This window comes from Capnocytophaga cynodegmi DSM 19736, assembly GCF_000379185.1.
In the GTDB taxonomy this organism is placed as follows: Bacteria; Bacteroidota; Bacteroidia; order Flavobacteriales; family Flavobacteriaceae; genus Capnocytophaga; species Capnocytophaga cynodegmi.
Map to the genome: position 1 here is coordinate 1 of NZ_KB900734.1, position 41,163 is coordinate 41,163.

Below are 41,163 nucleotides of genomic sequence, written 5' to 3' on the forward strand. Positions count from 1 at the left end.
TTTCATAAAATCCTCATAACGAGTCATTCTACCCGTATCGAAGGTTCTACCCTTACCTACGAAGAATGCATTGAACTCATACAAAAAGGCAACACTCCCGGAGGGAAAAATATTCTGTTTTCAAACCAAACCTTAGACCATCATCAAGCTCTGAATTTCATTATAAAAGAAGCCGACATCGGTCGAAATATATCCAAAGCATTCATACAAGAAATTGTTGCAAAAGTGATGAGATGCACAGGAGAACTCTTTACAAACATCAACGGAACCGTAGATGCCTCCAAAGGCGAATTCCGAAAAGCCAATGTTGCCGCAGGCTCAGCCTCTTTTATGCATTATAGTAAGGTTGTACCCGCAGTGGACAATTTAGTCAAAGAACTAAACGATAATTTTGACAGTCAAAAAGATAGCCTTTCTCAATTGGAGTTTTCTTTCTATGCACATTATCAATTGGTGAACATTCATCCCTTTTTAGATGGAAATGGACGCACTTCAAGGCTTTTGATGAATTTTATACAACGAAAATACCAATTACCGTTGGGTTTTGTATTTGCAGAAGACAGATTCCAATATTACGATGCTTTAAATTCCGTAAGAAAGACAGAAAGCTTTCGTGAATATTACGATTTTATGTTCAGTCAATACCAAAAATATCTGCAAACAGAAATTGATAAACAAAAGAAAATCAGACAAGAGAAAGAGCTACCTTTTAAGTTTGGGCGCAACAAATAATTTGGTGATTTTTTATCACTTGTTACTTTTTTAACTTGCTTTTTTGTTATTTGTTACTTGTCACTTGTCACCTTTTATTTGTTCCTTGTTATTCCTTCCTCGCATCAAATCCCGATTTGAAATGCACCAGTTTGCTACCTTCGCTCGGGTTCTTTCGCACAAATTCCTGCATCATTTTTGTGTTGTTTTCCAAATCATTTATGTAGGTTTTCTCATAAATCCCTTTGCCTTCATTATCTATCTCTCTTAGCAATTCTTCGCGGACTTCCATCCTCGTTCTGACGCTCTCCGCAAACCAATATTTTGCAGAAAAAGAAGTAATTACCAAAATCACAATGGAAAGAATCAAAATCCCAATGCTTCCATTGACGTTATTTTTTAGACTCTTTAGTTTGTTCTCAAACTGGTCTAATCTATCAATAGCCTGTTTCGACAAATCCAATTTGGTAGCCTTAAGCTTTTCCAAAAACCGAATACGTTCCTCTTTTTCCTCTTTCACAAGACTTTCCATATCTCTCAACAAAGGTTTTATACCTCTAAGAGTCGATTCATTTTCCCCCAGAAGATTCAAAAAATCCTCATATAAAGAAGTCAGCTTTGCAGATTCTTCAATGTGCTTTTCATTGCTTTTAATCACTCTTTTTAGCAATTCCAAACCATCATCCTGAGGTTGATTTTCTGTGTTTTTCATTGTGTTTTCCATTAAATTTTTCATATCCATTTATTTTTTAAAATTACGTTTCTTCTTTCTAACAAGTTCATCATCAGCAGATACATACGTGGGGCACAAAAGATTTTTAAGCAAGCCATTTTCTCTTTCTTCAGAGTTTTCTTCAAAATATGTTGCTGTAGTTTCTCCTTTTTCTTTTAAATTTTTTAAGGTGTTAAACATTTCCGAGTTTTTATTTATCATCTCTTTGATGTCTTTAATTTTCAATTGATTAGTGATTTCAGAAAGTTTATATCCCGGCAGATATTCTCTTTGCGTTTGGTCGTTAATGTCCGTGTGTTTCACAATTCGCATTCCGGAGATTCCTACTTTTACGTTTTCCGAAAATGTGACCCGATAGCCTTGTTGGTGCATTTTGGCAATTAGTTCTTCAAAACTTTTGGCGGTTCTTAAACACATTTTCAGAGCGCCAAGCATTTCTGCCTTCTTTTCCTTGCCAATTTCCACATCCGTTTTTAAGTGCATTTCTTTGCAAACCTCCCGCACGGCTGCTCCAAAACGTTCGCCGATATTGTGTGCTTTAACGGTATTCTTTCCGCAGGTATTCATCCGATTAACAATAAAGTGAATATGTTTCTGTTTGGTTGCATTGTGGATGTCCAATCGAATTTGGTTGTCTTCCATCACACCCACTTTCCGAAGTGCTTTCAAGGTCAAATCAACCAATTGTTGGTCTGTAAGTGCATCACCGATGGATTTTTCGGGGGAAATATATCCCGTAAGTGCCCAATTCTTTACCTTAGGATTTCTATTCGCCACAGCTTTCATTTCTTTAAACTGATGTTCAGCATTTTCAGAAAGTAAATTGTTGCTATACACCATCCGAGCGGTTCCCTTATCGTTGCCGTTATATTCCACAGCGATTTTGGAAATTTTTCGAGTCGTTGCCGAGTTATTCATTTTATTCTTTTTTATTTTTGCCCCCTTTCATATAAATATCTATAAATAAGCTTGGTAACCTTTTCGATTTCTTTCAAAATTTCCTGTTTGTTTTCCAACTTTGAAAATTCACGGTTTCGCAGCAGATTTTTAATCCTTACAAAATGAGTTCCGTAGGACAAAAGCACTTCGTCCGTTTTAAATTCATTGATTTTCAGTTCTTTTTCCGTAATCAGCAATCGAACGTATTTTGATAATTTCAGATTCAGCCTTTGAGCGTTTTCGTTTACCTTTTGATATTCTTTTGGGGTGAGCCGTACAGAAATCAATTTTGAAAAAAGAGGCGTATTTTTCCTTGCCAGTCCTCCTTTTCTGCCGATATCCCGAAAATGATTTTTCTTTTTTTCTTCTGCATTTTTTTGCTCTTGATGCTCGAAAATTTGGGTGACAAATTCTTTTAAAAAATCCTGTTTCATATCGCTAATTATTAGATTCTAGTTACTTACAATGTGTTTTCGACGATAGGAGAAAACCAAAAAGACCCATACTCTACATTAAAGACCCATGCTTTTTGTAAACAATGGGTACTTTTTGCACTCAAAAACAAGCAAAACTTTTCTGCATAGGTTGCAGAAAGAAGAAGGGTTGGTTAAAAATTTTCTCTCTGCTTTTGTTTTCTCTTGGCATCTTACCTTCTTACCAACAGATTGATTTCTCTAAGTTTTCCCTATTTTTAACTTCCTATCTTTTCCTACCTTCTTACCTATTTTTACCTAAAATTAAAATGAAACTACCTTTATAAACAATTGATAATAAGTATATTAATCTAATCAAGGCAAGCAGGTAACTTAGGTAAGAGGATTTACATAATTTCTATCTTCTTAGAAATGAGATATCCGTAAGTTTGTTTTTGCGGGTGTTTGATGCGCTTATATTTTTGACGCGTAAGAACTTTTCCGATTTTAATAATATTGAGTTTCACCCTTAAATTTGTATTTACTATCAACATCACATCAGAAGCGGTGAGAAAATCTTCAATATTCTCGGATTTTTCGAAATACTTGTTGATAAACTCTTCTTCAAGGCTAATTGCGGAATATTTTTCATTCCGCCTTTCATTAATTTCAATGTCCTCGACTGTAAGTTCCGGATCGTAATTTTTTCTCTTAAAAGCATTGAAATAAGCTTGTGACCAAACTTTATTTATATCAATTTCAGATGTATACGCAAAGTTTATTTTTGTCACTTCAAAAACGAGCCAGCGAACACTTCCCGTTTCATCCGTTAGAAAGTCTGTACGGTTGGTAGAGCCAACAAACGAACAGATGCGTTCCAAAAGCTCTGCTTTTCGTCCGTACGGAAGACGAACGTTCACCGAACTCTTAGAAATAAATGATTTCAAGATGTTTATGTCTGCCTTAGAAAGTACTGCCAGTTCGTCCAAATTACATATAAGATTCTTACAAATAGCGATGATGCCATCCTTATCCACTGAGATATTTTCAGTGTAGTACGGCAACAGCTCGGGTGGTGTAAGAAAACGTAAAAAAAAGGATTTACCTGTGTTCTGCTCCGATGTAAGCACTATGCATTGTTTGTTGATATATCCTTTTTTGAATACACAAAGTACAGCCCGTGTAAGCCACTTTTCCAGATGATAACGGAAAAGCGGGTCATTATCGGTGGAGATGTAGCTTGCTAGAACTCCGATAGCATCAAAATTGTCCCATTCGGGGAGGTTCTCAAAGTATTCCTCAAGTGGATTGTACTGCGGAATAAAGTGACTTCGCAAAAGAATTTCCAACTTTGCTAACGTAATTTCTATCCCTGACTGGGAAAGTTCTATCAATAACGAATTGATATTGAGAATTTCCCAGTTTTTGGGATTTTCCCTAAGCTGAATTTCATATTCCAGAGCAATGCTATTGTACCTGATGTTGTATTTTTTGTTTAGGTAAGCTATCGCTCGGTCATATATGGTCTGACCAGCACTGGAAGAATGATAAAGTTTAGTTTCTTTCATCTTTATTTGTTCCAGTGATTTACGATTTCGTTCTCAAAATCTTCGTCCTCCTGATTTTGGCTTGATGAAAGAATGTAAGCAACCAAGTCTTCCCTCCTAAAATAAAGTTTTCGCTGTCCTTCTTTCCTGTATGCCTTTATCTTTCCCTGATGTTTCAGTTGGTAAAGATATTCTGGCTCAAGGTTAAGGAATAGGGCAGCCTCTTCCTTACTATAGAAAGGTTTGATTTCCAGTGAAAGTAACTGAATTATGGTTTCATTAAATTTTTTTTGGTTTTCAGTAAGCAATAGGATTGCTTTTTCCAACGCCTCTTTGTTCATTATTTCTGATATTTTAATGGTTTCGGAGCAAAAGTATCGTGAAATAAATAAGGCAGAAAAACCTGAAGAAGATATTTTTAAATAATTTACTAACCTCTTAAAATCAATATTTTACAACAGGAATATTAATTTAAAACTGATGTGATTCGGGTTAAAAATTATGCTTTTTTCCAAATGTTATTATGGTAAGCATTAAAATTCTGAGGAGTTATAGGATTTTCTTTGGGATTACCTTTCTTGTCGACTGAGAGTACAATTTCATTTAAAAGTTCGGCTACTTTTTGAGACGTTTCAAATCCCTTTGTTTTCGATTCGTAATCCTCAAAAACAGATGTATATTTTGCAAAAAAGTTAAAAATAGACTCTACTCCCAAACCATTTTTGGCTTTATTGATAAATTCTATCTTACATAAAACTTTTTGTTTTGCGAAAAATGAAGATAAATTTTCTTTTGAATCCTTGGTTTGTTTTATACCATACAAATTGATTATATCCTCAACAGATTCTTTTTTCTCAAAAATTTGAAAAGGATAATGACCTTCTCTTTCCGCTTCTATGTGAGTAATATTAGTTGTGTTATACGTCTTTTGAAATGAAAAATTATTGTTTGTAGTGTTGGTGATTAGAAAATTATTTATGGGTGGTGTATCAACTTTTTCAACCTTTGTTTCTTGAAATTTAAAATGTTCTTGATACGGTTTTTTATAAAAATTAAAAAAAACTTTTAAAGGCTTGAAAGGAGTGTCCATTTTGTATTCAATTACAATGAATATGTAACATTTTAACATAATGGACAAAAAAGTGCTTAAGTATATATTATTGGTCAAAAAATTTTTAAAAACCCAAAAACTTATTGTAATTCCTACAAATAGTAATAAAAGCAATGATACTATTAACAACCTATTCCGATTCCACGTTCCATACCAAGCAAATCGCTCTTTCGTACAAAAGTTTACTATTAATGGCTCAATAGCAAAGAGAACTCTCCCTATCAGATACACAATGCAAAAAAGGTCTACAACAAGAAAGATAGAGAAAAAAGTTTTCATAATATATAAGTTTGGGGTAAAATTAAAAATAAACTATTATAAGACAAAATGAAGAATATTTGTTCGTCAAATGTTCGTCACAGAAGCAAAAAGCACCTACAAATAAATTGTAAGTGCTTGATTTTCTTTGTGGTCCCAGCTGGGCTCGAACCAGCGACCACCTGATTATGAGTCAGGTGCTCTAACCAACTGAGCTATGAGACCCTGCCATTTTCTGACGAGTGCAAAATTACAACTATTTTTCTTTCATACAAAATTTTTCAAGAAAATAAATTCAAAAATCAACAAGAACGAAACATTATAAAGCACTAACAAATTAGTTATTAATATATTATAATTTATTTTTATTTATCATTTCCACACAAAATTGTAATGCTCTTGTTTCATTGTAGTACAGATTTTTCCTGTCATAAAATGCTACGTGACCACCATACTTTGGAGTTTCCAGATAAAAATGAGGCATTTTTTCAGCTATTTCATTAGGAAAACATTTTTCGGAAAGAAACGAATCATTCTGGGCATTTAGCAACAATGTTGGCGTTTTAATCTGATGCAAAACAAAAAGTGAGTTACATTTTTGATAATAATCGTCTGCATTAACAAAACCATTTGACTTTGAAGTATATAAATCATCGAAATCCTTTAAAGTCTTAACCAAATCTACTTCAGAAATAGCTAATTCGTTTGGAAATTTTATGGCCTTTGTTTTAGCTTTTTGCTTCAATGTTACCAAGAATCGTTGAGCATAAATCCAATTTCTTTTCTTATGTAATTTTTCAGAAGCTCCCTTTAAATCACAAGGTGTAGAAATAGCAATAATTGCTTTTACTTCCTTTGGAACCAAGTGTTTCCCCGCATAAAATAGACTAATATTTCCGCCCATACTAAACCCTTTTATAACGATTTCAGTATAACCCAACTGAATTACTTTTTGCACAACTTCCTCCAAATCTGTCGATTTTCCAGAATGATAAGACGAAAACAAACGATTATCCTCACCGCTACATCCTCTAAAATTCATAGCACAAACATCAAATCCGTTCTGGTTGAATAATTTTGCAGTACCCAGAACATAAGGCCGCTGAGCAGACCCCTCCAATCCGTGTAAAATAATAATACAACGATTCGTTTTTTGCTCAGAATAACTCCAGTCCACATCCAAAAAATCTCCATCTGGCAATTCCAATCGTTGCCTTACTTGAACTACTCCCAATACTTTTCTAACCTTTCCAGAAAAAATCGTAGAAAAATCAGTCTGACGAAATAAAAAAGGTGGTTTATACGCAGATTGAATAACTGGCATTTTCATTTGATTTTACACCTCGCAAAAATAATAAAAGTATTTAGGTTTTATCTTAAAAAAGCCGTACTTTCGCCAGAGCAATAAATATTATAAATAATGAAAAAAATAATACTTCCTTTTCTTTTGTTAGCCATTGGCTATCAAACACCTAAAGAAATAACTTTTGAAGAAAGTGATATTAATATCATTCCAAAACCCAAAAACATCTCTTTATCAAATGGTTATTTTGAATTCACTTCAAAAACAACCTTTGTCGCCGCCGATACATTGCAAAATGTAGCAAGGTTGATAACCGAAAAATTTAAAAACGCTTCAGGTTGGGATTTAAAAATAACAAACGAACCCCAAAAAAGTAATTTTGTTGTTCTGGAAGCTGACACATCCCTCCCAAATGAAAGTTACACATTTAATTCTGATAATGAGAAAATAACCATAAAAGCCTCTGACCGCAACGGATTTATTTACGCTTTACAAACCTTACGGCAACTACTTCCAAAAGATATAGAAAGTTCAAACATTGTTAAAACAGATTGGATTATACCCTCTGTTAATATCCAAGACCAACCCCAATATCCTTGGCGTGGTTTGATGCTTGACGTAGCACGTCATTTCTTTCCTAAAGAATATATTCTGAAAACTATCGACCGAATGGCAATGTTGAAACTCAATACATTTCATTTTCATTTGATTGATAATGAGGGTTGGCGTATTGAAATAAAAAAATATCCTAAACTTACTGAGGTTGGATCGTGGCGAGTAGACCAAGAAGAAAAACATTGGAATGCACGAAGTACAAATTCCCCCGAAACAAAGGGAACTTATGGTGGTTTCTACACGCAAGAAGACATCAAAGAAATTGTATCTTACGCCTCAGAAAGAGGTATTACCATAATCCCAGAGATTGAAATGCCAGCTCACGTGATGAGTGCCATTGCAGCTTATCCTGAGCTATCGTGTCATAAACGTCCAATCGGTGTTCCATCAGGAGGCGTTTGGCCAATTACAGATATTTATTGTGCAGGACAAGATGAAACTTTTACCTTTTTAGAAGATGTCCTTACAGAGGTAATGGATTTGTTTCCAAGTAAATATATTCACATCGGAGGTGATGAGGCAACTCATACAGAATGGGAAAAATGTCCAAAATGCCTACAACGAATGAAGGAACATAAACTAAAAAATGCTCACGAATTGCAAAGTTACTTCATAAAACGAATAGATAATTTCTTAGTTGCAAACGGCAGAAGATTAGTTGGTTGGGACGAAATTATCGAAGGAGGTTTACCGCCACAAGCCATTGTGATGAATTGGAGAGGAATTGATATTGGCAAAAAAGCCATCGAACAAGGTCATCAAGTTGTTCTGACAAGTGATTGTTACATAGACCAATATCAGGGTTCTCCTGATAATGAACCACTTGCTATTGGCGGATATTTACCTTTGAGCAAAATCTACAACTATTCACTAAATAAAGATGAATTGACACAAGAGCAACAAAGGCAAATTCTTGGAAGTCAGGCGAATTTGTGGGCGGAATACGTTCCAAACGAAAAACATTCTGAATATATGATTTTTCCACGACTTTTAGCTCTTGCAGAAGTAGTTTGGACGCCTCAAGAAATAAAAAACTGGAATAATTTTATGAATAGAGTTCAGAAATTACTTCCCCGATTGGAATTGATGAATATCAACTATTCAAAATCAATGTATCAAGTATCTTCTAAAATTGAAAATCAAGATAATAAAGTTATCATTACGCTACATAGTGAACTACCTGAAGCCGACATCCGTTACTCTTTAAATGGAGATTTATCCAAAGCCCAGAAATACACACAACCCATTGAAATAAAAGAAACTACAACTATAAAATCAGCTGTTTTCTTTAACGAAAAACCCAATGAGGTGGTTTATTCGGACACCATTGTTTTTCATAAAGCAATTGGAAAAAAGGCTGTATACAATCCTGTGTATCATAAAAGCTACCAAGGACAAGGAAACGAAACGCTTACTAATATCGTTCGAGGAACAAAAAACTTCCACGACAAACAATGGTTGGCATGGTTAGTTGATGATGCTTCTGTTATAATTGATTTAGAAGAAGACACGGAAATTGAAAAAGTCATAGTAGGAGCGATGGAAAACCAAGGTTCGGGAATTTACTTTCCAACAAAAATAGACCTTTTAGTATCTGTTGATGGTAAAAATTACACAAAAATTGGAGAAGTTAGCCACCCACATACATCAAATGGGTACGCTGTTTTGAAAGATTTTAAGTTTGATTTTGAAAAACAGAAAGCTCGATTTGTGAAATTAGAAATACAAAACTTAGGACACCCACCCAAAGGAGGTGACTCTTGGATGTTTATTGATGAAATCCAAATTTTCTGATAAAAAAATAGGCTATCTGATAATAAATTAGATAGCCTATTTTTCTTTTACAAGAATGTTTTAAACCTTCTTAACATATTGTGTTACAATCACAATTTGTTGCCCATCAACTTTTCCTTCAATATATTGTGGATTTTCACGATCCAAAGAAATTTTACGAACCACTGTTCCTTGTTTGGCAACCATACTTGAACCTTTCACCTTCAAATCTTTTATCAAAACTACATTATCACCTGCTTGTAAAATTGCTCCGTTGCTGTCTCTGTGGATAATTTTCTCGCTTTCATCTAAATGATCATCTGAAGCTTTTGCAAAAGCAAGTTCTTCATCGTCCAAGTACATCATATTTAGCAAATCCAATGACCATCCTTCGCTTTTCAACCGATTGAGCATTCGCCAAGCCATTACCTTTACAGCCCGATGTTCACTCCACATACTATCATTTAAGCAACGCCAATGATTGCTATCCAAATCTGTAGAGCCTTCAATTTGTGAAACACAGGTTTTACAAGCCAACAAACTGCCATCTAATCCGCCCGTACTGGTAGGAGGCACTTCATAAATTTCTAAATTATTTGTTGCACCACATAATTCACAACAATTTCCGCTTCGTTTTTGTAATTCTTGAAGTAAATTCATTTGAAAATTTTATTAACTTTGCAAAGTTACGTTTTTCTAATTTTTTTCACAAAAATCTATATGAAAAATAATCCTGCAGTTATTTCAATATTTTCATTGATTATTTTCGCGTTCTCTACATATTACTTTTCAAACGTATGTTCGATATTTGAACATTTGTTAAATGACATTGCAATTAACGACTCTATTAAAATGAGTATCGTTATGACATTAAGCTGTATTACAATTAGTTTATTACCTTTCTTAGTCATTTATTTTTCTGACAATAGAGATATTTTAACAAAACCAAATTTTAAAGAAAGTTTCCAAAACGGACTCCCATTTGCTTTTTTAACCTTGTTGATTCTTTTCGCCATTTTTTTATTTTTACAGCAAAAGAACGCCTATCACGGTATAAATCTTATTTTCATTTTTAATATTTTTTTCTACTATTTTTTAGGATATCAACAACTTTTTAAACACACAAACTTAGGATTTCTACCTATTACAATTATTGTTTCTATTATTTCTATGTTACCTAATTGGTTTATGCTGAAACAACTTCAATATTTTCCAATCTTTGGAATGACATTTTTAGAAAATTTCATAGCTTTTTTGATTGTTGGGTGGATTTATATTGAATGGAAATACAATTTCTGGTTACTGTGCTTTCTTTCTGTGATGACAGATTTCTTCTTCGCTATCAGTCATTTTGAATCAGTAGCAAATGCCGAGCAACCATTTTTTAAAAATCCCTTTTTTTATAAGATTTTGACGTACATTTTGGTAATTATTTTTACCTTTGCGTACAAGAAAATGAAAAAAGTATCTTTTACAATCTATAATTCCAATATTTGGAAAAAAACACACATAAAATAATGAGAAAAAAATACATACTCTTTGTTCTGTTCATTACCCTATTTTCAGTAGGTTGCTCTGATTCAAAATTAGTTACCATTGGGAAAGCTCCCAAATTCTCTTTCACTAATCAGAATAACCAAACCATTTCTAACAAAGATTACGAAGGAAAAGTCTACGTCGTAGATTTCTTCTTTACAACTTGCCCAACTATTTGCCCGATAATGACTTCAAGTATGGTAAAAGTTCAAAATGCCTTTGAGGGGAAAAACATTGGTTTTGCCTCATTTTCAATTAATCCAGAAAATGACACGCCTGAAGTACTGAGAGAATACGCCCAACAACACGGAATAACAAGCCCTAACTGGCATTTACTCACAGGCGACGAAGAAGCAATTTATGATTTAGCGAACAATGGATTCAACCTCCACGCACAAAATAATGCCAAAGGAATTGACGGATTTGAACATTCTGGACTTTTTGCATTGATTGACCAAAAGGGGAATATTGTTTCACGTAAAGATGCTAACGGAAATCCAATAATCTACTACGACGGATTAGAGGATTCACAAATTGAAATGTTAATAGAAGACATCAAGCTACTTATTGGCACGCCTTAGTTTTAGGAATCACTTTGTTTATTCTTCCGTTAATAAGATAGACAAATCTTACGCTTTCTTTTTGCTTAGGTAACCTTTTAGCATTTTTCTAATTCCTGCTTCTTTTTGAAAGACTACAAAAATGTATAATAGCAACAGAAAAGTTCCCACATACATATTTCTGTCAAAAATGTAGAATGTAAAAAATGAGGCCAATACGCTAAAAATTAAATAAAATAGGATTTTATTTATATTGTAAGGAATTGGATACTTTCTCTGCCCTACAAAATATGATACTAACATCATAACCAGATAGGTAGCCAATGTAGCCAAAGCTGCTCCCTTATAGCTTATTACAGGAATGAGCAAAAAGTTTAACAAAATTGTGATAACCATTCCTAATATAGAAATATACGCACCAAACTGAGTTCTGTCAGTTACCTTGTACCAAACCGAAAGACTGTGATATATACCCAAACAAAGATTTGCCAACAAAACAACTGGAACAACCCATAACGCTTCCCAATATGCTGGATTATTTATCAAAATAAGCTTAAAAATATCTGTGAAAACCGTAATAAAAAGCAAGATAAATGCTCCAAAAATAGTAAAATATTCAGTCACTAAAGCATACGTTTGTGGTGCGTTTTTATCTTGTGCATTACTAAAAAAGAAAGGCTCAACTCCTAATTTATAAGCTGTTACAAATAGCGTCATAAAAACTCCCATTTTATAACAAGCCGAATAAATCCCGATAGTATTATCAGCAGTTTCAACAGGAAGCAACATTCGTAAAAATACTCGGTCAAAGCCTTCATTCACAGCAAAAGCAATCCCTGCAATTAGCACAGGAAAGGCATATCGGAACATTTTTTTCCACAAATCGAATGAAAAATCCAATCGAATTTTAAAATAAATCGGTAACAACACAATAAGTGTTAGCAAACTTGCCATTATATTGGAAATAAATATATAATACACCTGATTTTCAAAATAAAAGAAATCCCAAAAAGCATTGTCTTTCAATTTTGGAAGTAAAAGGAAGAAAAACAAGTTCAGTAAAAGATTCACTGTTACATTTCCAATTTTTATAATAACATATGTAAGCGATTTACCTTCGTTTCGGAGTTGTGCAAAAGGAATAACAACCAATGCATCAAGCGTCAAAATAATAATACAAAAGGCAATCAAATTCACATCATATTGTAACCATTCCGATATGAAATTTCGAGCAAATAACGCTACAACAAAAAAAGACAACGAACTAACAAACAAAGAAGTAAGAGCTGTAGATTGTACTTTGCGTTTATCCTCTTCTTTATTCATAAAACGAAAAAAAGCAGTTTCCATTCCATAGGAAAGCAGCACGTTACCCAAAATGAGATATACAAACAAACCCGAATAAATTCCAAAATCTGCGGTAGAATTTAATTCTTGAACGTATAAACGAGTAAGAATCAAGGATATTACACGTGGAAGTACAGTTGCTAATCCGTATATAAAAGTATGTTTGAATAATTTTTGTAGTTTGCTCATTTCTTTGTGATATAACGCACCGCAAAACTACACAAAATAGGATAAAAACATCTTGCTTCTTGACAAAAAAAATGTACCTTTGTGCTTTATTTATTTTCTATGGAAATCATAAAAATACACGACAAATCATTTGAACCTTACATTGAAGCTGAACAAATTCAGCAAATTATTCAGCGAATGGCTTCGGAAGTAGCTAAGGATATGGAAGATACCTGTCCGCTATTTGTTTCGGTACTTAACGGAGCTTTTATGTTTGCTTCCGATTTTGTTCGGCATTATAAAGCGGATTGCGAGATTACTTTCGTAAAATTAGCTTCTTACCAAGGAATGCAATCTACCGAAAAAGTAGTGGAGCTTATCGGATTGGATATTCCTGTGGAGGGGCGTGATGTGGTGGTTTTGGAAGATATTATCGACACGGGCAACACTCTGGAGGAAATTTATCGCATTTTCCACGACAAAAAAGTAAAATCATTGCGCATTGCTACACTTTTCTTTAAACCAGATGCCTACAAGAAAGATTTAAAAATAGATTACGTAGGGCAACCTATTCCGAATCGATTTATCGTTGGTTATGGGCTTGATTATGACGAATTAGGAAGAAATTTACCTCAAATATATCAATTAAATAATTCAATAACGATGACAAACTTAGTTTTATTCGGGAAACCAGGAGCTGGAAAAGGTACACAAGCTGCTTTTTTGAAAGATAAATACAATTTGGTACACATTTCAACAGGGGATTTATTCCGATTTAACATTAAAAACGAGACCAAATTAGGAAAATTGGCTCAATCATATATGGACAAAGGTGATTTGGTTCCTGATGAAGTTACTATCCAGATGCTACAACAAGAAATAGAGAACAATCCTAAGGCTGAAGGTTTTATATTTGATGGATTTCCAAGAACTATCGCTCAAGCTGAGGCTTTAGATGATTTCTTAGCTTCAAAAGGAATGAAAATTCACGGAACATTGGCCTTAGAAGCCGACGATGAAATTCTGATACAACGCCTTTTAGAAAGAGGAAAAGTAAGCGGACGCACCGATGACCAAGATGAAAGCAAAATCAGAAATCGATTCGTGGAATACAACGAAAAAACTGCTCCACTTATCGAATTTTATAAAAAACAAGGAAAATATCACGGCATTGATGGTATTGGCACAATTGAAGAAATTACAACACGTTTGTCTAACGCTATCGATAATCTAAAATAAGTATTACAAAACATTAAGAAAAACCCAAACTTTTGATAGGAGATTTCTTCTTCAAAGGTTTGGGGTTGTCTATTTTCTATAAATATTATGACTGAAGGGAATTTCACGGATTATGTAAAAGTATTTGTCGCCTCAGGAAATGGCGGAAAAGGTTCTATGCACTTGCATCGGGAGAAGTTTGTTGCTAAAGGCGGACCTGATGGCGGAGATGGCGGAAGAGGTGGACACATTATTGTTCGTGGAAATAAAAACCTATGGACACTCATTCACTTCAAGTTTCAAAAACATTTCAGAGCGGGACACGGTGAAAGTGGCGGAGCAAGTCGTAGTACAGGAGCTGATGGGAAAGATGTTTATCTTGAAGTCCCTTTAGGCACAATCGTAAAGAATGCTTTAACTGATGAGGTTTTGTTTGAAATTACAGAAGACAAACAGGAGGTCATTGCGTTACGTGGAGGAAAAGGAGGCTTAGGGAATTGGCACTTCAGAAGTGCTACCAATCAAACTCCAAGATATGCACAGCCTGGCATTCCTGGTGAGGAAATGGAACTTTTGTTAGAATTGAAAATTCTTGCCGATGTAGGATTTGTAGGTTTTCCTAATGCGGGAAAATCAACATTGTTATCGGTTATAACTTCTGCCAAACCGAAAATTGGTGATTATCCTTTCACAACATTAAAACCTAATTTGGGAATTGTAGAATATCGTGATTTTCAATCTTTTGTTGTAGCAGATATTCCTGGTATTATTGAAGGAGCTGCAGAAGGAAAAGGATTAGGACATTATTTCCTACGACATATTGAGCGAAATTCAACGCTTCTTTTCCTCATTCCTGCTGACAGCAAAGATATTGTAGAAGAATACCATATATTGCTAAAAGAACTGAAAGAGTATAATCCAGAACTACTTGATAAAGATAGACTTATAGCTATTTCAAAATCAGATATGCTTGACGAAGAACTTACTTCTGACATTGAAAAAGAAATCAAGCCTGCTCTAAAAGGAATTTCTTTTTTATTTATCTCATCTGTTTCAGGAAAAGGTATTTCCCAACTAAAAGATACTCTTTGGAAAATGATTAACAAGTAGGAAATATTCACAAATATTTATTTTTTCTAATTCATCAACTTCAATAGGAATTTGATGATTTTTTTGTTTTTTTCAGTTTCCCATTCCAAATTACCTAAACAAATAAATAAGTTTAAACTTCAATGATTTATCAAGAAAAATCAGAAATGATTAAGGTATGATATGAATCATTTAAAGAAGAAAATCCTTGAATTTTTCTGCTAATTCTTCCTTATAATATTGAGGATTATCATCTACAGGAATTATCAAAAAGAAAAAAGCACCTACATTTCTGTAAGTGCTTGATTTTCTTTGCTCCCCCTACTGGACTTGAACCAGTGACCCTCTGATTAACAGTCAGATGCTCTAACCAACTGAGCTAAGGAGGAATATTACCTTCTGTTTTGCGTTTGCAAATGTACAACTATTTTTTGTTTTCACAATACTTTTATCAAAAAAATCAATCTTAATTTTTGTTAAAGTTCATAATCAGCTATAAATCAACACACATAACCATCTACTTTTCTTTATTTTTTCTATTTTCATAGAATGTGATAAAGGCTTGTGTAGCACCTTGACTCTCCCTGATGAAGTCCTTATTAACTTTCCCCATTTCTTCTTGCTTCTCAGGAACTGAAATTAACAAGTCCATAATCTGTTTAAATTCTTCTTCGCTCGTGATAGACACAACTCCTCCTCTACCGACTAAAGCCTTAGCCTCATTGAATTTCTCATAGTTTTTCCCTATCACCACAGGAATACCAAAAACAGCCGGTTCCAACACATTGTGTAGCCCACTTTTACCCATTCCGCCTCCCACATACGCAATATCCGCATAGCTGTACACTTTTGTTAAAATACCAATCGTATCAATAATGAACACATCAAAATCAGATAAATTCTTACCTTGCCTTTCCGAAAAAAACACTATCTTTTTAGATATTTTCTGTTTAAAAAAATGTATTTTTTCTGGGTTGATATTATGTGGTGCAATGATAAATTTAATATTTCCAGTTGAGTTATTTACATAACTGAGATAAATTTCCTCGTCTTCTTCCCACGAACTTCCAAAAACTACACAAGTAGAATTATTCTTAAATGTTTCAATAAAATCCAAGGAATTGTCTCTATCTAAAATTTCCAAAACTCTATCAAAACGTGTATCACCACTTACCATTACATTTTCAAAACCAATAGATTGCAACAATAATTTTGATTTTTCATTTTGAACAAAGAAATGACTAAAACATCGTAAACAATCTCTCATCATTCCTCCGTATGATTTAAAAAATATTTGATTTTCACGAAAATTACCTGATATTAAATACGTTGGAATTTGATTTTTTTTCAACTCAGAAAGATAATGATACCAAAAATCGTACTTAACAAAAATGGCTGTCTTAGGACGAACAACTTCAATAAAACGTCTCGCATTTTCGGGAGTATCCAAAGGAAGATAAACAACTACATCAACATCTTTACTATTTTTACGAATTTCATATCCCGAAGGAGAAAAAAATGTAACAATAATCTTATTTTTCTTCCTCAATTCTTTCATAACTGGCAATCCTTGTTCAAACTCCCCCAAAGAAGCCGTGTGAAACCAAATGTATTGCTCATTTGCATCTATTTTTTCCTTAAGATAGAAGAAGACATCTTTGCGTCCCTCAACAAAAAGTTTGAGTTTTTTATTGAATAATGCCAAAAATTTAAGTACAAAACCTACAACACGAATTGAGGCAGTATATACGATTTTCATCTAAAAATTATTTTTTGCGAAAATACATATTTATTCAAATTACTTCCTTATTTTTGTGGGATATTTTTTGTAAAAGCAAAAATGATGCGTTTTTGCAAAAATTCTTCTAAATAAGTAGATTAAGTATGAAAAAAATACAAATGGTTGACTTGAATGGTCAATATCAAGAAATTAAAGAACAGGTTCAGGATGCTTTCAATGAAATTTTAGAAAGTACTGCTTTCATCAACGGGCCACAGGTTCACGCTTTTCAGAAAGAGTTAGAAACATATTTAGGCGTGAAACACGTAATTCCGTGTGCCAACGGAACCGATGCTCTACAAATTGCTATGATGGGGCTTGGATTAAAGCCTGGAGATGAGGTAATTACTGCTGATTTTACTTTTGCAGCAACCGTTGAGGTAATTGCTTTACTGAATCTTACACCTGTTCTGGTTGATGTTTATGATGATACTTTCAATATCAATATCGAAGCCATAAAGAAAGCCATTACTCCAAAGACAAAAGCCATCGTTCCTGTGCATTTATTTGGACAACCCGCTAATATGGAAGCTATTATGCAAATAGCAAAAGAGCATAACTTATTTGTAATTGAAGATAATGCACAAGCCATTGGAGCTGATTTCACGTGGTCGGACGGAAAAAAACAGAAAGTAGGAACTATCGGACACGTAGGGGCTACTTCATTCTTTCCTTCAAAAAATTTAGGCTGTTATGGAGATGGAGGAGCAATTTTTACCAATGATGATGACCTTGCTCACACCATTCGAGGAATTGTAAATCACGGAATGTACGTACGTTACCATCACGATGTAGTGGGAGTTAACTCCCGATTGGATTCGCTACAAGCAGCAGTACTTCGTGCAAAACTTCCACACCTAAGCACATACAACAAAAAACGCCAAGAAGCAGCGCAAAAATACACAAATGCCTTAAAAAATACTCCAAATGTAATAACTCCTTTTAATGAAGAAGGTTACGACCACGTTTATCATCAATACACCCTACGAATCACCAATGGAAAACGTGATGAACTGGCAAAAATTTTATCTGAAAACAATATCCCTTTCGGAATTTATTATCCAATTCCGCTACACTTACAGAAAGCTTATGCCGACAAACGGTACAAAGAAGCAGATTTTTCCATTACAAATCAATTGGTAAATGAAGTTATCTCTTTGCCTATGCACACCGAGCTTGATGATGAACAAATCAATTTCATTACCAAAATAATCAATTCCTTTTTTAATTAAACTGATAAAAATATAAAATTTCTAGATATTTAATTTTTTAGATTAACTTATGAGTAAAACACAAATGCCTTGGCAAGAGCGTCCTGAAGGATGCAAGGATGTTATGTGGCGATACAGCCAAAATCCAATCATTGGGCGATATCATATCCCAACTTCCAATAGTATTTTTAATAGTGCCGTAGTTCCTTTTGGAGACGGATTTGCAGGAGTTTTCCGTTGTGATAACAAAGCGGTACAAATGAATATTTTTGCAGGTTTTAGTAAAGACGGAATCAATTGGGAAATCAATCACGAGCCCATTATAATGAAAGCAGGAAATACACAAATGATTGATTCTGATTACAAATACGACCCTCGCGTTACGTGGATTGAAGACCGCTATTGGGTTACTTGGTGTAATGGCTATCACGGACCTACCATCGGGATTGCCTACACATACGATTTTAAGGAGTTTTTCCAATGCGAAAATGCGTTTTTGCCCTTCAACCGAAATGGAGTACTGTTCCCAGAAAAAATCGATGGTAAATACGCAATGCTTTCACGACCAAGTGATAATGGACATACACCATTCGGAGATATTTATATCAGCTACAGCCCTGATATGAAATATTGGGGTGAACATCGTTGTGTTATGAAAGTAACTCCGTTTGAAGATAGTGCTTGGCAGTGTTTAAAAATCGGTGCTGGTGCAGTGCCTATACTTACCGATGAAGGTTGGTTGATGTTTTATCACGGAGTAATCAGAACAGCTAATGGATATCGCTACTCAATGGGAGCTGCTATTTTGGATAAAAACAACCCAAGTAAGGTTAAATATCGTACACAGCCTTATCTATTGGCTCCTGCTGAAATTTACGAATTAACAGGCGATGTACCGAATGTTGTATTCCCTTGTGCAGCGTTGCATTCTATTGAAGAAGACAAAGTTGCTGTTTACTATGGAGCTGCCGACACGGTAGTTGGTGTAGCTTTCGGTCGTATTTCAGAAGTTATTGAATTTACTAAAAACAATAGTTTGTAAAAATCAAATAGAAAATAAAAAAGCCAACCTTAATAAAGGTTGGCTTTTTTATTATGAGTTTAACTTGAAATTAATTGGATAAGAGAATGTTACTGATGTTGGTTTTCCACGTTGTTTACCTGGAATAAGTTTTGGCAACTTCTCTATAATTCTACGAGCTTCTGCTTCTAGCATTTTATCTGGTCCACGAACTCCTATGATAGTGATACTTCCATCTTTATTAATACGGAAGTGAACATTCACCCTTCCTTGAATTCCCATCTCTGCTGCAGCTTGTGGGTAAGTGAAGTTCTTTTGTACGTGTTTGTCCAAATTCTGTTTAAAGCAATCAAACTGTTTGTCTTTTGCCACGTCTTTACAATTTTCGAACATCGGTTTGTCCTCAATAATTGTAAAAGGAACGTCAACCTCTTCTGGTTCTTCAACAACTTCTTGAATTTGAGAAACTTCGATAACTTCATCTTTCTTAACCTCAGTATCTTGAATGATAGTTTCTTCTATTTCTTTCTCATTTTCAACGATTTCTACCTCTTGTACTACTGCAGGTGGTGGAGGTGGTGGAGGTGGTGGAGTAATATTTTCCAACACAATTTCTTCTTGTTCTTCATCAAGTAACTTGTCAACATCTGTTTTTCGATCGTCAACAACTTGCTTGTCGTAAGATTTCAACTCAAATCCTGCATAGGATAAGGCTGAAACCAATGCAAAACCGATAGCAAAAAATAGTCCACTATTTTTGGTTAAATCTGCTTTTGGGTTCTTTTTAGGTTGCATAACTTAAATCTTTTTAAAAGGTTACTAAACATTTTTTTAACATTAATTAAAAGCTTTTTTATTAATGATTGTCACAAAAATCAAAGCAACAATTGTGCCAAAGGAGTTGAAAAAAACGTCGTATATATCTCCGCTTCTTGTAGTTGTTATTGTTTTTTGCAACAATTCTATACTAATTCCTAATAAAAAAGCAAATAATGCCGAAATAAGATAAACATAAGGTATTTTTTTAACACACTTACATTCATTTTTTAATGTTAAAAAAAACAAAACCGTAAATACAAAATAAAAAGTAAAATGTGCTATTTTATCTATGTATGGGATACGGGGTAAATCAGGGGTGCTATCTCCAGGCATTAGGCTCAAGGTTACCACAACAATGAACCATATTCCTAATAAGATTGTGAACTTTCGTTTTTTAAGCACCTATCAAATCTGTATATTCTTCGGCAGAAAGCAATGTATCTATCTCAGATGCATCACTAAACTTTATTTTAATCATCCAACCTTCGCCATAAGGGTCTGAATTTACTTTCTCAGGCTCTTGCTCCAAAACATCGTTAAAAGCAATGATTTCCCCACTTAATGGCAAAAACAAATCAGAAACCGTTTTTACAGCCTCAACAGTTCCAAAAACTTCTTCTTTATCAAGAGTTTCTCCTTCTGTTTCGACCTCAACATAAACAATATCACCCAATTCTTTTTGAGCGAAATCGGTAATCCCAACTACTGCTAGGTCTCCTTCGATACGAACCCACTCGTGGTCTTTCGTGTACTTTAATTCTGATGGTATATTCATAACTTTTTTAATTTTTTAAATTGACTTCAAAAGTATAATTTTTTTTTGAAAGAACAAAATTATTATTCTTTTAAATTTCTGATAATTACATTTTATACGGAAAATAAAAAAACTCAAGGCTGGTTTAGCTCCCAGCCTTGAGTTTTTATTTTGGTAAACATCATCTTAACTATCTGAATAGAGTGAAGTTTCCTATGAATTCACGTCCATCACTATCTCCATTGAGTTTAACCAAGTACCAATAATCTCCCGTAGGCAAATCATGTGTATTGTATTTTCCGTCCCAAGATTCTTCCTGACGTAATGTTGCTATCAGCCTACCATATCTGTCGTAAATTAGGACTTCAATATCTGGATAACTTCTCGTGTTTTCAGGTTTCCAACGGTCGTTATTTCCATCGTTATTTGGTGTGAAATAATTTGGTATGTAGATATCAAAGAATTCTTTTTCGATGGTTATAGTTTGTGAACAACCTAAATCATCAATTACCATTACTGTAACTTGTTTGATGATACGTCCGTTTGCATCTACACGTCCTGGGTCACTTGATGAAATGTAATACTCATCACTGCTACTCATTTTCCCGTTAAAGTAATACGTGTATGGAGCTTTTCCTCCGTTTGCTTGTACTTTGACCTGATTCATTTTTCTTGGATCAGATTTGTCTTGCAACGTTAATGGTGAAAAATCTTCTACATCGAAGTACTCACTTAACGGAATTGTATAACTACAAGTGTTATAGAAAATAGTTATAAACTGGTCACTTCCTGATGGTAAGTTTCGAATAATTGCTACGCTTCCGTTAAACTCTGTAAATCGTCTTGCATCTGCAATATTTGTGCTATTCAAAGCATAGAATGTATTACTTTGATTCAAAATTGCATTATCAAAGATAACTTGAAGATAGTTTGAAGGTATACTCGTTGTACACTCGTATTTAACCTCAAGTTGATTTACAGGTTTTAGATTTGGAGCAGCTCCTACTGTGATGGTTTCAGTTTTTGTACAAACACCACCCAAATCAACGTAAGTAAGCACGTAATTACCAGGAGCCAATCCTGTTTTGGTAATAACTTGACCTGCAGTTATTCCGTTTGCAATGTCAACCTGTTGTCCTTGTGGATTTGTTAGTACATAACTGTACGTTGGCTTACCACCTTTTATCTCAAAACGTATTTGACCATCATTATCTCCATAACAAGTTTCAGAAACGGTACTTGCATCTATGTACAGAGGAGCTGGATTAACAAATCTAAATCTTTCTGTAACAACACAACCAAGAACATTATCTCTCACCATCACTGTATAATTTCCTGCTGGTAAAGAAGTAAATTTCTGAGTGGCCACATCAAAGTTTCCTGCCTGAGGTGTAATTGTATAAGTGTAACTTGATGAACCGCCTGTTACTTGCATAGTTATAGTCGCATCATCTGCTCCACTACAAGTTATTTCTGTGGTGCTTGTTACAACCGATAGTGGCACGTAATTAGGCATCGTTACTGAAACCTCTCCGTTACATCCATTAGGGTGAGAAACCGTAATTGTATGTACTCCTGCCGGAACATTATCAAAGATATTACTTCTTTGTGGTGTTCCACCATCTAATGTGTAAGTTACTTGAGTTGCATACGTAGGATTTACCGAAACAACGATACGATTATTAATCACATTATCATTTGAACATTGTGGCGTTGCTTCCGCTTTTAGTTGCAAGTCAATTCCTGGTTCAATTTTCGGGATTATTACGTAAGCCTTACATCCATTAGCATCTTTTACAAAGATTGTATGATTTTCTCCTGCTGGTAAGTTATCGTAGAACAACTTGCCTTGCACCCAATTTGCTGTATCAGAATTTTCATTGAATGCAGTATAGTATGGAGGTGTTCCACCTGTGATAGTTATTGTTGCAGTTCCATCACGACTACCTAAGCAAGTTTCGTGCGTTACTGACACCAACTTCACATCTATCTTACTTGCTGGTGCTATTATAAACTCTTGTTCAAGTGTACAACCATTTTCATCTTGTGCTATTACTACATATGTTCCTGGTTTAAACTTCTGGCTTCTGATATACTCAGCTGTTACCACTCGGTCTAATCGTGGGGAAATCGCATATGTTATTGCTCCCGTTCCGCCTGCGGCTTGAACATCAATAGTACCATCTTCTTCTCCAAAGCAAGTTTCATTCGTACTTGTTGCAGTTGTGAATACCAATGCAGGTGCTTCATTAATAACTATAGGAACCGCTGTTTTTTCCTCACAATCTAAACTTGTTACTTTAACATTGTATGTTCCTTTCGATAAGCCTCCAAAGATACCATCTGTGTTTTTAATCTGTGGTGTAAATGACGCACCAGTAGCATCTAATAACTCATAGTTATAATCACCTAAACCTCCGTAAGCCTCTGCTTTAATTGTAGCGGAACTATCACCATTACATTTTACATAGGCTAAAGATGTATCAATATTCAATCCTAATTCTTGAACAGGATGTATCTCAATTGTATTTGAAAGTCCTGACTTACAACCATTGCCATCTACCGCTGTGAAAATATATGTTCCTGGTTTAGCCAAGTAAACTCCTGCTGTACCAGATGGCGTGATATTTCCTGACGATGATGGGTCGACAGTAAACACATAACCTGTTCCTGAGCCTCCTGTTCCTATCAAGGTAATTTCCGCATCTTGCTTACAAGTTATATTTCTGGAAATAATTGCTTCTACCTTAACTGGAGCTGGTTCAGTTATCGTAATGAAATCTGAATCCTTATCACAATTCCAACCATCAACTACCCTTACAGCATATTCTCCTGCTCTTAATCCTGTGAATGTAGGGCTTTCTTGAGCTCCTGATTCAACAATTCCAGACGCAGTTCTTGTCAATAAGATGTATTTATAGTTACCACTTCCTGCATTTGCTGGTGTAACTGTTGCCGTAATACTTGCCGATTTATCTCCAAAGCAGGTCAATCGTGTTACGTTTGGAACCGCAGTTACATTTATCGGTGTAGGTGCTACAATATTAATATCTGCTGATATTTCACAACCTCCTTTATCTTTTGCCCAAACTTTGTAATTACCTGCGTCTAAATTAGCAAATGTTGATGTAGTAGCATACGCTCCATAAGTTGGGTGAGCTGCTCCATTTTTCTCCAAACGATATTGGTAATCACCCCAACCTCCTTTGGCTTCAACTACTAACACTGCATCATTACCTTTACAAGTGAGCGGATTTGCAAGGGACGGTGTTGCTACCAAAGTTGTTGGATTTGCTATTTGCACAATTGGCGATGTAATTTCGCAGAAAGGTGTCGCATTCTGTTTGATTTTCACCACATAATCTCCCGCTGGTAATCCTGTGATAGTAGTTACCACTGGTACTCCAAACACTGGTGAATTAACAGTTCCGTTTTTAGCTGGGGTTAAAGGTGTTAATGTTGTAGCATTAAGTACCTCCCAAGTGAAGCTTCCTATGTAATCCACCGTTTCAAGCTTAATTTCTGCATCTGCATTTCCTGAACAAGAAATTTGTTTTCCAAGTGTTGCAGATACTTTCATCTGGTCGTACGCATTCACAATATGTGTTACAATGGTATAACATCCTGTTTGTAAATCAACTACCTTGAATTCATATTGTCCTGGGGCTGATAAATTGAAGGTCGCTTCAGATGTTCCTGCTGGTAAATTTTGAACTGGATTTGGTGAAATTGTTGCACCTGCCACAGATGTTGTTCCTTCAATTCGATAACCTGTAGCACCTGCTCCTGTTATCTTAATTTTTACCTCTTCAGGATTTGCACAAGTAAGTGCCTTCTTATCAATTGCCACATTGGTTATTTTTGGCAACGGATTTAAAACAACTGGTGCGGTTGTATCACATCCATTAGCATCTTTTACTGTGATTGTGATGTTTTGGATAGCACCTGTATCAGCAATACTGAATTCTCCTGTGGTGTTATCGAAATTAACTCCATCAATGCTATAACGATATGGAGCTGTTCCTCCATTAACTGTGGCTTTTATAACAGCTTGTTGAGGCACGTTCGATGTAGCATCACAAGCAAACTCAGTGGTTACAGCTGCTGTAAGAGTCAATAAATCTGGTTCTGTAATGTTTATAGGCTCTTGATGTTCACAACCTCTGGCAGAAATCACTTTCACTGTGTAAACCCCTGCTTTCAAATCTTTGAAAGTATGCGATGATGGCGTAACTTTCACAGTTTCTTGTTTTGGAGTGAAACCTGCCACAGCACTTGTTACCTCAATTCTGTAATCCAATTGTGTTTGTGTGTTATCCAAACTTATCACAAACGAACCATCTGTTCCTCCGTTGCAACTTACATTGGTTTGCGTATGTGTAAATGCAACTGGGATAGTAGCTGTAAGTTCGAATGTAGTATTCACTGGCGGACAACCTGTTGCATTATCAGTAATTCTCACGTTGTAAGTTCCTACTTCATTCAAGTTAGTAAATACAGGGTTATTATTTTGTGATACAGACGTACCTGATGGAGCCGTTACCACATAGGTAATATTTCCTGAATTTCCTCCTTGATGTTTTATTGTAACATTTGCTCCCGTGTGAGGATTAACATCACACGTAATTTCTTTATCTATAGTTACGCTCGGGTTTGTAATAGGCTCATAAAGTGTTACTGGCGTATTTGTAACAGCATTACAATTCCAAGTATCTGTAACTCTAACGGTATAATCTCCTGCCGACAGGTTAGCAAACGTTGCAGAATTTGTAGCATCTCCTGGAACAGGACCTCCAAAGCTCAATCCATTTCTTATCAATTGGAAGCTGTAATTTTTGCCTTCACCTCCCGAAGCAGTTGCTTTAATAACTCCTGAACCTGCCACACAATTCTGTGCTTCGACACTAAGTACAGGTACTATAGGTGTAGGATTTGATAACACAATATTTGGTATCTTATACTTACAACCTTGTTTATCTATAATTGTTACCTCGTATGTATTTGCAGGTAAGTTAGCAAACACAGGATTTGTAGTTTCCCCTACTGAATTTGGATCAGGAGTGATGGTATATTTGTAATCACCCCAGCCCCCTGTTACATTTATTACTTCAATAACACCATCATTTCCTGTACAAGTAATTTGCTTCAATGTATGACTTGCTGTTAAGGCAACATCTGGTTCGGTAATAGTGAACACATATTCCTTAGAACACTCTGGATGTGCAGCTTGTGTCACGCTTAATGTATGTGTTCCTGCTCCGATATTCACTGTTATAGTTCCTGACCCCATTCTATTACCTGTTACAGAAGTTGTTCCTAACACCACCCAATCATACTGACCTGTGTATGTAGCATCGTGAATATTAAATACAGCACTTCCTGATTCACCTTTACATCTTGCAGGTGTAATTGTTGGCTCGTCAATTACAAACGTTTTTGGATCTCTTATAGTGTGAACCACTGAAAGCATACAGCCTGTTTCTTTATGACGCACCCAGAAGGTATATGTTCCCGCTGCAAGATTTGTAAATGTCCTTGATGGTTGCCAAATGGTTGTAGCATCAGGAGTTGTAGCACTTTGTGCATATTCAAATTTTAATGGATTATTATCAACCGATGTCACTACAACATCAACCACCTCATTTACTTCACAAGAAATATTCTGAGTTATGTTGATTGAAATACCTGTCAATGCATCAAACTTATTGATGGTAGCTGTTGGCGTAACTGTTGTACAGCCATTTGCATCTCTAACCTCAACAGTAACTATTCCTCCACTGAAATCATTTGTTATCAACTCTGTTCCGTTGACAACTTGCGTATTATACGTAATAGTGAAGCTGAACGGAGGCGTTCCTCCTGTTACTTTAGACGGATCAATAGTAACTTTTGCATTATTAGGATTGTTTCCTGATGTACAAGCAAACTGGTCTACTTTTATGAAATCTGCCGCTACATTTACTGGCGTTGGTTGACCAACTGTTACTGTAGTTTCTGTATGACAGCCATTTGTAGAAGTAGCTCTAACAACATACGTAACACCTCCTGCAAGATTTTCAAATCCTTTGATTGTTGGATTATAAACTGAAGCTGTTGCCCCTCCTGAAAGTGTGTATGTAACTGTAGGTGCTCCTGTGGCAATTTCATTAATTAAGATTTTTCCGTCAGAAACTCCGTTACAAGTTGCAGAAACTGTAGTTGCTGTAAAGGCTGGATACACTGGGGCAGCAACTGTTACAGTGAATGTCAGTGGCGGACAAGTAGCTGCACTTGCATCTTTATCCCATAGCTTAATGATATAAGTTCCAGCAACCGAAACTGCGTAATTATATGTCGCTGTAGGCAAATCTTGTCGTGAAACATTACCCGCACCAGTGACTTCATACTGGTATGTTCCTGAACCCTCACTAGCATTGATTTCAATCTCAGCATTTTGTCCACAACCTAATAATTTAGTTTGTTTTACCTCTCCCTTAATTTTGGTAAGCAAGGTAACTGCTGAACTTACATTTTCACAACCTGTAACTCTGTCAATAAGTTTTACTTTATACTGCTGACCACCTACAAGGTTTGTAAATTTAGGGTCTTTTTGCCAAGCACTCCAAGCACCTGTACCTTGTTGTATAGCAAACTCGTAATTTCTACCTGTAACAGGTGTATATTCTGCTGTTATAGACAACGGTTCTTCACAACTATCAGGTTTTGCTGTAACTGCAGGAGCAGATTGTTCAACAGGCATCGTTACCTCTCCTAAATCTTTTCTACAACCGTGCTGATCAATCATTGTTACCCTTACAGTAATTGATGGTGCTGTTGTACTAACATTTGCTACAGGTACTTCAACAACAGTATTATTTGAAAGAATTAGATTAGAAGCTGTATTAAATGCTGTACTATAAAGTTCAAAGGTATAAGTGCCTCCTCCTCCGTGTGGATTTTTGATTTCGATAAGCCCTGGAAGAGCACAAGTAGCACCACGTTTTACCTCTGGAGTTCCTTGCAAGTCTGTTTGTTTGTACATTTGTACATCAAGACTTGCCCATACACAACCCGTATTAGGGTTTTTCTCGGTAATCTCCATATAGTATGTGCCTATTGGCAAGTTTGTAACATTGACTGATACTGAACCTCCTTGTAGTGGCATTGGACTAGTTCCCGTAAATCCTGCTCCTAGGACAACATTTCCAGTTGCCTTATCAAATACTTTCCACTCAAACTGACTTGCAGTTGTGGTTGATGTAGCTGTTCTGCTAATTACAAAGTCAATAGAACCTGTACTGGCATCAAAACAAATTGGTTTTACATTACCAACTACTTTTAATGGTGGAATATATTCATAATAAATATCCTTTTTATTTCCTTCAATACACTTATTAGCATCTCTTACATAGAAAGTATAGCTTCTTCCTGGTGTAAGTCCAGTAAAAGTATATACACTTCCCGTTATAGGTGTAGGCTTAAACCATTGTGTAGCTGTGTCATTTGGGTCACCCATTGTAAATTCATAAGATCCCCCATCAACTCCTGTATTTGCTCCACCAGAAGCTGTAACTTCCACCGTGAATCCCCCTGTTAAACAAGTGTTTGAAAAATCACTAATCAAATTCGTTGCTACAGCCAACTCACTTAGTGGGAATGGCACCGTATATTGTGGCAGTGCCTGTAAACAAACAACATTGTTGGTTGTATTAACAACAACACGTAATGAAGGTGTAAAGCTCTCTCCTACTGTTTTACCTGTAATTAATGTAGTTGTATTGGTTATTTCCGTCCAATTCGTTCCATCTGTACTATACTCAATTTTGTAACCTGATGCAGTGTAAGCATCAATAAGAGCTTGAGCTATTGTTAAATCTAACTCAACTGACTGACCTACTTTGATACAACCAGTAGTTTTCAACGTTATTGTTGCTGTCAATGCTGGTTTATCAGTTAGTGTAACTGTTTTAGTATGCACACAACTGTATCTGTCTGTAACCTCTACAATGTATGTACCCACAGCCACATCTGAAAACTCATATGATGTGTTGATATAATTTTGTACTGCAGGTACTACTGGCACTGCAGGTGCTGTTTGATTGTACAAGTTCAGCGTATATGGAGCATCACCCACAATATTGGTAAGCTCGATACTTCCTTTATAGCCGTGGCAATTAGGTTGTTTTGCCGTTGCTGTAAAGCCTACTGCTGGAGCCTGTCCAATAGTTATTGTTTTAGAATACACACACGCCGCTGATTTTACGTACACGTCATAAATTCCTGCAACAACTATGCTTTGGCTATATGGACTTGCACTTGAAGTATAAGTAGGAGCTGTTCCAGCTTGAACCACTGCAAATTCATATGTTCCACTACCTCCTGTGGCTGTAACTTCTATTCTTCCGTTGTTACAATTTTTAGGAGTTTCTTTAGTGGTAACTATCAATGCTGGGTATATCTGTACGTGTCGTGTAGCTTGACATCCAAAAGCATCTTCTACACGGATAATATGACCCGCACCTGCTGAGGAAGGCAATCCTGTAAACGTGTATGTCAAAGGAGTTGCTGCAGAAGGCGTTTGCCAAGCTCCGTTATTGATACTGAAGCGATAATCTCCGTTTCCATCAGTAACAGTCACTACAATCTCAGCATCATTATTCCCTGAGTAACAAGCCGTAGCTGTCGCTGTGAAAGCTACTGTTTTTGGTGCATCGACGTCTATTGTCACATCTTTCTCACAACCATTTCCATCTATTACTTTGAATGTTTGTGAACCAACTGATACCTGTGTAAATACATTTGTACTCTGAGGAGACAATGAACCATAAACATATGTGTAAGGCGCTGTACCACCGCTCACTTCCAAAGTAACCGTTGCTTTCTCTCCATTACTACATTTTGCAGGTATGGTAATTGTTGGTGTAACTACCAAAGCATCAGGTTGAGTTATTGTTGCTGTAACGGTTAGCGAACAAGTATCAAGATTTAAGGTAATGGTATGAACCCCTACAGCTAAATTTGCTGGAGTTTGCAATGTAGCTGAATTTCCGTTTTGTGTGGCTCCACCATCAATAGCGTATGTGTAACCAGTTCCAAAATTTTCCACATTTAAGGTGATTTGACCATCACTCACTCCGTTACAAGTTGCTGGTTTAACATTAATTACATTAGCTCTAAATTCTTTACCAGGTTCAACAACCACTGTAGTTGTCATTGTGTAACCACAATCCTCAGCTCCTGGAATAGGATTTTTCTCCTTATATTGAATTGTTATTTGATGTGTTCCTACAGCAATGTTATTAAACACTCCTGTTTGATTGCTTTCTGTACCAAGTGTGTATGTATAATCATACGTGTTTGGTGTAGCAGTTATGGTGAAGTTTCCTGTACCATCACAATTGTATTCAATAGTTGGCGTAGCATTTACCGTTGGTGGAGTAGGTCTCTGTGGAACTACAATCGTTTGTTGTACTTGACATCCATTGGCATCTGTTACAATAATGTTATGAGTACCAACCCCCAACTTAATAGTTCTTACACCAGTACGATAATTAGTTCCTCCTTGATTATCATTATAGAAAGAAGTTCCTCCTGTTACGGTATATTCAACCTCTGCCTTATCTTCAACTGGATCGCAACTTATCAACTTTTTGATAGTATGGCTAATTGTTAATGGAGCATCTGGCTGAGCAATATTTACTTTATCAGTAACCTCACAATTTTTAGCATCACGAACAACAATGGTGTACTCACCAGCAGCCAAATTATTGAACTCATTTTGTGTTCCTCTATCTACCGAATTAACAAAATATCTGTAAGGAGGAGTTCCACCTGTAGTGGTTACAACTATAGAACCTGTGTTCTCTCCGTGACATTTTACATCTGTTTTAGCGAGTGTTATCTTAGGATTTTCTGGTGCTATCAGCTCTTTTTGAACAAAAGCATAACAGTTTTTGCTGTCTTTAACCTCAATAGTATAAATTCCTGCCTCTTCTGTTTCAAATATGATTTCTGCACCTGTTACAGCTGTCTCTGCTACTACTATATCAGTACCTTTTTTAACTGTGTACTTGTAAGGCGGGTAACCTCCTGCCACAAAAACTTTTATTCTTCCTTTGTTTGCTGGAGCCACATCACAAGTAATCTCTTTTTCAACTGTAGCATTATTTATCTTAAGTTCTGGCTTAATGGTTTCATTTAATGTACCCTCACAACCATATTTATCAACAACCTTGATAGCGTACGTACCAGGTTGCAAGTTTGCAAAAGAGTATGTAGCATCATTTGTGGTTGCTCTTACTGTTCCATCGATTGAATATGTAAATGGAGGTGTACCTGAAGTTACTACTACATCTATTTTTGCTGGAGTAGGCCCCTTCACGCAGTATTCTGATGTATTAGCAGCTGTCACCGTAGGTGTTGGTGCCTGAACTACATTAAATGTTACAACTACAGAACAATTATTCGCATCTGTTACTGTAAGTTCGTGAGCTCCTACCTGATTTAGTACAAATTCAGGAGAATTTTGTGTAAGAATAACTCCATCTGGTTGTTTTACTTGATACTTCAAAGCTCCAATTCCGCCTGTGGCTGAAATGTTCACACTTACTGAAGCAGGGCTACAGCCTAATGTTAAATCTGGTATAGGTTGTACTTGTATTTGTGAAGGATTATTAACTGTGAAAGTACGAGACACCTCACAATGAGTAGTATTCTCTCCATAACGGAAAATAACTTTGTGATTTCCTCCAGAAATATTATTCCAAACAAATGGATTAACTGTTTCTTTTACGAAGGCTCCTCCATCTTTAGATACCCAATACCCAGAAGCATCTATATTCTTAAGAGCAATTTGATATGTTCCATTGTTTGCATCATTACAAAGAATATCCGTTACTCTCTCAGTATTTTCTATGACACCAAATTCCTTACCTGACTCAATGATTACAGTTAATTCTTCATCAAAAGAGCAAATTTTTGGTAATTGGTAAAGGTAAATGTCATCTATAACCACATCGTTACCATTGGTTTCCAAATTTCCTGAACGAATTACGGCGTACAATTTCGTACTAGTTCCTTGATAATTAAGAGAAAGAGAATACTCTCTCCAATCGTTCGGACTGGTACTTTTTGGAGGTGAACCTATATGCTGACTAATAACTGGATTTCTCAACAAGATATCCGCCTCACTAGTATAAAGTTCTATCGTTAAATCAGGATCATACGCATTAGGATTTGATCCTCTTGCATTGATAAGGTTGAAAGCAGCTATTGAGAATTGAATTGGTTGATTAGGCATTACATCATTCATTTCTCGCTGGTAAAGAATGCCCCCTTCTGTTCCCAAAACATTACCAACATTAACGAACAACATTCTACCATTTGGATGTCCTGTATGATCATTAGGACGATACCAAGCACCTATATTAGGGTCTAGTCTGTCCGTAACAATATACTCACCATCATTCATATTCAAATCTTGGTGGTATCCAAAAGTTTCTGGCTGCCCTAACCCATTGAGAATGCGCAAAGCCCCTCCAACTTCTTGAAAATCTGAGGCATATTTTCCTCCATCAAAGTTTCTGTCTCTAGTCTGAGGCTCAAAAAAGTATTTTCCGTTGATATAAGGAGTTTTGAATTTACCTGCTCCTATCCCAAAATCTTCAGTAAATAACTCGTGACGAATTGGAGTTGTTGGGTCTGCGTATTTAATTTTGATTTTATGCGTTCCAGGAGGCAAATTAGGAAAAGTTGAAGTAGTCGTAGTAACCCCTCCTATCTCGTACGTATAGGAGTAAGTACCCTGATTACTACTGATACTTATGTTTCCTGTACCATCACAATTGTAGGTTACATTGTGTGTGAATACGGGATTCACAGGTCTTGGGTCTACCACAACTTGTGTTCTGAATTCACAATCCACCTCATCACGTACAACAATGGTATATGTACCTGGTAACAACCATTTCTCTCGCTCTGAGCCCCAAGTAGCACCTCCGTCAAAGCTATACCGGTAATTGCCAGTACCTCCCCTAACGTTGGTTATACGAACTCGAGCTTTACCTACATTATCATCCTCACCACAACCTATTAATTCTGAAACACCTGCAGAGGCGATTACCCTTCCGGTAGCAGCAGGAGGCAATGTTATTGTACGTGAAACAGTACAATCAACCGAACCATTACCATAAATTAATGTCGGTGTATACGTTTCTTCAGGTGTTAAACCAACAAATTTTGTTCCTAACTGGCTTGTAAGTCCTCCATCAATGCTATATTTTATTTGATAGTTTTCAGGATTTGTTACGTTTGTAAATTCGATAGTTCCTTTAGCTCCACAATCAGTCAATTTATCTATAATAGTAAACGTAGGTGGTGTAGCAGCTCTTACAGCCTCTGATGTAACTTCTACTTCACAGTTATTAGCATCTAGTACTTTTATTGTATAAGTTCCTGGATTGGATACAACAAACTCGTAAAATGCTCCTGTGTAGTTATAAACGTAGGTATTGCCACCATCAATGCTATAAGCGTAACTTCTACCAGGAGTACCATCCCAAGCATCAACACGAACAATTCCCTCACCATTACACATCAAATGACTTTTAACTGTCACTCTGGCTTGTAATGGAGGTATTTTCCCAATTCGCTTAGTTTCTTCAAGTTTACAATCAGGAGTTTTTACTTCAATATGGTATTCTCCATCATCTAAACCATCAAATGTAACATCTGAAATGTCTGTTGCAGGGAGTGTTTTCACAACAGCCCCAGAAGCATTGCCTTTTCTGATTGTATATGTATATTGAGGGTATGCATCTATCACCTGAACTCGTAACGTACCTTTGGTATTTTCACAAGCCAAAGGAGTTGTATCAATAGAAAGTTTTGGTGTCTTTTGTACAATAGAGGCTGGAACCTCGAATATACAAGGTTGATATGTAGCACCAGAAACTAATTTTTGTCGTATCAATACAGTGTAGGAATCAGGAGATGTAATATTATCAAACGTATTACTATTTTGATAGTCACGAACGATACGTCCATTACTGCCTCGCAATGCATACTCATATCCATTGGCTGGATGTGTTACAATAATTTTCGCTTGAGTATCACAAATGATATCTCTTACTTGTAAAGTAGGAGTAAGCAACGTTTTTGTTACTTTGAAATAGAAAACTGCAACACAACCTCCATCGTAAGTAATTTCTACACGATAATCCCCTGGTTCTGAAACATTATAATTCCTACCTGTATGTACTTGTGACCACGAACATCCATAGTTATCACGAACAGGACATTCCACAGGATGTGTTATTGGCACTGTACAATTTTCATTTCTTTTTTCCCATTTGTAGCTCAAAGCCTCAGTAACGTTCAAAGTTAGAAGTTTTGAAGCAGACGTTCCACAAAGGTATATTTGAGGATAATCCGTATTGTCATTCCCACATTTGAAAACCTCTGAAGCAAACGGATTAATAGGATTCGTTTTAAGTGCATTGTCGTGAAGCTCCACAGTAATTTCTTCAACCATATCAGCACAACCTGCTTTTTTCTTAAGTACGCGATATTTACCTGACGCAGTTACTGTTAGTTTTTGATTATTTCCTCCGATAGGAACCCCATCTTTTGTCCAAGCGTATGTATCAAAATTAGCTCCTGCTACCAGATCAAGAGTTTTCTCACAAAGCGTTCTTTTTGTTTTACTTACACAAGTCCCTAAATTAGCAATGAAATTAGAAGGACCTTGCAGATTTCCTTCACAATCTTTATGCGAAGCTACACTTATTGCCGTAAATCCATCTTTGGAAGTATTTTGAACTCCAAAATATTTAGCGTGAACAATATTTAATATTTCATTAGAACAAGCATCACGTAAATCATCACAATGTGGTGGCACTTGTACTTCGAAACTTATTTTATGCCAAGCTGTTTGTCCTTTTTTAATTATGCTTGAAGGAACTTTAAATTTTATTTCGTGTGTTGCTGCATTATATTCATAATCTGTTGGTTGTGTAGCTGATGATTTCCAAGATAGTTTTACTGATGACGCTACATTACTATAAAGCAGGTTGTTAGGAAGTTTATCTGTGATTACTAAATCTTTAGCATCATCATTTCCAGAATTTCGGAATTGTATTTCATAACGTAGTTTGTCACCTAATTCTACTATTCCTCCTGTAACATCAGAATTGGAAGTGACTTTGAACACTCTCTTTTCTAAATCAATTACTGGAGCGATTACCTCAACATTGAACGCCATCATAAAAGGATAGTAGGCATCATTTGCTGTTGAAGGCGATATTGTTGCAGAAGAAGAGTTATTTCTAATAAGAGAATTTCTTGGATTAGGTACTTGTAAAATTCCAGCATCAAACCCTAACAAATTCGTACTCGCTGGACGGCGATCCAAATTTGCACCATTCACATCGGTTATTTGACTGTTAAAGAAGTTAGCTGCTCCTGAGCTTCTTCTACCTGGTGCATCTATCAAAACTCCAGCTGGGTTTGAAGGGCTTTTAATTCTTAAAGCATCTCCCGATATTCCAAATTCCCCTTCCAAAGCTGCAAAAGCAAATTTCGCGTTTACATTTCCTGAAGGTATGGTTTGAAAACCTGTTATAGGAATGTCTATATTAGGGTTGTTACTATTCAAAACGGAAAAACCATCAAATAGAGTGATATGCCTACTTGATAAGGTTTGGTCTTCATAAATAACGATAAGTGTCCAACCTGCTGCATAACCAACACCCGTAGCTTCTCTACCTTTTGGAGCCATTATATTAGCAACCATATACTCTCCGTCAAAGGCACCATTTCTGCTATTAGCTTCTGTCTCCAAATATCGAGTTACATCTGCTACATAAACATAACCTCGTTGATGAGTATTGTTATTAGTCGCATTATTGGAACTCAATACATCTCCTCCGTTATATACTTCAACACCTGTCAAATCAACATAAGGTCTGTTGGGTGTTTTAAACTTCACTTGACCAAATTTACTTCTCTCCAACCTTGGGTCCCTCTGAGTATTTATCAAACCAATCGTATAAGTAGACGCCCAGTATAGGTAAGCCTTTTTAACCTTCAAACAAGATGTACGTGGATTAGGGCTTTTAATACTTGCCGCACTTGAATTAAAGGTTTGTCTATCATTATCAATATCAATGTAATCCAAATTTACAAACGCGTTATGCCCGTGACTCCCTGTATAGGGTAAATTTGGATTTATATGCCTATAATTAGCATCTCGTACATTTAAAATAGAGTTCCCTATTAGTAGCATATCCCCTTTTACCGTCTCTTGGTAACGATGAGGTACAAAAGGAACGTGATTCTGAGCTGATAGTTTCTCTATGTTACACACTGTTAATAGTGCAACGTATAAGATAAAAACTGCTTTTTTCATAAACGTTGATTTATTTTTAGTTTTTGTATCTACTTCCATTTTATTGAAATATGAGTATCTGTGATTATCTTGTTATAGTAAATTCTTCTAAAATAAGTCCTTTGAATGATTGTCAAATTACTTAACAACTCTTAATATCCAAATACTTATATCTGAAAACTCACGTCGTTTTAGCATTTGACTCATTATCAAACCTGCATCTTCTTTTGAATCATACGGCTGATTGAAGTACACGTAGGTCATACCATTTTGAGGGTGCAGAAAAGCACTTGCTGTAAGCCCCATTGCTCTCACTTCTTTCAAACGTTGATACGCTCCTTTTGGATTTCTGAACACTCCCACAATAACATAGTAACCATCAGCAATTTTTCCTCCAGCAATTTTATGTTCTTGCACGTTAATTCGTTCTTGTAATGACTTCACAGGGTCTTTAGGTTGTTCTACTATTGGTTTAGCCTCCTCTTTTGGTTTTTCGGCTACGGCTTCTTTTGAAACCTCTGGCTTAACTTCTTCTATTGCTTTCTTTCTATCCAAATCAGCTTCCTTAGCTTTTCTGGCTTCTTCTAATTTTCTGGCTTTCTCGTGTCTTTTTCCTCCATACTGATACACCAAACTAACTTCATATGTTCCACCAAGATTGCTTACATAAGAACCTATTCCTTGCTCATATCCAAAACCAGCACTAAAATGAGAGGTGACATTAAATCCTAACCCTCCAAATACTCCATATTTTTGGTCATAACCTCCATAAACCCAACCTATCAAAGGCATATCCAGCGTTATGTTACCTCCAAACTGAAAATTTTCAGAACTTCTTCTGGCTCTGGTCATTACCGAAAAGGTAGCCTCTTCCAATATACCAGAACCACTCATCATTGTATTTCGATACATTAAATGCCCAACAAAAGATTTTGCATTAAACGGAACTGCCATCTCACCAGCTGAAATGGCATAATCTATTAAATTTTCGGCTACAACTCCAAAATGCATCCTTCCGAAGTTTATATCAAAACCTGGTTGAATATTAAAAATTCCTGTATTTGACACATTTTCAAAAATTGGGTCACCAGGGTTATTTATTATAACATCTCCTTTCGAAATACCTGTCATTCCGAACATTGCATTGATACCCAATCGAAGATAATTTTCATCAGAAATTTCAATTTGATGTATGTAATTTCCTAAAACACCATAATTTGTGAACACACCTGCTTTCTTCTGAAAAATCATTCCGTGAAACATCTCTTGGTCAGACCATTTCTTTCCGTAAGTTGCCATATAGGTTTTAAAATTATTTTTAAAATTCATCCACTGATTCCTATGGTATAACGAAACGTGCGATTCCTTCTCTCCAAAAATCGGAAACGTAGGATTCATTAAAAAAGAATTAAATTTCACAGCTGAGTGACCCGGCATTTCATAAGGTAAATAGTGGTATCCCCCTTTCTGAGCCACTGCAAATTGCAGAAAAAAAGTAAAAATGATTAATATGATAGTACTTCTTTTTGTCATAATTCCATCTTTATTATCTAAATAAAGTAATAAGTTATTTGTATTCATTATTTAATTACGGTAATAACTCCTTGTTTTTCAACTTTCCCGTTTACTTCAATTACGTACATATACAGAATTGCCCTTTTCCCCATATCCTTAGAGGTATTGGTATTCGGCCACCTATTGTCGTAATTTGTTCCATCGAAAGCCACTTTCCCTTCTTGAGAATATATCCTTACCCTCACATAACTTTTATTTAGATACTCATTTGGAATCTCCCAAAAATCATTAAATCCATCTCCATTCGGTGTTACAACATTCGGTATTTCATTAATTTCATACAAATCTTTTATTTCAAATGAAACTACCACTGGCTCACAAGTACCTCCAATTGTAGTTGTTAGAGTATACACTCCAACTTCTGTGATTACAACTTTATCTCCAAAAGTTTGCTTATCAGGGGTACTCCAATAATATTGATAATCGCTACTACTATTCAAAACGCCTACCTCAAGTCCTTTTGTTGCAGAAAAGGAAGACTTATCAGGAATTTCCATATTATTGTCAAGTCGAACAATTTTTATATTTTCAGCCTTAAAGTAATTTACTGAAACTGTCGCCGACTTTTTGGTACAAACTCCATTTGATATTTCTATGTAGTAATTTCCTGCCTCTGTGGCATCATAATTGGCTTCTACCGCTCCTTCAATTTTGCTTCCCTCTTTATACCATTGATAAGAATACGCAGCTGAAGAAACTGAAGAAGATAAAGTTGTTTTTCCTCCAGGACATATTATAGGTGTATTGTTAGGACTTTCAGACTGAATAACTACATCAGGAACGGAAGCAAAAGAAACTCTTAACTTATTAGATTCCGTAATTGAAGACTTATAGGTAGCTTGTATTGAATATTCCCCTATTGACCCATCATTCATTACCAATAAATTTTTGTAATCGGTTTGTCCCGAGATTGGTGTTCCGTCTTTTAACCATTGATAAGTGAAGTCACCAAAGTCAGCACTATTGAAAGGTAATGGGTCTTCTCCTACCAAAATACCCTCCAATTTCTGTAATTCCAATGTAGTTTCAGTAGCTGTGCCATCGCAATTCCCTGACTGATTCTGCGTTTTAAATCCTATGGTTGGTTTCAAACTTTTTACCTCTATGTAATATTGTGTAGGTGTCACACGTTTCTCATTGGCACAAGTTGTTCCACCATTAACCAGTTCAGCATAATAACTTCCTGGTTGTGTAATGGTTAAGGAAAGTCCATTCTCTCCAGATATTTCTTGTCCGTTTCGGAACCATTTTATCGTAGGATTTGTCATCGTGTGAGAAATGGTCAGGGTGTAGGATTTTCCCTCAACATAAATTTCCTTAGGTCTCATTTCTCTTGACCAACCCGCTGTAACATCATCTTTAATTGCCACTATGGAATTGGAAACTGCAGGGCATCCAACTTCGCCTTGTTTCATTATAGAAACGTGGTACGTTCCAGTTTGTGAAATTTCATATTCGTATTTGCCTACTTCCTTAAGTACTTCTACACCATCTTTATACCAAGTATAGGTGGCTGAAGCATCGGCAGGGTCAGCAGTTAACTTTACGGAACCAGTACAAAATTCAATACTTCTACGTCCTTCATTTAGTTTTACTGCACTCGCATCAATAAGTTGAATAGATAATTCATTAGAACGAGGAATTGAGTTATAGCCTACGGCAGAAACCTGTAGTGAATACACTCCATTTTTCGAAGTACTATCTAAAAATATTTCATTACCAATCGCACCGTCAACTGCTTCTGAACCTTTATACCATTGATAACTAAATACATTGTACGTTGAAGGTTCCATAACCACCTCTCCTGAGCTTGTTACAGCTACAATTTTTTCGATCGCTAGTGAGGTTTTATCATACAAACAAGCCTGATAAGAAGCTGATTTGTATTTAATTTCCACTTTAAAACTTGTTGGACTTTTTAATATTACTTTTTCAGAAACTACTGAACCGGCACAAGTCCCTCCTTGTGTTACCTTAACTTGATATTCACCTGGTTGAGAGGCTGTATAGTTCTGTGAAGTGGCACCCGAAATCTCCACCCCATTTAAAAGCCATTGGAACGAAGGACTTTCAGCTGTGGTTTCTGCTTTAAGTTGTTTTGTGGCCCCTGGCAACATCAAATCACCATCTGTTACGGTTGCTGAGACTTTAAAATCTTCTTTAAGCTTTATTTCAATAACATTAGTTCGTTCCTCACAATCCTGTCCTGGAGCTGCTACCCCTAAATAATACCTACCTGCAACGTCTCCTGTGGTTGGTATCGTATAACTATCAAGTCCTGCTCCTTCTGCCACTACTACATCATTACGATACCATTTATAAGTATACGAATTGTTTTTGCTACTTGCATTAAGTGTAACTGATTGTCCTTTGCAAATATTCGCATCTGATGGAGTTGAAGATATGGTCATTCCCATATTACCAGCCACTGTTACTTCAACATTGTTAGAGCGAGAATTGGAAGACCCTGAACAGAAATTACCATAATCAACAGTAACGTGATATGTCCCTGCTTCTGAAACAGTATAAGAAGGACCTGTAACACCAGGTATCAAGGTATTATTTTTGTACCATTTGTATGCTTTTTCAGTTTTTTTATCTACGGATATTTCCTTAGAATGCCCAGGACAAAGTGCTAACTTTGATTCGTCATTATTAAGTTTCAAACGTGTAGTAACGTTCAGATAGTATGCCGAGAAAGCATTACTGACCAATGAACTTGAAGGAGCAGTACTGCTAACTCTAATTTTATAACCGTTACCGTGTACTGTGGTAGGTAATTGTATGTTTGTAGAAAGTTCAAAGAGTGTATTCTGCCCTGTAATTGTCTTTAAAATTGTGGGATTAGAAAAATCGCCATTAGCATCAGACAGCTCAATAATATATTGATTATTTGCAGGAGGAAGCGGAGGAGCCCACTTAAAGGACAAACTGAAATTATTATACGTTGCTGAAACACAAGCGTCACTGAAATTCAAAGAAATAGACTCTACCCTACCTGATTGAGAATATAAAAAATTTGTAGATAAAAATAATATAAATAAAACTAAAATACTATGAAAAAAACGAGTCTTCATTATGCAAAATCTTTACTAAACAATTCCAAATGCACCCCTTTTTACGAAGCACATTTAACAAGACAAAAGTACAAAATTTAATCAAATTCAAAACCTAACATCCCCCATAGACTCTTAAAATCACAAGTTTTAACTTACTTTCTTCTATTTACAAAAAACAAATCACACTAAACAAAATAAAAACAAAAACAAAAAACGTTGTAAAAAGGAATAAAAATAGATTTTTATTCTAAATTTATAA

General features: G+C 35.7%; 24 protein-coding genes and 2 tRNA genes. 8 read left to right on the top strand and 18 right to left on the bottom strand.

The features are described 5' to 3' along the window. Positions 1-732 (top strand): Fic family protein (locus YW9_RS12755; protein WP_018279784.1); only part of this gene is annotated, 732 nt, incomplete at its 5' end. Positions 733-820: 88 nt separating this feature from the next. Here YW9_RS12755 and YW9_RS0108695 read toward each other — a convergent pair. The 8 genes from YW9_RS0108695 to YW9_RS0108740 form a co-directional block, all read right to left on the bottom strand. Beyond that, positions 821-1,447, bottom strand: coding sequence for a hypothetical protein (locus YW9_RS0108695; RefSeq protein WP_155848742.1), 627 nt, complete (start codon positions 1,445-1,447; stop codon positions 821-823). A gap of 6 nt (positions 1,448-1,453) precedes the next feature. Beyond that, complete coding sequence (locus tag YW9_RS0108700; protein ID WP_018279516.1) at positions 1,454-2,362, bottom strand: relaxase/mobilization nuclease domain-containing protein; 909 nt, start codon at positions 2,360-2,362, stop codon at positions 1,454-1,456. Between the two features lie 11 nt (positions 2,363-2,373). Beyond that, a complete protein-coding gene (locus tag YW9_RS0108705; protein WP_018279517.1) occupies positions 2,374-2,817 on the bottom strand; it encodes a plasmid mobilization protein in 444 nt (147 codons plus the stop codon). Between the two features lie 386 nt (positions 2,818-3,203). Then, positions 3,204-4,364, bottom strand: coding sequence for a VapE domain-containing protein (locus YW9_RS0108710; protein WP_018279785.1), 1,161 nt, complete (start codon positions 4,362-4,364; stop codon positions 3,204-3,206). A gap of 2 nt (positions 4,365-4,366) precedes the next feature. After that, on the bottom strand, positions 4,367-4,684 hold the full coding sequence (locus YW9_RS0108715; RefSeq protein ID WP_018279786.1) for a helix-turn-helix domain-containing protein: 318 nt from the start codon (positions 4,682-4,684) through the stop codon (positions 4,367-4,369). Between the two features lie 158 nt (positions 4,685-4,842). Then, positions 4,843-5,433, bottom strand: a complete 591-nt coding sequence (locus YW9_RS0108725; RefSeq protein WP_156127388.1) for a hypothetical protein — start codon at positions 5,431-5,433, stop codon at positions 4,843-4,845. 430 nt (positions 5,434-5,863) lie between these two features. Beyond that, a tRNA-Ile gene (locus YW9_RS0108735) sits at positions 5,864-5,937 on the bottom strand. A gap of 127 nt (positions 5,938-6,064) precedes the next feature. Further along, the gene (locus YW9_RS0108740; RefSeq protein WP_040354053.1) at positions 6,065-7,036 is read right to left on the bottom strand and encodes a YheT family hydrolase; all 972 of its coding nucleotides are present in this window, start codon (positions 7,034-7,036) and stop codon (positions 6,065-6,067) included. A 96-nt stretch (positions 7,037-7,132) separates the two neighbouring features. Here YW9_RS0108740 and YW9_RS0108745 point away from each other — a divergent pair, with 96 nt between their 5' ends. Beyond that, on the top strand, positions 7,133-9,424 hold the full coding sequence (locus YW9_RS0108745) for a glycoside hydrolase family 20 protein (protein ID WP_018279791.1): 2,292 nt from the start codon (positions 7,133-7,135) through the stop codon (positions 9,422-9,424). Positions 9,425-9,484: 60 nt separating this feature from the next. Here YW9_RS0108745 and YW9_RS0108750 read toward each other — a convergent pair whose 3' ends face one another. Beyond that, the gene (locus YW9_RS0108750; protein ID WP_018279792.1) at positions 9,485-10,063 is read right to left on the bottom strand and encodes a PhnA domain-containing protein; all 579 of its coding nucleotides are present in this window, start codon (positions 10,061-10,063) and stop codon (positions 9,485-9,487) included. A gap of 204 nt (positions 10,064-10,267) precedes the next feature. Here YW9_RS0108750 and YW9_RS0108755 point away from each other — a divergent pair, with 204 nt between their 5' ends. Together YW9_RS0108755 and YW9_RS0108760 are read left to right on the top strand one after the other, a co-directional pair. Beyond that, on the top strand, positions 10,268-10,921 hold the full coding sequence (locus YW9_RS0108755) for a hypothetical protein (protein WP_155848758.1): 654 nt from the start codon (positions 10,268-10,270) through the stop codon (positions 10,919-10,921). Further along, complete coding sequence (locus YW9_RS0108760; RefSeq protein ID WP_018279794.1) at positions 10,921-11,520, top strand: SCO family protein; 600 nt, start codon at positions 10,921-10,923, stop codon at positions 11,518-11,520. The genes YW9_RS0108755 and YW9_RS0108760 overlap by 1 nt, the downstream gene beginning before the upstream one ends. A gap of 48 nt (positions 11,521-11,568) precedes the next feature. Here the strand turns inward: YW9_RS0108760 and YW9_RS0108765 are convergent, their stop codons facing one another. Further along, the gene (locus YW9_RS0108765) at positions 11,569-13,035 is read right to left on the bottom strand and encodes a lipopolysaccharide biosynthesis protein (protein ID WP_018279795.1); all 1,467 of its coding nucleotides are present in this window, start codon (positions 13,033-13,035) and stop codon (positions 11,569-11,571) included. A gap of 99 nt (positions 13,036-13,134) precedes the next feature. On the opposite strand from YW9_RS0108765, the gene YW9_RS13360 reads away from it, so the two are divergent. Both YW9_RS13360 and obgE read left to right on the top strand, forming a co-directional pair. Next, complete coding sequence (locus YW9_RS13360) at positions 13,135-14,253, top strand: adenylate kinase (protein ID WP_018279796.1); 1,119 nt, start codon at positions 13,135-13,137, stop codon at positions 14,251-14,253. A gap of 87 nt (positions 14,254-14,340) precedes the next feature. Continuing rightward, a complete protein-coding gene (gene obgE / locus YW9_RS0108775; RefSeq protein ID WP_018279797.1) occupies positions 14,341-15,342 on the top strand; it encodes a GTPase ObgE in 1,002 nt (333 codons plus the stop codon). 294 nt (positions 15,343-15,636) lie between these two features. Here the strand turns inward: obgE and YW9_RS0108780 are convergent. Together YW9_RS0108780 and YW9_RS0108785 are read right to left on the bottom strand one after the other, a co-directional pair. Next, positions 15,637-15,710, bottom strand: a tRNA-Asn gene (locus tag YW9_RS0108780). 128 nt (positions 15,711-15,838) lie between these two features. Next, positions 15,839-17,080 (bottom strand): 3-deoxy-D-manno-octulosonic acid transferase, encoded by a 1,242-nt coding sequence (locus tag YW9_RS0108785; protein ID WP_018279798.1) that lies wholly within the window; start codon positions 17,078-17,080, stop codon positions 15,839-15,841. Positions 17,081-17,205: 125 nt separating this feature from the next. Here YW9_RS0108785 and YW9_RS0108790 point away from each other — a divergent pair, with 125 nt between their 5' ends. Continuing rightward, positions 17,206-18,333: a DegT/DnrJ/EryC1/StrS family aminotransferase gene (locus YW9_RS0108790; protein WP_018279799.1), complete on the top strand. Its 1,128-nt coding sequence runs from the start codon at positions 17,206-17,208 to the stop codon at positions 18,331-18,333. A 49-nt stretch (positions 18,334-18,382) separates the two neighbouring features. Further along, positions 18,383-19,354, top strand: a complete 972-nt coding sequence (locus YW9_RS0108795) for a glycoside hydrolase family 130 protein (protein WP_026193925.1) — start codon at positions 18,383-18,385, stop codon at positions 19,352-19,354. A 51-nt stretch (positions 19,355-19,405) separates the two neighbouring features. Here YW9_RS0108795 and YW9_RS0108800 read toward each other — a convergent pair whose 3' ends face one another. The 6 genes from YW9_RS0108800 to YW9_RS0108825 all read right to left on the bottom strand — a co-directional run bounded on the left by YW9_RS0108800 (position 19,406) and on the right by YW9_RS0108825 (position 40,823). After that, positions 19,406-20,128, bottom strand: a complete 723-nt coding sequence (locus tag YW9_RS0108800; RefSeq protein WP_018279801.1) for an energy transducer TonB — start codon at positions 20,126-20,128, stop codon at positions 19,406-19,408. A 42-nt stretch (positions 20,129-20,170) separates the two neighbouring features. After that, on the bottom strand, positions 20,171-20,485 hold the full coding sequence (locus YW9_RS0108805) for a VanZ family protein (protein ID WP_018279802.1): 315 nt from the start codon (positions 20,483-20,485) through the stop codon (positions 20,171-20,173). 61 nt (positions 20,486-20,546) lie between these two features. Next, a complete protein-coding gene (gene gcvH / locus YW9_RS0108810; RefSeq protein ID WP_018279803.1) occupies positions 20,547-20,927 on the bottom strand; it encodes a glycine cleavage system protein GcvH in 381 nt (126 codons plus the stop codon). A gap of 169 nt (positions 20,928-21,096) precedes the next feature. Next, the gene (locus YW9_RS0108815; protein ID WP_167933628.1) at positions 21,097-36,291 is read right to left on the bottom strand and encodes a T9SS type B sorting domain-containing protein; all 15,195 of its coding nucleotides are present in this window, start codon (positions 36,289-36,291) and stop codon (positions 21,097-21,099) included. A 117-nt stretch (positions 36,292-36,408) separates the two neighbouring features. Further along, entirely contained in the window at positions 36,409-37,851 is a 1,443-nt protein-coding gene (locus YW9_RS0108820; RefSeq protein ID WP_018279805.1) for a PorP/SprF family type IX secretion system membrane protein, read from the bottom strand. After that, positions 37,851-40,823 carry an Ig-like domain-containing protein gene (locus YW9_RS0108825; RefSeq protein ID WP_167933630.1) on the bottom strand — a complete coding sequence of 991 codons (2,973 nt, stop codon included), beginning with the start codon at positions 40,821-40,823 and terminating at the stop codon, positions 37,851-37,853. The genes YW9_RS0108820 and YW9_RS0108825 overlap by 1 nt, the downstream gene beginning before the upstream one ends. Positions 40,824-41,163 lie beyond the last annotated feature (340 nt).

Coding starts and splice junctions, on each gene's coding strand:
- YW9_RS0108700 (WP_018279516.1), bottom strand. CDS start 2,362: ATGAATAACTCGGCAACGACTCGAAAAATTTCCAAAATCGCTGTGGAA.
- YW9_RS0108710 (WP_018279785.1), bottom strand. CDS start 4,364: ATGAAAGAAACTAAACTTTATCATTCTTCCAGTGCTGGTCAGACCATA.
- YW9_RS0108785 (WP_018279798.1), bottom strand. CDS start 17,080: ATGAAAATCGTATATACTGCCTCAATTCGTGTTGTAGGTTTTGTACTT.
- YW9_RS0108765 (WP_018279795.1), bottom strand. CDS start 13,035: ATGAGCAAACTACAAAAATTATTCAAACATACTTTTATATACGGATTA.
- YW9_RS0108725 (WP_156127388.1), bottom strand. CDS start 5,433: ATGGACACTCCTTTCAAGCCTTTAAAAGTTTTTTTTAATTTTTATAAA.
- obgE (WP_018279797.1), top strand. CDS start 14,341: ATGACTGAAGGGAATTTCACGGATTATGTAAAAGTATTTGTCGCCTCA.
- YW9_RS0108705 (WP_018279517.1), bottom strand. CDS start 2,817: ATGAAACAGGATTTTTTAAAAGAATTTGTCACCCAAATTTTCGAGCAT.
- YW9_RS0108815 (WP_167933628.1), bottom strand. CDS start 36,291: ATGAAAAAAGCAGTTTTTATCTTATACGTTGCACTATTAACAGTGTGT.
- YW9_RS0108820 (WP_018279805.1), bottom strand. CDS start 37,851: ATGAATACAAATAACTTATTACTTTATTTAGATAATAAAGATGGAATT.
- YW9_RS0108805 (WP_018279802.1), bottom strand. CDS start 20,485: ATGCCTGGAGATAGCACCCCTGATTTACCCCGTATCCCATACATAGAT.
- gcvH (WP_018279803.1), bottom strand. CDS start 20,927: ATGAATATACCATCAGAATTAAAGTACACGAAAGACCACGAGTGGGTT.
- YW9_RS0108790 (WP_018279799.1), top strand. CDS start 17,206: ATGAAAAAAATACAAATGGTTGACTTGAATGGTCAATATCAAGAAATT.
- YW9_RS0108745 (WP_018279791.1), top strand. CDS start 7,133: ATGAAAAAAATAATACTTCCTTTTCTTTTGTTAGCCATTGGCTATCAA.
- YW9_RS0108760 (WP_018279794.1), top strand. CDS start 10,921: ATGAGAAAAAAATACATACTCTTTGTTCTGTTCATTACCCTATTTTCA.
- YW9_RS0108800 (WP_018279801.1), bottom strand. CDS start 20,128: ATGCAACCTAAAAAGAACCCAAAAGCAGATTTAACCAAAAATAGTGGA.
- YW9_RS0108795 (WP_026193925.1), top strand. CDS start 18,383: ATGAGTAAAACACAAATGCCTTGGCAAGAGCGTCCTGAAGGATGCAAG.
- YW9_RS0108715 (WP_018279786.1), bottom strand. CDS start 4,684: ATGAACAAAGAGGCGTTGGAAAAAGCAATCCTATTGCTTACTGAAAAC.
- YW9_RS13360 (WP_018279796.1), top strand. CDS start 13,135: ATGGAAATCATAAAAATACACGACAAATCATTTGAACCTTACATTGAA.
- YW9_RS0108755 (WP_155848758.1), top strand. CDS start 10,268: ATGACATTAAGCTGTATTACAATTAGTTTATTACCTTTCTTAGTCATT.
- YW9_RS0108695 (WP_155848742.1), bottom strand. CDS start 1,447: ATGAAAAATTTAATGGAAAACACAATGAAAAACACAGAAAATCAACCT.
- YW9_RS0108740 (WP_040354053.1), bottom strand. CDS start 7,036: ATGCCAGTTATTCAATCTGCGTATAAACCACCTTTTTTATTTCGTCAG.
- YW9_RS0108750 (WP_018279792.1), bottom strand. CDS start 10,063: ATGAATTTACTTCAAGAATTACAAAAACGAAGCGGAAATTGTTGTGAA.